This is a genomic window from Nonomuraea sp. NPDC054003, from assembly GCF_055585125.1.
On record NZ_JBVJKR010000008.1, the window covers coordinates 334934 to 391253 of the forward strand.

At 69.5% G+C, this 56320-nt stretch carries 56 protein-coding genes and 2 pseudogenes (1 of these 58 only partly in view); 43 read left to right on the top strand and 15 right to left on the bottom strand.

The window, feature by feature from the left end; all coding sequences use genetic code 11:
• Positions 1-311: the beginning of a hypothetical protein gene (locus ACZ6YG_RS23085; RefSeq protein ID WP_466019155.1), read on the bottom strand. Its footprint begins 721 nt before the window's first position; 311 of the gene's 1032 nt are visible here — the first part of the coding sequence; its start codon is at positions 309-311; the stop codon falls past the left edge of the window.
• A 227-nt stretch (positions 312-538) separates the two neighbouring features.
• Here ACZ6YG_RS23085 and ACZ6YG_RS23090 point away from each other — a divergent pair, with 227 nt between their 5' ends.
• From ACZ6YG_RS23090 to ACZ6YG_RS23105, 4 genes are read left to right on the top strand one after another with little or no spacing between them, the layout of a single operon-like run.
• Positions 539-1657: a polyamine ABC transporter substrate-binding protein gene (locus ACZ6YG_RS23090; protein ID WP_148033804.1), complete on the top strand. Its 1119-nt coding sequence runs from the start codon at positions 539-541 to the stop codon at positions 1655-1657.
• Positions 1658-1686: 29 nt separating this feature from the next.
• Positions 1687-2526 carry an ABC transporter permease gene (locus tag ACZ6YG_RS23095; RefSeq protein WP_308249040.1) on the top strand — a complete coding sequence of 280 codons (840 nt, stop codon included), beginning with the start codon at positions 1687-1689 and terminating at the stop codon, positions 2524-2526.
• The gene (locus tag ACZ6YG_RS23100; protein WP_148033802.1) at positions 2519-3304 is read left to right on the top strand and encodes an ABC transporter permease; all 786 of its coding nucleotides are present in this window, start codon (positions 2519-2521) and stop codon (positions 3302-3304) included. The genes ACZ6YG_RS23095 and ACZ6YG_RS23100 overlap by 8 nt, the downstream gene beginning before the upstream one ends.
• On the top strand, positions 3291-4340 hold the full coding sequence (locus ACZ6YG_RS23105; protein ID WP_148033801.1) for an ABC transporter ATP-binding protein: 1050 nt from the start codon (positions 3291-3293) through the stop codon (positions 4338-4340). Before ACZ6YG_RS23100 ends, ACZ6YG_RS23105 begins: the two co-directional genes overlap by 14 nt.
• On the opposite strand, the gene ACZ6YG_RS23110 is transcribed toward ACZ6YG_RS23105, so the two are convergent.
• Positions 4334-4939 carry a TetR/AcrR family transcriptional regulator gene (locus ACZ6YG_RS23110; protein WP_148033800.1) on the bottom strand — a complete coding sequence of 202 codons (606 nt, stop codon included), beginning with the start codon at positions 4937-4939 and terminating at the stop codon, positions 4334-4336. The genes ACZ6YG_RS23105 and ACZ6YG_RS23110 overlap by 7 nt on opposite strands.
• A gap of 130 nt (positions 4940-5069) precedes the next feature.
• On the opposite strand from ACZ6YG_RS23110, the gene ACZ6YG_RS23115 reads away from it, so the two are divergent.
• The 6 genes from ACZ6YG_RS23115 (at position 5070) to ACZ6YG_RS23140 (ending at position 12554) form a co-directional block, all read left to right on the top strand.
• Positions 5070-6341, top strand: coding sequence for a glycosyltransferase (locus tag ACZ6YG_RS23115; RefSeq protein WP_148033799.1), 1272 nt, complete (start codon positions 5070-5072; stop codon positions 6339-6341).
• Between the two features lie 30 nt (positions 6342-6371).
• Entirely contained in the window at positions 6372-7769 is a 1398-nt protein-coding gene (locus ACZ6YG_RS23120) for an aminobutyraldehyde dehydrogenase (RefSeq protein ID WP_466019156.1), read from the top strand.
• 292 nt (positions 7770-8061) lie between these two features.
• A complete protein-coding gene (locus ACZ6YG_RS23125; protein ID WP_466019157.1) occupies positions 8062-11148 on the top strand; it encodes a sensor histidine kinase in 3087 nt (1028 codons plus the stop codon).
• Positions 11145-11567, top strand: coding sequence for a roadblock/LC7 domain-containing protein (locus ACZ6YG_RS23130; RefSeq protein WP_148033796.1), 423 nt, complete (start codon positions 11145-11147; stop codon positions 11565-11567). The genes ACZ6YG_RS23125 and ACZ6YG_RS23130 overlap by 4 nt, the downstream gene beginning before the upstream one ends.
• A 20-nt stretch (positions 11568-11587) precedes the next feature.
• Entirely contained in the window at positions 11588-11995 is a 408-nt protein-coding gene (locus ACZ6YG_RS23135) for a DUF742 domain-containing protein (RefSeq protein WP_246640375.1), read from the top strand.
• Entirely contained in the window at positions 11976-12554 is a 579-nt protein-coding gene (locus tag ACZ6YG_RS23140; RefSeq protein ID WP_148033795.1) for a GTP-binding protein, read from the top strand. The genes ACZ6YG_RS23135 and ACZ6YG_RS23140 overlap by 20 nt, the downstream gene beginning before the upstream one ends.
• Positions 12555-12626: 72 nt before the next feature.
• On the opposite strand, the gene ACZ6YG_RS23145 is transcribed toward ACZ6YG_RS23140, so the two are convergent.
• The 4 genes from ACZ6YG_RS23145 to ACZ6YG_RS23160 all read right to left on the bottom strand — a co-directional run bounded on the left by ACZ6YG_RS23145 (position 12627) and on the right by ACZ6YG_RS23160 (position 16104).
• On the bottom strand, positions 12627-13400 hold the full coding sequence (locus ACZ6YG_RS23145) for an ABC transporter ATP-binding protein (RefSeq protein ID WP_187281345.1): 774 nt from the start codon (positions 13398-13400) through the stop codon (positions 12627-12629).
• A gap of 99 nt (positions 13401-13499) precedes the next feature.
• Positions 13500-14297, bottom strand: coding sequence for an ABC transporter permease (locus ACZ6YG_RS23150; RefSeq protein ID WP_364226558.1), 798 nt, complete (start codon positions 14295-14297; stop codon positions 13500-13502).
• On the bottom strand, positions 14294-15040 hold the full coding sequence (locus ACZ6YG_RS23155) for an ABC transporter permease (RefSeq protein ID WP_466019158.1): 747 nt from the start codon (positions 15038-15040) through the stop codon (positions 14294-14296). The genes ACZ6YG_RS23150 and ACZ6YG_RS23155 overlap by 4 nt, the downstream gene beginning before the upstream one ends.
• A gap of 62 nt (positions 15041-15102) precedes the next feature.
• Positions 15103-16104 (bottom strand): ABC transporter substrate-binding protein, encoded by a 1002-nt coding sequence (locus tag ACZ6YG_RS23160; protein WP_187281344.1) that lies wholly within the window; start codon positions 16102-16104, stop codon positions 15103-15105.
• A gap of 595 nt (positions 16105-16699) precedes the next feature.
• On the opposite strand from ACZ6YG_RS23160, the gene ACZ6YG_RS23165 reads away from it, so the two are divergent.
• From ACZ6YG_RS23165 to ACZ6YG_RS23180, 4 genes are all read left to right on the top strand, one after another.
• Positions 16700-19432 (top strand): sensor histidine kinase, encoded by a 2733-nt coding sequence (locus ACZ6YG_RS23165; protein ID WP_187281343.1) that lies wholly within the window; start codon positions 16700-16702, stop codon positions 19430-19432.
• Positions 19429-19851 (top strand): roadblock/LC7 domain-containing protein, encoded by a 423-nt coding sequence (locus tag ACZ6YG_RS23170; protein ID WP_148033790.1) that lies wholly within the window; start codon positions 19429-19431, stop codon positions 19849-19851. Before ACZ6YG_RS23165 ends, ACZ6YG_RS23170 begins: the two co-directional genes overlap by 4 nt.
• 83 nt (positions 19852-19934) lie before the next feature.
• Positions 19935-20258 carry a DUF742 domain-containing protein gene (locus ACZ6YG_RS23175; RefSeq protein WP_148034881.1) on the top strand — a complete coding sequence of 108 codons (324 nt, stop codon included), beginning with the start codon at positions 19935-19937 and terminating at the stop codon, positions 20256-20258.
• 7 nt (positions 20259-20265) lie between these two features.
• Positions 20266-20826, top strand: a complete 561-nt coding sequence (locus tag ACZ6YG_RS23180) for a GTP-binding protein (RefSeq protein ID WP_148033789.1) — start codon at positions 20266-20268, stop codon at positions 20824-20826.
• Here the strand turns inward: ACZ6YG_RS23180 and ACZ6YG_RS23185 are convergent.
• The 4 genes from ACZ6YG_RS23185 to ACZ6YG_RS23200 are packed head-to-tail and all read right to left on the bottom strand — an operon-like array spanning position 20823 to position 24394.
• Entirely contained in the window at positions 20823-21827 is a 1005-nt protein-coding gene (locus tag ACZ6YG_RS23185; protein ID WP_148033788.1) for a methyltransferase, read from the bottom strand. The two genes, ACZ6YG_RS23180 and ACZ6YG_RS23185, sit on opposite strands and share 4 nt — an antisense overlap.
• Before the next feature lie 25 nt (positions 21828-21852).
• A complete protein-coding gene (locus ACZ6YG_RS23190; protein ID WP_219546583.1) occupies positions 21853-22635 on the bottom strand; it encodes an ABC transporter permease in 783 nt (260 codons plus the stop codon).
• Positions 22632-23408 carry an ABC transporter permease gene (locus tag ACZ6YG_RS23195; protein ID WP_148033786.1) on the bottom strand — a complete coding sequence of 259 codons (777 nt, stop codon included), beginning with the start codon at positions 23406-23408 and terminating at the stop codon, positions 22632-22634. The genes ACZ6YG_RS23190 and ACZ6YG_RS23195 overlap by 4 nt, the downstream gene beginning before the upstream one ends.
• The gene (locus ACZ6YG_RS23200; protein ID WP_261808793.1) at positions 23405-24394 is read right to left on the bottom strand and encodes an ABC transporter substrate-binding protein; all 990 of its coding nucleotides are present in this window, start codon (positions 24392-24394) and stop codon (positions 23405-23407) included. Before ACZ6YG_RS23200 ends, ACZ6YG_RS23195 begins: the two co-directional genes overlap by 4 nt.
• Positions 24395-24786: 392 nt before the next feature.
• Here ACZ6YG_RS23200 and ACZ6YG_RS23205 point away from each other — a divergent pair, with 392 nt between their 5' ends.
• The 20 genes and pseudogenes from ACZ6YG_RS23205 to ACZ6YG_RS23300 all read left to right on the top strand — a co-directional run bounded on the left by ACZ6YG_RS23205 (position 24787) and on the right by ACZ6YG_RS23300 (position 42835).
• Complete coding sequence (locus tag ACZ6YG_RS23205; RefSeq protein WP_219546584.1) at positions 24787-27633, top strand: sensor histidine kinase; 2847 nt, start codon at positions 24787-24789, stop codon at positions 27631-27633.
• Positions 27630-28052 (top strand): roadblock/LC7 domain-containing protein, encoded by a 423-nt coding sequence (locus ACZ6YG_RS23210; protein WP_148033784.1) that lies wholly within the window; start codon positions 27630-27632, stop codon positions 28050-28052. The genes ACZ6YG_RS23205 and ACZ6YG_RS23210 overlap by 4 nt, the downstream gene beginning before the upstream one ends.
• Positions 28053-28057: 5 nt before the next feature.
• Complete coding sequence (locus ACZ6YG_RS23215) at positions 28058-28459, top strand: DUF742 domain-containing protein (protein ID WP_148033783.1); 402 nt, start codon at positions 28058-28060, stop codon at positions 28457-28459.
• On the top strand, positions 28413-29027 hold the full coding sequence (locus tag ACZ6YG_RS23220; protein WP_148033782.1) for a GTP-binding protein: 615 nt from the start codon (positions 28413-28415) through the stop codon (positions 29025-29027). The genes ACZ6YG_RS23215 and ACZ6YG_RS23220 overlap by 47 nt, the downstream gene beginning before the upstream one ends.
• 55 nt (positions 29028-29082) lie before the next feature.
• Positions 29083-30633: a signal recognition particle protein gene (ffh, locus tag ACZ6YG_RS23225; protein ID WP_148033781.1), complete on the top strand. Its 1551-nt coding sequence runs from the start codon at positions 29083-29085 to the stop codon at positions 30631-30633.
• A gap of 194 nt (positions 30634-30827) precedes the next feature.
• Positions 30828-31268: a 30S ribosomal protein S16 gene (rpsP, locus tag ACZ6YG_RS23230; protein WP_148033780.1), complete on the top strand. Its 441-nt coding sequence runs from the start codon at positions 30828-30830 to the stop codon at positions 31266-31268.
• A gap of 1 nt (position 31269) precedes the next feature.
• Positions 31270-31515 (top strand): RNA-binding protein, encoded by a 246-nt coding sequence (locus ACZ6YG_RS23235; RefSeq protein WP_148033779.1) that lies wholly within the window; start codon positions 31270-31272, stop codon positions 31513-31515.
• 71 nt (positions 31516-31586) lie between these two features.
• Positions 31587-32090: a ribosome maturation factor RimM gene (gene rimM, locus ACZ6YG_RS23240; RefSeq protein ID WP_148033778.1), complete on the top strand. Its 504-nt coding sequence runs from the start codon at positions 31587-31589 to the stop codon at positions 32088-32090.
• The gene (gene trmD / locus ACZ6YG_RS23245) at positions 32087-32866 is read left to right on the top strand and encodes a tRNA (guanosine(37)-N1)-methyltransferase TrmD (protein WP_466019159.1); all 780 of its coding nucleotides are present in this window, start codon (positions 32087-32089) and stop codon (positions 32864-32866) included. The genes rimM and trmD overlap by 4 nt, the downstream gene beginning before the upstream one ends.
• Positions 32867-33002: 136 nt before the next feature.
• Entirely contained in the window at positions 33003-33362 is a 360-nt protein-coding gene (gene rplS, locus ACZ6YG_RS23250) for a 50S ribosomal protein L19 (RefSeq protein ID WP_148033776.1), read from the top strand.
• A 140-nt stretch (positions 33363-33502) separates the two neighbouring features.
• Complete coding sequence (lepB, locus tag ACZ6YG_RS23255) at positions 33503-34381, top strand: signal peptidase I (protein ID WP_219546585.1); 879 nt, start codon at positions 33503-33505, stop codon at positions 34379-34381.
• The gene (gene lepB / locus ACZ6YG_RS23260; RefSeq protein ID WP_148033774.1) at positions 34381-34971 is read left to right on the top strand and encodes a signal peptidase I; all 591 of its coding nucleotides are present in this window, start codon (positions 34381-34383) and stop codon (positions 34969-34971) included. Before lepB (ACZ6YG_RS23255) ends, lepB (ACZ6YG_RS23260) begins: the two co-directional genes overlap by 1 nt.
• A 39-nt stretch (positions 34972-35010) precedes the next feature.
• Entirely contained in the window at positions 35011-35679 is a 669-nt protein-coding gene (locus ACZ6YG_RS23265) for a ribonuclease HII (RefSeq protein ID WP_148033773.1), read from the top strand.
• A gap of 39 nt (positions 35680-35718) precedes the next feature.
• Positions 35719-36042 carry a DUF2469 domain-containing protein gene (locus tag ACZ6YG_RS23270; RefSeq protein WP_026215037.1) on the top strand — a complete coding sequence of 108 codons (324 nt, stop codon included), beginning with the start codon at positions 35719-35721 and terminating at the stop codon, positions 36040-36042.
• Positions 36043-36216: 174 nt separating this feature from the next.
• Entirely contained in the window at positions 36217-36570 is a 354-nt protein-coding gene (locus ACZ6YG_RS23275; RefSeq protein ID WP_148033772.1) for a YraN family protein, read from the top strand.
• Positions 36571-38250: a YifB family Mg chelatase-like AAA ATPase gene (locus tag ACZ6YG_RS23280; protein ID WP_466019160.1), complete on the top strand. Its 1680-nt coding sequence runs from the start codon at positions 36571-36573 to the stop codon at positions 38248-38250.
• A gap of 26 nt (positions 38251-38276) precedes the next feature.
• A complete protein-coding gene (gene dprA / locus ACZ6YG_RS23285) occupies positions 38277-40412 on the top strand; it encodes a DNA-processing protein DprA (protein ID WP_466019161.1) in 2136 nt (711 codons plus the stop codon).
• 36 nt (positions 40413-40448) lie between these two features.
• Positions 40449-40667 (top strand): hypothetical protein, encoded by a 219-nt coding sequence (locus ACZ6YG_RS23290; RefSeq protein WP_466019162.1) that lies wholly within the window; start codon positions 40449-40451, stop codon positions 40665-40667.
• A gap of 154 nt (positions 40668-40821) precedes the next feature.
• Entirely contained in the window at positions 40822-41703 is an 882-nt protein-coding gene (locus ACZ6YG_RS23295; RefSeq protein ID WP_261808791.1) for a tyrosine recombinase XerC, read from the top strand.
• Between the two features lie 314 nt (positions 41704-42017).
• Positions 42018-42835: pseudogene (locus ACZ6YG_RS23300) on the top strand (IS5 family transposase).
• Between the two features lie 7 nt (positions 42836-42842).
• Here ACZ6YG_RS23300 and ACZ6YG_RS23305 read toward each other — a convergent pair.
• Positions 42843-43331, bottom strand: coding sequence for a hypothetical protein (locus ACZ6YG_RS23305; protein WP_466019163.1), 489 nt, complete (start codon positions 43329-43331; stop codon positions 42843-42845).
• 266 nt (positions 43332-43597) lie between these two features.
• Between ACZ6YG_RS23305 and ACZ6YG_RS23310 the strand changes: the two are divergent.
• Positions 43598-43784: pseudogene (locus ACZ6YG_RS23310) on the top strand (IS630 family transposase); the annotation flags it as partial.
• A gap of 51 nt (positions 43785-43835) precedes the next feature.
• On the top strand, positions 43836-44696 hold the full coding sequence (gene vph, locus ACZ6YG_RS23315) for a viomycin phosphotransferase (protein WP_466019164.1): 861 nt from the start codon (positions 43836-43838) through the stop codon (positions 44694-44696).
• Positions 44697-45092: 396 nt separating this feature from the next.
• Here the strand turns inward: vph and ACZ6YG_RS23320 are convergent, their stop codons facing one another.
• Positions 45093-46448 (bottom strand): carotenoid oxygenase family protein, encoded by a 1356-nt coding sequence (locus ACZ6YG_RS23320; protein ID WP_466019165.1) that lies wholly within the window; start codon positions 46446-46448, stop codon positions 45093-45095.
• Between the two features lie 93 nt (positions 46449-46541).
• Here ACZ6YG_RS23320 and ACZ6YG_RS23325 point away from each other — a divergent pair, with 93 nt between their 5' ends.
• Positions 46542-47093, top strand: a complete 552-nt coding sequence (locus ACZ6YG_RS23325) for a PadR family transcriptional regulator (RefSeq protein ID WP_466019166.1) — start codon at positions 46542-46544, stop codon at positions 47091-47093.
• Positions 47094-47236: 143 nt separating this feature from the next.
• Here the strand turns inward: ACZ6YG_RS23325 and ACZ6YG_RS23330 are convergent, their stop codons facing one another.
• A complete protein-coding gene (locus ACZ6YG_RS23330; RefSeq protein ID WP_466019167.1) occupies positions 47237-48283 on the bottom strand; it encodes a peptidoglycan DD-metalloendopeptidase family protein in 1047 nt (348 codons plus the stop codon).
• A gap of 343 nt (positions 48284-48626) precedes the next feature.
• Positions 48627-49943 carry an MFS transporter gene (locus tag ACZ6YG_RS23335; protein ID WP_466019168.1) on the bottom strand — a complete coding sequence of 439 codons (1317 nt, stop codon included), beginning with the start codon at positions 49941-49943 and terminating at the stop codon, positions 48627-48629.
• 103 nt (positions 49944-50046) lie between these two features.
• Here ACZ6YG_RS23335 and ACZ6YG_RS23340 point away from each other — a divergent pair, with 103 nt between their 5' ends.
• The 6 genes from ACZ6YG_RS23340 to ACZ6YG_RS23365 all read left to right on the top strand — a co-directional run bounded on the left by ACZ6YG_RS23340 (position 50047) and on the right by ACZ6YG_RS23365 (position 55295).
• A complete protein-coding gene (locus tag ACZ6YG_RS23340) occupies positions 50047-50679 on the top strand; it encodes an ArsR/SmtB family transcription factor (RefSeq protein WP_271275852.1) in 633 nt (210 codons plus the stop codon).
• A gap of 214 nt (positions 50680-50893) precedes the next feature.
• Positions 50894-51814 (top strand): 30S ribosomal protein S2, encoded by a 921-nt coding sequence (gene rpsB, locus ACZ6YG_RS23345; RefSeq protein WP_466019202.1) that lies wholly within the window; start codon positions 50894-50896, stop codon positions 51812-51814.
• Between the two features lie 287 nt (positions 51815-52101).
• Positions 52102-52935, top strand: a complete 834-nt coding sequence (gene tsf / locus ACZ6YG_RS23350) for a translation elongation factor Ts (RefSeq protein ID WP_148033763.1) — start codon at positions 52102-52104, stop codon at positions 52933-52935.
• Positions 52936-53060: 125 nt separating this feature from the next.
• On the top strand, positions 53061-53759 hold the full coding sequence (gene pyrH / locus ACZ6YG_RS23355) for a UMP kinase (RefSeq protein ID WP_246640903.1): 699 nt from the start codon (positions 53061-53063) through the stop codon (positions 53757-53759).
• A gap of 41 nt (positions 53760-53800) precedes the next feature.
• Positions 53801-54358 carry a ribosome recycling factor gene (frr, locus tag ACZ6YG_RS23360; protein WP_219549335.1) on the top strand — a complete coding sequence of 186 codons (558 nt, stop codon included), beginning with the start codon at positions 53801-53803 and terminating at the stop codon, positions 54356-54358.
• A gap of 97 nt (positions 54359-54455) precedes the next feature.
• Positions 54456-55295 carry a phosphatidate cytidylyltransferase gene (locus tag ACZ6YG_RS23365; protein WP_397198302.1) on the top strand — a complete coding sequence of 280 codons (840 nt, stop codon included), beginning with the start codon at positions 54456-54458 and terminating at the stop codon, positions 55293-55295.
• On the opposite strand, the gene ACZ6YG_RS23370 is transcribed toward ACZ6YG_RS23365, so the two are convergent.
• Entirely contained in the window at positions 55292-56305 is a 1014-nt protein-coding gene (locus ACZ6YG_RS23370; RefSeq protein WP_364226612.1) for a suppressor of fused domain protein, read from the bottom strand. The genes ACZ6YG_RS23365 and ACZ6YG_RS23370 overlap by 4 nt on opposite strands.
• Between the last annotated feature and the right edge of the window lie 15 nt (positions 56306-56320).

Here is a 56320-nt window from a genome sequence, read left to right on the forward strand (position 1 = left end):
AGTGCCAGGAGACGGGAGCCGGCGAGCAGCGCGGCGTAGGGCGGCGCGGTGTGCGGGAAGCCGGTGCGTGCCAGATGGGGGAGTACGTCGAGCGCCGGATGGGGAAGCGGGACCGGCGGTGTGAGCCATTTCACGACGACGCGCTCGTCCACCACTACCGAGTAGTTCGTCTGATCGACATGGGCGCCGAAGTCCCGCTCGGCGGGCACCCCGATGTGACATCCGGGCGTGTCGTACGAGAGGCTTGGCAACGGCAGGAAGCGCCGGACCTCGAAGGGCGGCGGCACCTCGCCGTCCAACAGCCGCAGCACCGCGGCTGTGAGACCGCGCTCTCGGTCGGTGAGCGGCTTCTCACCCAGAGACAGCAGCCGTTCCCAAATTGAATCCGAATTCAACACTTAGATCAAACTTCCAGGTAGCAATGTCTACCAAAGTCTTGCTCATGTTGATTTCTGCTGCAACACTCCTGGTCTGGTCTGCCGTGCCCGGTTGGTCGCGCGACCCCCCGTACATGCACATCTCATAAGGAGTAGCGGCCGTGTTCCGAACCCGGTTCACCCGTCGTCTTCCGGCTGCCGCCGTGGCCGCCGGCCTCGCGCTCGCCGTCGCGGCGTGCGGCGGTGGATCGACTGACAGCGCAGAGACGGCGACGCAGACGGCAGCCGCCCTGAACCCCAACGCGGACCTGACCAAGCAGTCGCTCGCGGTGACCGTGTGGGACGGTTACACCCCCAAAGAGCTGCAGGACATGGTCAAGCGGGATCTGAAGATCTCCGAGCTCAACGTCACCCTCCACGACACCAACGAAGTCGCGATGACGAAGCTGACCGCCGGGGGCGACAGCGGCATCGACGTGGCCTTCGTCTCGGGACAGTACGCCCAGGCGCTCAACGAGCAGGGCCTGCTGGAGCCGATCCACGCCGAGCTCATCCCCAACCTGGCCAACCTCTACCCCGAGGCCACCCAGCTCTCCTACGACAAGGGCAACAAGTTCTCGGTCCCCTACACCTGGGGCACGACCGGCATCTGCTACCGCAGCGACCTGGTGAAGCAGGAGCCGACGAGCTGGAACGACATCCTCAAGCCCCCGGCCTGGGCCGAGAAGAAGGTCACCATGATGACCACCGAGCGCTGGCTGGCCCTGCCCGCGATCAAGGCCCTCGGCTACTCGGTCAACACCGACAAGGACGACGAGATCGCCAAGGTCAAGGAGCTGCTCCTGGAGGCCAAGCCGCACCTGCTGGCCTACGACGACCTCACCTTCGGCGACCGGCTGATCAAGGGCGAGGCCGTCATGGCCGAGGCGTGGGACGGCTGGTGCCCGACCACGGACGAGAAGCAGAACATCAAGTTCGTGGTTCCGAAGGAGGGCAGCGACCTCTGGGTGGACACCATGGTGATCATGAAGACCTCCAAGAACAAGGAGGCCGCGCACGCCTTCATCAACTACATCCTCAGCCCCGACGTGCACCGCTGGGCGGCCGAGAACATCAACTACATGGTGCCGAACAAGGCCGCCATGGACAAGGTGAAGATCGTCCCCGGCTCGCTGCTCGGCACCAAGCCGGCCGAGCTGCTCAACGGTGAGTCGATCATCGACATCGGCCAGGCCAGCACCAAGTACACCCGCCTGGCGTCCGAGATCAAGGCCGAGTAGGTGTGAAGGACAAGCCAGAAGCCCGGCCGGTGTCCCTCTCCAGAGGGCGCCGGCTGGGCGCGTTCGTGTTCCTGGCGCCGGGGCTGGCCTACCTGGTCGTGCTGCTCCTGGTGCCGCTGGCGCTGGTGCTCAGCTACACGGTCTTCCAGCGCGGCCGCTTCGGCGGCGTCATCTACGAGTTCACCTGGGAGAACTTCGAGCGCCTGTTCGACTCGCTCTATCTGCGGGTGCTCGTCGACTCGCTGGAGATGGCCGGGCTGGCGACGCTGATCGCGCTGCTGCTCGGATACCCGACGGCCTACCTGATCGCGCGCCTGCCGCGTAAGTGGAAGACGATCGCGCTGGTCGCGATCGTGCTGCCGTTCTGGACGAACTTCATCATCCGGGTCTACGCCTGGATCATCCTGCTGAGCCCGGAAGGGCTGATCAACGGCTGGCTGCAGGCGTTCGGGCTGGGCCCGTACGAGCTGCTCTACAACCGGGGCGCGGTCGTGCTCGGCCTGCTCTACTCGTACCTGCCGCTGATGGTGCTGCCGCTCTACGCCTCCATCGAGAAGCTCGACCCGCAGCTGCGGGAGGCGTCGGCCAACCTGGGCGCCTCGGCGTTCACCACCTTCCGCAAGGTCACGCTGCCGCTGACGGTGCCGGGCGTGTTCACCGGCTGCCTGTTCGTGTTCGTGCCGAGCTTCGGCAACTTCGTCATCCCCGAGATGCTCGGCGGCGGCAAGTCGGCCATGGTGGGCAACCTGATCCGCACCGAGTTCCTGTCGGCGCGCGACTGGCCGTTCGGCTCCGCCCTGGCGCTGGCGCTCATCGCGGTGCTGCTCGTGCTCCTGGTCGTGCAGGCGTGGGTGACGCGCCGTGCGTAGATCAAGGTGGCTGCACGTCCCGTTCTGGGCGACGTACGTGTTCCTGTACGCGCCGATCCTGGTCCTGGTCGTCATGTCGTTCAACTCCGGCGACTCGGCGTACACCTACGAGGGTTTCAGCCTCGAGTGGTACGGCGAGCTGGCCGGCGACGAGCGGATCATGAGCGGCGTGGTCAACACGCTCATCGTGGCCACCGGCTCGACCGTGATCGCCACCGTGCTCGGCACGATGCTGGCCGTCGGCCTGGCCAGACACTCCAGATCCAAGACGCTGGACGCGCTGGCGCTGATGCCGGCCGTGCTGCCGGACCTGGTGCTCGCGATCGGGCTGCTGCTCTTCTACGGCCTGATCCAGCTCACGCTCGGGCTCTACTCGGCGGTGCTGGCGCACGCGCTGTTCTCGATGGCGTTCGTGGCGGCGGTGGTGCGCACCCGGCTCACCGGCGCGGACACCTCCCTGGAGGAGGCCTCGCGCGACCTCGGCGCCGGCCCGTTCACCACGTTCATGAAGATCACGCTGCCGCAGCTGGCCCCCGGCATCGTCGCGGGCGCGCTGCTCGCGTTCACGCTGTCGCTGGACGAGTTCGTGATCGCCTACTTCACGATCGGCAACCACGAGCAGACGCTGCCGATCGTCATCTACTCGATGATCCGTTTCGGGGTCACCCCGAAGATCAACGCGCTGGCCGCGATCCTGCTCCTGGTGAGCTTCACGGCGGTGATCGCCGGACAGCGCATGACCAAGATCGGGGAAAGGATGCCGCGTGCTCAAGATTGACGGGATCACCCGCAGGTTCGGCGACGTCACCGCGCTCGACGGCGTCTCGCTGGAGATCGGCCAGGGCGAGTTCTTCGCCCTGCTCGGCCCGTCGGGCTGCGGCAAGACGACGCTGCTGCGCATCATCGCCGGGTTCGAGACGCCCGACGCCGGCACGGTCACGCTCGACGGCGAGGACCTGCTGGACAAGCAGCCGAACCGGCGCCCCATCAGCCTGATGTTCCAGTCGTACGCGCTGTTCCCGCACATGACCGTGCGGAAGAACGTCGCGTACGGGCTTGAGCGCGAGAAGCTGCCGCGCGCCGAGATCAAGAAGCGCGTCGGCGAGGTGCTGGAGACGGTGGGCCTGTCGGAGCTGGCCGGCCGCAAGCCGAGCCAGCTCTCCGGCGGCCAGCGGCAGCGCGTCGCGCTGGCACGATCCATCGTCAAGCGCCCGCGCCTGCTCCTGCTGGACGAGCCGCTGTCGGCGCTCGACAAGAAGGTCCGCGCCGACATGCAGTTGGAGCTCAAGCGGCTGCAGAACGAGGTCGGCATCACGTTCGTGGTCGTCACCCACGACCAGGAGGAGGCCATGTCGCTCGCCGACCGCATCGCGGTCTTCGACAGCGGCGCGGTGCGCCAGGTGGACGAGCCGGTCGCGCTCTACGAGCGGCCCCGCACCCCCTTCGTCGCCGACTTCGTCGGCGCCAACAACCTCTTCGAGGGTACGGCCGGCGCCAAGGACGAGCTGGAGACCGAGGACTTCGGGGTGCTGCCCGGCTCCCCGGCGGAGGGCCTGGAGCAGGGCGCCAAGGCGCTGCTGGCCGTCCGGCCGGAGCGGGTGAGGCTGATCGGGGCCACCGAGTCACGCGGCCTGAAGGGCACCGTGGTGGACGTAAGCTTCTACGGAGGCGTCTCCCACGTCTCGGTCGGGGTTCCCGGCCGGGGCAAGCCCGTGCTGGCGGCCGTCCAGGGCGCGAGCGACGTGCGGCCGGGCGCCGAGGTCCGGCTCGACTGGCAGGCCGATGAGGCGGTCATCATCCCGGTGGATCAATGAAGCAGATCGTTGCCCGTGACCGTGCGGGCGTACGAGAGGATCAGCTCCGCGGCCTCGTCGGGGCCGATGAGCGGGTGACGAGCGGTGATGCGGTAGCCGTACGCGTCCTCCAGCGCGACCAGGTTGCGCGAGATCGTCAGCGTGTCGGTGGTGAGCCTGAAGACGCCCAGCGCCGCCCCGGTGTCCAGGATCGACTGGTACATCGACACCTGCCGGTCGTAGAGCGAGGTGAGCAGCACCCCGTAGACGCGGTTGCGGCCGGCCGCGCCGCCCATCTCGTTGAGCAGCCGCACGTCCGGGTCGAGCGATCCGGTGGGCAGCCCCGACCGGATCGTCAGCACCAGCTTGGCGACCGGGTCGGTGTGCGCGGCGAGCTGCCGCAGCCGCTGCTCGTAGAAGCGCTCCATGCCCGCGTGCTGCGCCTCGACCAGCAGCTCGCTCAGGTCGGGGTAGTGGTAGAGCACCGCGCCGGAGGTCAGCCCGGCCTCCTCGGCCACGTGCGAGAGCTGCACCCGGTCGATGCCATGCCGGATGATGGCCCGCCGCGCCGCCTCGATCAGGTCGATGCGCCGGTCACTGCGGCTCTTGCGCTGGGCCATCTTCGCCTTCGCTTCCCAGAGTTCGCTTTACATTCAGGAATCCGTTGACCATAGTGCCCTGAAGTTGACCTTCGCGCCAGATGCGTAATTGAATTCCCCTTCAAAAGGCTAGATCTCCCCCGGAGCGCACATGTCTCTCACCATCCTGTTCATGCCGGAAAGCGCCTACGGCCCGACCAACAACAGCGCCGGCATCGGCGACATCCTCCGCCGCCGCGGCCACCGCGTCGTCTTCGCCGCCGAGGCGTCGTGGAAGGGCAAGCTCGAGGCGCTCGGGTTCGAGGAGGACCTGGTCGACCTCGCGCCTCCGGCCGAGGAGGAGCAGGACGCGGGCCAGTTCTGGAAGGACTTCATCCGCGACACCGCGCCCGAATACCGCAAGAGCACCCGCGAGCAGCTGGAGACCGTCACCGCTCCGATCTGGAAGGAGCTGATCGACGGCGCCAAGTACTGCGAGCCGCAGCTGAAGGAGATCATCGAGCGGGTCCAGCCGGACGTCATCGTCGAGGACAACGTGCTCACCTTCCCGGCGCTGCTGACCGCCGGCAAGAAGTTCGTCCGCATCGTCTCCTGCAACCCGCTGGAGGTCCGCGGCGAGGGCATCCCGCCGGTCTTCTCCGGCCTGCCCGCCGCCGACCGCGCCGAGTGGGACGCCTTCCGTGCCGAGTACGACCGCACCCACCGCGAGATGTGGACCGCATGGAACGAGTGGTGCGTCGAGCAGGGCACCGAGCCGCTGCCCGAGCTCGACTTCATCCACGAGGGCGACCTGAACCTCTACGTGTACCCGGAGCTGCTCGACTACGTCGACGCCCGCCCGCTGGGCGCCAACTGGCACCGGCTCGACTCCTCGGTGCGCGAGACCGACGAGGACTTCGAGCTGCCCTTCGAGCGCAACGAGGGCGCCTCGCTGGTCTACTTCTCGCTCGGCTCGCTCGGCTCGGCCGACGTGGGGCTCATGCAGCGGGTGATCGACGTGCTGGGGACCACGCCGCACCAGTACGTCGTCTCCATGGGCCCGCTGCACGAGGAGATCAAGCTCGCCGGAAACATGTGGGGCGCCGAGTTCCTGCCCCAGACGAAGATCATCCCGCAGTGTGACCTGGTCATCACGCACGGCGGCAACAACACCACCACCGAGGCGCTCCACTTCGGCAAGCCGATGATCCTGCTGCCGCTCTTCTGGGACCAGTACGACAACGCCCAGCGGGTGCACGAACTCGGCTATGGTGTCAGGCTTTCCACCTACACCTTCACCGACGAGGAGCTGACGGGGGCGCTCGACCGCCTCCTCGGCGACGAAGAGATGCGCGCCAAGCTGGCCGCCGCCGGCGAGGAGATCCGCCGCCGCGACGGCCTGCGCAAGGCCGCCGACCTGATCGAGGAGCTCGGCCGCAGCTAGGCGGCCGGGGCCAGCGAGGAAAGTAAGTTCATGCGTACGTTGATCAACCCAGCCACCGGCACCGCCTGCGCCGAGGTGCCCGACACTCCCGTGGAGGCCGTCGAGGCCGCCGTGCGGCGGGCCCGCACGGCCTCCGCGGAGTGGGGCGAGGCCACGCCGGCCGAGCGGGCCAAGCTGCTGCTCCGGGTGGCGGACCTGGTGGAGGCCGAGGCCGAGGAGCTGACCAGGCTGGAGGTCGAGGAGACCGGCAAGCCCGCGGCCGTCTTCAGGGACGGCGAGCTGCCCTTCCTCGCCGACAACCTGCGGTTCTTCGCCGGGGCCGCCCGCTCGCTCGACGGCACCGGCGCCGGGGTCTTCAGCTCCGGCTACACCTCGGTGCTGCTGCGCCGCCCCGTCGGGGTGGTCGGGTCGATCGCGCCGTGGAACTTCCCGCTGGTCATGGCCGTCTGGAAGGTCGGCCCGGCGGTCGCCGCCGGCAACGCCGTGGTGATCAAGCCGGCTCCCCAGACGCCGCGCACGACGCTGCGGCTGGCCGAGCTGTTCGCCAAGGCGGGCGCGCCCGCCGGGCTCGTGCAGGCGGTCACCGGCGGCGCCGAGGTCGGCCAGGCCCTGGTCACCGACCCGGGGGTCGACATGGTGAGCGTGACCGGCTCCACCGAGACCGGCCGGGCCGTCATGACCGGCGCCGCAGCCACGCTCAAGCGGGTCCACCTGGAGCTCGGCGGCAAGGCTCCGGCGCTGGTCTTCGAGGACGCCAACCTGGCCGAGATGGCCCGAGGCGTGGCCATGGGCGCCACGTACAACACCGGCCAGGACTGCACCGCCGCCACCCGCGTGTACGTGGCCCGGCAGGTCTACGACGAGGTCGTGGAGGCGCTGCGGGCAACTCTTGCCGAAATCCGGGCCGGCGACCCCTGGGACCCGGAGACCGACATCGGCCCGCTGATCTCCGAGACGCACCGGGAGCGCGTGCACGGCTTCGTGGCACGTTCCGGCGGCCGGATCGCGCACGGCGGCGCGCCGGTCGCCGGGCCGGGCTTCTACTACCCGCCCACGCTTGTGACGGATGTCGCACAGGACAGCGAGATCGTCCAGGGCGAGCTTTTCGGGCCGGTGCTCGTGGTCCTGCCCTTCGACGGCGAGGACGAGGCGGTGCGGCTGGCCAACGACACCCGTTACGGTCTGGCCTCGTCGATCTGGTCGCGTGACGTGGCCCGCGCCATGCGCGTCTCACACCGGCTGGACGTGGGTGTGACCTGGGTCAACGACCATCTCCCGATCGCCAGCGAGGCTCCGCACGGCGGGGTCAAGGGCAGCGGGTCCGGCAAGGACATGAGCCAGGAGGCGGTCCTGGAGTACGCGGTGACGCGGCATCTCATGATCAAACACGCGGCGCCCGCTGAGCGGGACTCCTTCAGGCCAGCCTGAAAGCGTGTGCGGCGGAATGTCGCCCAAAATGCCTACTTGGGCGCATTTGATGGGATATGTTCGGTTGGCCGATCTGGTACGGAGTGTGTTCCAATTACCCAGCCCGGCAGATTCCCATGCGCCACACGCGTGTCTGATTTCTTCGAGCACGTAAGGCGAGAGGTAGCGAGAGTCAGTGAGGACGGAAAACCCCAAGCACACGAGGCCGGGGGACAACACAGGCGGACGTTTCCGGCTGGCGAACTGGCGCGTGCGCTCGAGGCTGGTAGCACTGATCCTCATCCCCACGGTCGTGGGTGTGCTGCTCGCCGGTTTGCAGCTCGCGAGCGCGATCAACACGAGCACCGAGTACCGGCGCCTCACCGAGGTGGCCGAGCTGGCGCAGCGCGTCGGAGCGCTCGCCCACGAGCTGGGCAAGGAGCGCACGCTCACCGCCTGGTACATCGCCGACCGCCGTCGTGCGGGGCGTCTCGCCCAGTTGCGTACCCAGCGTGGAACGGTCGATAACGCCAAAAAGCGGGTAATCGAGGCGGCAGGTGCGATCGACGACAGCCACGCCGCCCGCGTGCGCGCCGACGTCGACGGCATCCTGCGCTGGCTGAACGGCCTCGACGGCCTGCGTGACTCGATGACCGCCCAGAACGTCCCGCCCCGCGCGTCCATCAGCACCTTCACCGACATGATCGGGGTGCTCGCCAACCTGCAGAACGACCTCGGTGAGGGCATCGCCGACGACGGGCTCCAGGGTGACGCGGCCGCGCTGACGGCGCTGCAGCGGGCCAAGGAAGAGGTCTCCCGCCAGCAGGGCATCCTGGTCGTCGCCCTGGTCGAGCGGAAGCTGGACTACGACGACCTGTCCGACTTCCTGGGCTCATGGAACCGGCAGCAGTCGGAGCTCGACAGCTTCACGCAGGAGGCGCGCACCGCCGACCAGGCCGCCTACCGGCAGGCCATGCGCGGCCCGGAGATCGACCGCGCCGACGCGATGCGCCAGCGGGCGCTGGCCCAGCTGCGCGAGTACTCCACCATCAGGGACCTCGACGTCACCACCCGGCGTGACCTCAGCCTCTGGTACGAGAGCACGACGCTGGCGGGCAACGCCATGCGCAAGGTCGAGGACAGCCTGGCCACCAGGGTCGTGACCCAGACCAGGGAGCTGAGCGACGCCGAGCAGCGCAACGCGATCATCTCCGGCGCGACCATCCTGATCCTGCTGCTCCTCGTCCTGGTGATCACCAGCCGGGTGGCCGGTTCGCTGGTCCGCCCGCTGCGCCGGCTGCGCGCCGAGGCGCTCCAGGTGGCCACCACCCGGCTGCCGGAGACGGTCCGCATCCTCCGCGAGGGCGGCGAGGGCGCCCAGATCCCCGAGGTCCCGTCGATCGGCGTCAACACCCGCGACGAGATCGGGGAAGTGGCCCGGGCCTTCGACGAGGTCCACCGCGAGGCGATCCGGCTGGCCGGCGACGAGGCCAAGCTGCGCGCCAACGTCAACGCGATGTTCGTCAACCTCTCCCGCCGCAGCCAGACTCTGGTCGAACGGCAGCTGCAGCTCATCGAGGGCCTGGAGCAGGGCGAGGAGGACGAGCAGCGGCTCGCCAACCTGTTCCGCCTGGACCACCTCGCCACCCGCATGCGCCGCAACAGCGAGAACCTCCTGGTCCTCGCCGGCCAGGAGGCCGCGCGCAAGTGGAGCGAGCCGGTGCCGCTGGTCGACGTGGCCCGCGCCTCGCTGTCCGAGGTCGAGAACTACGAGCGCGTCCAGATCCAGATCCCGTCCGGCATCCAGGTCGCCGGCCCGGCGGTCACCGACACCGTCCACCTGCTGGCCGAGCTGATCGAGAACGCCATCTCGTTCTCCCCGCGCGAGAGCAAGGTGCAGGTCAGCAGCCAGACCGCCGAGGGCGGCGTGCTGGTGACCATCAACGACCAGGGCATCGGCATGAGCCCCGAGGAGCTGGGCGAGGCCAACTGGCGGCTGGCCAACCCGCCGGTCGTGGACGTCGCCGTCTCGCGGCGCATGGGCCTGTTCGTGGTCGGCCGCCTGGCCCTGCGCCACGGCGTCCGCGTCCAGCTCAAGCAGCGCGAGCGCGGCGGCCTGAGCGCGATGGTGCTGCTGCCCGCGACGCTGCTCATCGGCGGGCAGGGCTCGGTGCCGCACCAGCGCTCCCAGTACGACGCGTTCACCAGCTTCGACCCGTCCCAGTTCGACTCCGCCGCCGCGGCGGCCAACGGCTCGGTCTTCCCCGCCCCGTCGTCCCTGTCCATGGAGACGAAGGACGTCCGGGGAAGCGACAGCGCGCCGCTCGACACCCAGTGGCCGGGCACGATCCCGGCGCCCGGTGGAGAGGGCTGGCCGTCGTACCCCGAGCCCGGCAAGCAGGACTGGCCGCCGTTCACCGAGCAGCCCGCCGCTGGCCAGCAGGGCGAGCCCCGCTGGCCGTCCTTCGCCGAGCAGCCGCCGGTCAACCCCGACGACTCCCGCTGGCCGTCGTTCGCCGACCAGCCGCCGCCGGCCAAGGCCGAGGAGCCGCGCTGGCCGTCCTTCGCCGACGAGCCGTCCGCGCAGCAGGACCAGCCGCGCTGGCCCTCGTTCGCCGAGGACCCCGCGGCGCGGCGCGACGAGGCCCAGTGGCCGTCCTTCGCCACCGAGCCGCCGCCGCAGCGGGAGGAGCCGCGCTGGGGATCCTTCGGCGACCCGGCCCCGCAGGCGCCCTTCGGGGCGGAGCCGAGCCAGCCCTTCGGCGCGGAACCGAGCTCGTTCGGCGACCAGCGCTGGCCCTCCTTCGCGGAGACGGTCAAGGCCGCCCAGTCCTACCCGTCGAACGGCAGCGCCGACCCGTTCGGGCCCGGCGAGTACTCCTCTCAGGACCTGACCGGCCCGCTTCCCGCGGTGCGCAACTCGCCGATGGAGGAGCAGGGCGAGGAGTTCCTGCCGATCTTCTCCTCCGTCGGCTCCGACTGGTTCCGCCGGCCCGAGTCCGAGCAGAGCGCGGAGCCTGAGCTCCGGGCCGCCGCTCCGGTGGAGGAGGCGGAGACCGCCCAGCACGCGGCGGTGACCGACCGTCCGGTGCTGCCGCAGCGCACTCCGGGCCAGTCGGGCGCGGGCGCGTCGTGGTCCTCTCCCGCCGACAGCGGCTGGCAGGCCGCGCAGGCCGCCGCCCAGCCCGCGCAGGGCGGCACCACGTCGTCCGGTCTGCCGCGCCGCGTGCCCAAGGCCAACCTGGTCCCCGGTACGGCGAGCCTCGCCGAACCTGCGGTCACCTCGCCCGCTCCGCAGATCTCGCCCGAGCGGCTGCGGAGCCGGCTGTCGAGTTTCCAGCAAGGTGTACGGCAAGGCCGCGCGTTCACCCGCGGAGATGTGAATGAGGAGGAGCAATGAGAGAGTTGAGCCAGGGAGCGCGTGGCATCAACTGGCTGATCACTGATTTCGTCAACAACGTGCCCGGCGTCGCGCACACCGTCGTGGTGTCGGCCGACGGCCTGCCGTTGGCCTACTCCGAGGGCTTTCCCAAGGACCGGGCCGACCAGCTCGCCGCGGTGGCCTCGGGCGTGATCAGCCTGACCCAGGGCGCCGCCCGGGTTTTCGAGGGCGGGATGGTGACCCAGACCGTCATCGAGATGCAACGCGGACTGTTGATGATCATGTCGATCAGCGACGGCTCCTGTTTGGCGGTTCTGGCCGCACCCGACTGTGACATGGGCCTGGTGGCCTATCAGATGACGCTGTTGGTCGAGCGTGCGGGGCAGGTGCTGACGCCTGCCGTACGCGCTGAACTGCAGGCGGCCCGCCCCCGCTAGCCGGGCGGTGACAGGAGATCATGGTGTCAGGTCAGGGTTGGGCTGGTGATAGCAATACTCCGCCGCATCCGTCGGCTCCCCGTCCGCCGAAGTCCAGCTCCCTGGTCCGGCCGTACGCCGTGACCGGGGGGCGAACCGCCCCGCGGATGAAGTTCGCCATGGAGGCGCTGGTGTCCTCCGTGACGTCCGAATACCAAGACATTTCAATGCTGAGTCCGGAATATCAGGCGATCATTCAGCTGACTCGGAACGTCCGGTCAGTTGCCGAGATCTCCGCCCTCTTAAAGCAACCTCTGGGGGTGGTCCGGGTGCTGATCGCCGACATGGCGTCAGAAGGCCTGATCCGCGTGCACCAGCCTGCCCTGGACGCGGGCAAGCCGGACCTCAACCTGCTGGAAAGGGTGCTCAGTGGACTTCGCAGGCTCTAGCGCCGGGCTCACCTCGACGAAGATCGTCGTGGCGGGCGGGTTCGGCGTGGGCAAGACGACGTTCGTGAAAGCGGTGTCCGAAATCCTGCCGCTCACCACGGAGGCGGTGATGACGGACGCGTCGGCCGGTGTGGACGACGTCTCGCTCACCCCCAACAAGACGACCACCACGGTGGCCATGGACTTCGGCCGCGTGTCGCTGGACCGGGAGCTGATCCTCTACCTGTTCGGCACGCCCGGTCAGCACCGGTTCTGGTTCATGTGGGACGACCTCGTACGCGGCGCCATCGGCGCGGTCGTGCTGCTCGACACCCGCCGGCTGGCGGACAGCTTCCCCGCGATCGACTACTTCGAAGAGGCCAAGCTGCCGTTCGTCATCGGCATCAACGGCTGGGACGGGCAGTTCGCCCACTCGGAGGACGAGGTGCGCGAGGCGCTGTCGATCGGCCCGCAGACCCCGATCGTGCGGCTGGACGCCCGCGTCAGGGACTCGGTCAAGGCCACCCTGATCGCGCTGGTCGAGCACGCGCTGTCCCGCCACATGCACGCGCCCGCCTGATCCGGACGGGAGAACGGCCGCCGCCGCGTTCCGGCGGCGGCCGCCGTGTGTCTCCTGCGCGCCCCCGGGAGGTCAGTGGGCCACCGGCTGGCCGCGGACCAGGCGGCCCACCTCGGCGCGCAGGTGGACGAAGTCGGGGTGCTCGCGGGTGTTGATCTGGTCGCGCGGCGACGGCAGGTCCACCTGGAGGTCGGCGACGACGTGCGCGGGCGCCTTGGACAGCACCACCACGCGGTCGCCCACGTACACGCTCTCGTCGATGTCGTGGGTGATCAGCACGATCGTCATCTTGTGATGCCCGCGCACCTTGAGCACGAGGTCCTCCAGGTCCTCGCGGGTCTGCGCGTCGACCGAGCCGAACGGCTCGTCCATGAGCATCAGCGTGGGCCGGTAAGCCAGCGCGCGGGCGATCGCCACCCGCTGCTGCATGCCACCGGAGAGCTGGAACGGGTACTTGCGGCCCGCGCCGGAGAGTCCCACCGACTCCAGCGCCTCGGCCGCGGCCTCGCGGCGGCGCTTCTTGTCCATGTTCTTGCGGCGCAGCGGCAGCGCCACGTTGTCGGCCACCGACATCCAGGGGAACAGGGACCGGCTGTAGTCCTGGAACACCACGGCGAGGTTGTCGGGGGTCTGCCTGACCAGCTCTCCGTCGACCTTGATGCGGCCGCCGGTCGGGGTGATCAAGCCGGCGATGGACCGCAGGAGGGTGGACTTGCCGCAGCCGGAGGGGCCCACGATGCACAGTAACTCGCCTTCGGCCACGCTCAGGTTGAGCTGGTCGATGGCGTGGTGCGCGCTGGGCCCGCCGCCGCCGTAGATGTGGGTGAGGTTCTCTATCTCAAGCAAGGCGATTGTCCTAAAAGGGGGCGAATCCAGAGATAACACGGCGACTCTACCGAAGGCCACATTGGTTGCACATGGTTACGCCGTACCGGCCGGTTCATGTCAAGCGCCCGCCGTCTCGCGGGCGTGATGCCAGCCGAGCACGCGGCGCTCGACGACCAGGAACACCTCGTTCAGCAGATAGCCCAGGATGCCCAGGAGCACGATCCCGGCCCACATCGCCGGCAGGTTGAACATCGAGTACGCGACCGTCAGCTGGAAGCCGATGCCGTTCGTGGTGCCGGGCAGCAGCTCGGCGAAGACGGTGACGATCAGTGACAGCGACAGGGCCAGCCGCAGCCCGGCGAACACCTTCGGCAACGCGGCGGGCAGCACGATCCGCAGCACCCGTTCCCGGCGCGACAGCCGGAAGGCCCGCCCGGTCTCCAGGTAGAGCGGCTCCACCGCGCGGGCGCCGTCGGCGGTGTTGAGCAGCACCGGCCAGATGATGCTGAACATGATGAAGGCGAGCTGCATCCGCATCCCGAAGCCGAACACCACGAGGAACACCGTCACCAGCGCCGGCGGCGGGATCGCCCGCAGGAACTGCAGCACGCCGTCGAGGTAGTCGTAGGCCCTGGAGGACAGCCCGAGCGCCAGCCCGAGCAGGATCCCGGCGGTGGCGCCGCCGGCCAGCCCGCCCGCCATCCTGCCCAGGCTCGGCAGGATGTCGGCCACGGCCTGGTCGGTCAGGAACAGCCTGCCGGGCGGCCCGGAGAACCACATGGCGTGCATCCGGGTCACGATCGTGGACGGCGGCGGGAAGAACGCGCTGCCCGCGGCCCTGGTCGCGACCTCCCAGAGGATCACGAGCACGATCAGCAGCGGCCACCGGAGCAGCGCCCCGCCCAGCCTGGTCATGAGCCGCCTCCCACGCGCGTGTGATGCCACCGGAACAGCCGCCGCTCGGCCGCCACCAGCAGGGCGTTGACCACCACGCCGAACAGCCCCACCCAGACGACCCCGGCGAGGATGTCGTCCATCCGGGCCGGCACCGCGATGCCGGCGAAGTAGATGAACACGCCGATGCCCTCGCCCCGCCCGGCCACGATCTCGGTGCTGACGGTCAGGATGAGCGCCACCCCGGTGGCCAGCCGGAAGCCGGTCATGATGAACGGCGCCGCCGAGGGCAGCGACACCCACCACAGCACCGAGAGACGGCCGAAGCCATAGGAGCGCAGCGACTCCCTGGCCACCGGGTCCACGCCGCGCAGCCCGTACATCGTGTTGTAGAGGATGGGCCAGACGGCGGCGTAGATCACCAGCGTGACGCGCAGCTGCAGGCCGGTCCCGATGAGCAGCGCCACCAGCGGGATGAGCGCCACGGACGGGATGGGCCGCAGGAACTCCACGATCGCCCGCGTCGCCGCGTCGATCATCGGGACGCTGCCGAACAGCACGCCGAGCGGCACCGCGACCAGCGCCGCCACGGCCAGCCCGATCGCCCACGCGAGCACGCTCGTGCCCGCGTGCGCGCGGAAGCCCTCGTCGAACAGCAGGGCTCCGGCGCGCTGGAGGATCTCCGAGGCGGGCGGCAGGAACTCGGCCAGGCCGGCCCGCCCCGCGATCTCCACCAGCGCGGCGAACGCGAGCGCTCCCGTCACGCGGCGCGCCCACCGGGAGGACCGGGGACGCGCCAGAGGCGAGCGGGTGAGTACGGGGGCGTTCACCCCGAGGTGGTGGGCGACATCAGCGACGCGACGTCGATGTCCTTGCCGAGCCATCCGGCCTCGACCATCCAGTCGGCCACCCGCTGCAGCCGCACCGGGTTGTCGGAGCTGGAGAAGTACGGGAACGTGACGGTGGCGGCGGTCGCCTTCTCGATCTGGGTGAAGTTGGGCAGCACGTCGACGACGAGCTCGCGGTTGGACTCCATCATCTTGGCCGCGGCGTGCAGCGCGCGCTGGAAGGCGGCGGCCGTGTTCGGGTTCTTCTCGTACCATTCCTGGGTGCTGACGTAGCCCGAGATGGGGAACTCGGCGGCCGGGCCGGACGCCGGGTCGAGAATCTTGCGGGCGCCCATCTGGGAGGTCGCCGCGGTCACCATGGGCTCACCCAGGTAAGCCGCGTCGATCTGGCCCTTCTGCCAGGCCGGCATGATGTTCTGGAACGTCACCTGGACGTATTTGATCTTTTTCGGATCGACATTATTTGCTTTTAGGACCTGGGTCAGCGCGAGCTCCTGGAAATTGTGCAGGACGTTCACGTTGATCGTCTTGCCTTCGAGGTCCTTGGCCGACCTGATCGGCGAATCAGGCAAAGCCATCACACTCAGGGAATCCGGGGCCGCGCGAGAGCCCTCGGCCAGGATCCGCAGCTTCAGCGCGCCCTGGTCGTGGGCCTGGAACATGGACACGTAATTGCCGAACATGGCGTCGATCTCGCCATTCAGGAGCATGGGAATGGCCTCGGGGGACGACTGCACGATCTGCGGCGTGACCTTGAGCCCCTCCTTCTCGAACAGTTTCTGGTCGATGGCCACGTACAGGGCGGCCGTGTCGATGGCCGGCAGGCCGACGACCTTGATCTCGGTCTTCTCCAGGCCGCCGTTGGCGGCAGCGGTTGAGGTCGGCGCGCTGGTCGTGGTGCTGTCACCGCTGCACGCGGTGATTCCCAGCGCCAGGACCAGCCCGATGACGGCGGCCCTGCTAGGACGGCCAAGCCTCATGTCTGGGACTCCCTTCGCACGGTTAGACGGAGCCTGAAGGTAGGGGGGTGGTCTGTTTCTCGCGGGAGGTGCGCCTGGACACGCAACAAGCACTGACGGTAGCACCAGATGGCGCTCCATCATCGCGAAAATAACACTTATGGTTGCATTGCCGGTTTGACGTTCTATCGTGGTGATTGGCTTGAACAATTAACAATCTTCGTGCTTTCGCCTGCCTTGACTGGGGTTGAGGGGCTCGGGTCGGGCGGTGAAGGAGGTGATGGGTGGGTTCCCGATACTGGTGATGCGTTCGATGATCGGCCAATACGAGCTGTGAGTCGGCTGCCCTCATTTCTCATGACGTGATGGGCGGTCTGGTGACCGTGTCGCGATATCGGGGACGATTAGGCGCCCCGTGCTCGAAATGGCCCTCATCTCGATAGTCAATGAGCCCCCACCCGCAATGGTCATCGAGATTCCCCGTCCGGGGCGAGAGGTTGCGAAGGCAGTGAGTAAGCAGGGTGCTGTAGCTTCCGTTGACCGCGAACCGCACGGCCACCAGGACCGACACCGGACCAGACCTTTCCCGAGCAGATTCCGTCTGGGCAACTGGCACGTGCGATCACGCCTGGTCGCGCTCATCGCGGTGCCCACGGCCGTGGGCGTCGCCCTGGGCGGCCTGAACGTGATCACCTCGCTCCAGGACGCGAACACGTACCAGACCCTGCGCGAGGTCGCCGAGCTGAGCGAGTCGCTCGGCGCGGTCTCCCACGCGCTCGCCGCCGAGCGGGACGAGACCGCTCTCTACATCGCCCAGGGCAGGCCCGACGTGCGCGAGCCGCAGCTGCGCGGCATCCACAACGAGGTCGACGACCTCATCGCGGACGTCAGGCAGCGCGCCACCGCCGTGAACGACACCCACGGCGACGCCGTCCGCCCGGTGCTGCGCAGGCTGGAGGAGATCCGGGCGCTGCGCGACACCGCCGTCGAGGGCAAGATCCAGCCGTTGCCGACGATCGTCAAGTACTCCCAGATCAACGCGGGCATCCTGCAGTTCCACGACCAGCTCGGCCAGGTCGCCGTCGACGACGTGGTCGCGCACACCGCGGGCGCCATGGCGGCGATCGCGCGGGCCAAGGAGCAGGCGTCCAGACAGCGCGGCATCCTCGCCAGCGCGCTGGACAAGAAGAGCTTCGACGCCGGCGAGCTGGACTCCCTCACCACGTCCAAGGCGCGGGAGGAGAGCGAGGAGACGCTCTTCGCCACGCTGGCGACGCAGGACCAGCTCGAACTCTTCCGCAACGTGGTCGTGGGCCAGGACATCGACCAGACCGACCTGTTCCGGCTCCGGGCCATCGCGCAGTCGGCGCAGAACCGGCCGCTGAGCATCGGCACCGACCCGGCCAAGGACGTCGCCACCTGGTTCGACGTGAGCTCCGGCAAGATCGAGGCGATGCGGAAGGTGGAGACCTCGCTGTCCTCCTCCCTCATCCTGCGCGCCCGCGCGCTGGAGGACGGCGCCAACAGGGCGGCGCTGATCTCGGCCGGGCTCATCATGATCCTGCTGCTCGTGGTGCTCGCCGTCATCACGCTCATCGCCCGCTCCCTGATCAGGCCGCTGCGGAGGCTGCGCCGCGAGGCGCTGGACGTGGCCAACCACCGCCTGCCGGAGACCGTGCGCACGCTGCGCGACAGCGGTGACGCGACGCCCGCCCCCGTCGCGCCGATCGGGGTCAAGACCGAGGACGAGATCGGCGAGGTGGCGCGGGCGTTCGACGAGGTGCACCGGGAAGCGGTGCGGCTGGCGGGGGAGGAGGCGCGGCTGCGCGCCAACGTCAACGCGATGTTCGTGAACCTGTCGCGGCGCAGTCAGACGCTGGTCGAGCGGCAGATCACCCTGATCGACGGCCTGGAGCAGGGCGAGCAGGACGAGCAGCGGCTGGCCAACCTGTTCAAGCTGGATCATCTGGCCACCCGCATGCGCCGCAACTCCGAGAACCTGCTGGTCCTCGCCGGCCAGGACCCGCCACGCCGGTGGAGCCAGCCGGTCAAGATGGTCGACGTGGCCCGCGCCTCGCTGTCGGAGGTGGAGGGATACGAGCGGGTGGTGCTCCAGGTCCCCGACGGAGTGTCGATCGCCGGGCAGGCCGTCAACGACGTCATCCACCTGCTGGCCGAGCTGGTGGAGAACGCGCTGTCGTTCTCCCCGCGCGAGACCCGCGTGACGCTCTCGGGCAGCCGGATCGACGGCGGCGGCGTGATGCTGTCGATCACCGACTCGGGCATCGGCATGACCCAGGAAGAGCTCGCCCAGGCCAACGAACGGCTGACGGACACGCCCGGCATGGACGTCGCGGTCTCGCGCCGCATGGGCCTGTACGTGGTGGCCAGGCTGGCGCACCGGCACGGCGTCCGGGTGCAGTTGCGCCCGCACGCCTCGGGCGGGCTGACCGCGATGGTGCTCATCCCCGAGTCGCTGCTCGCCCAGTCGGCCGCCCTCGCGGGCGCGTCCGGCGGCCAGGGCGACGCGTACACCGGGCCCCAGCCAGCGCCGATGCCGCTCAACGTCTTCCCGATGGGCCCCGGACACCCCTCCTTCCCAGGCCCCGACGTCGGAGCGGACGGCGCCGGCTCCGTCTGGCCGGCCCCGCCGTGGCCGCCGGACGGAAGCTGGCCGGAGCCCAGCCGGGGCGGCGGCGGGTCGTACGAGACCAACGACTGGGTGCCCCCGCGCACCCCCGGATGGAACGGCGGCAACCCGCCGATGCCCCGCCGTGGCATGCCCGACCAGCGGCAGCCCATGGGCTACGCGTACGGCGAGCGCATCGACCCGCCGGAGCGGCCGAAGTACGAGTTCCCCGGCAGCGAGCCGTCCACCGGCCCGCTCCCGGCCGTCGGCCCCGGCTCCTCCGGCAGCGGGGACGACTACCTGCCGATCTACGCCGCGGTGGAGTCGGCCTGGTTCGAGCGCGGCGGTTCGAGCTGGAGCTCGTCGAAGGCGGACGAGGGCTGGTCGGCGGCGCAGGCGGCCGTGGAGCCGGTACGCGACGGCTCGACCGCGGCCGGGCTGCCCAAGCGGGTGCCCAGGGCGAACCTGGTGCCCGGCTCGGCCGAGACCGCGTCGGCGCCCAAGGGCGTCATGCCGGTGCCCGCCGTCTCGCCGGATCGGACCCGCTCCCGGCTGTCGAGCTTCCAGCAGGGCTTCCGCGCGGCGCGCGACGACATCAACGGCGGCCGGACACCGGCGAACACGCCCCCGCCCGGCCCGGCCTTCGGCGGGAACGCGTCCGGAGGGAACACCTTCGGCGGCATCAACGGCAGGAACGACGACACAGGCGAGGACCTATGAACGAGCTGAGCCATGCCGCACGTGGCGTGGACTGGTTGATCACCGATTTCGTCAGCACGGTGCCGGGCGTGGCGCACGCCGTGGTGGTCTCCTCCGACGGGCTGCCGCTGGCGGCCTCGTCGGGGTTCCCCGCGGACAGGGCTGATCAGCTCGCGGCCATCGCGTCCGGCCTGGTGTCGCTGACCGCGGGAGCGGCCCGGGTGTTCGAAGGCGGCGGGGTGGCGCAGACCATCGTCGAGATGCAGCGGGGGCTGATGCTCATCATGTCGGTCTCGGACGGCTCCTGCCTGGCGGTGCTGGCCGCCCCCGACTGCGACATGGGCCTGGTGGCGTACCAGATGACCTTGATGGTGGACCGGGCGGGGCAAGTGCTCACGCCCGCGGTGCGTGCGGAACTGCGCGCGGCCCAGACCAGGTGATGCGGGTGACGGATTCGCGGTGGAACAGCGGCGGCTGGGAGCAGGGCCTCCCGCCCCGATCGCAGGCCGACCCGGCGTCGCCGGTGCGGCCTTACGCGGTGACCGGCGGGCGGACGGCGCCGCGGGTCAAGCTGGCGATGGAGGCGCTGGTGTCGTCGGCCACCGCCGAACACCGGGAGTTCTCCCATATAACCCCTGAATATCAAGCGATTTCCCGATTGTGTCGTCAGGTGCGGTCGGTCGCCGAGGTGTCGGCTCTGCTGCACATCCCCCTGGGGGTGGCGCGGGTGCTGATCGCCGACATGGCGGCTGAAGGGCTCGTACGCGTGCACCAGCCGCAGCTGGATGCCGGCCGTCCGGACGTCAACTTGCTGGAAAGGGTGCTCAGTGGACTTCGCAGGCTCTAGCGGGGAATTGACCTCGACCAAAATAGTGGTGGCCGGCGGCTTCGGGGTGGGCAAGACGACGTTCGTCGGCGCCGTGTCGGAGATCATGCCGTTGACGACCGAGGCCGTGATGACCGACGCGTCGGCGGGGATCGACGACCTCGGCATGACGCCGCTGAAGTCGACCACGACCGTGGCCATGGACTTCGGGCGGGTCTCCCTGGACCGTGACCTGATCCTCTATCTGTTCGGCACGCCGGGTCAGCACCGGTTCTGGTTCATGTGGGACGACCTGGTGCGCGGCGCGATCGGGGCCGTGGTGCTGGTCGACACGCGGCGGCTGGCCGACAGCTTCCCGGCGATCGACTACTTCGAGGAGGCCCAGCTGCCCTTCATCGTGGGCGTCAACGGCTGGGACGGGCAGTATCCGCACCCCGACAGCGAGGTGCGCGACGCGCTCTCGCTGGTCCCGCACATCCCGCTCATCCGCCTGGACGCGCGCTCCAAGGAATCGGTGAAGGGCGCGCTCATCCACCTGGTCGAGCACGCCCTGACCGTGCGCACCGCCGTCCCCGGCTGGAACGGCTAGGCGGGAACCGCCTCGATCACGCTGGCGGCGGCCTCCAGGCCGACGACCCTGGTCAGGGTGAGGTCCGCGCGGGCGAGCAGCGCACCGTACTCCGCCCTGCTGCGCTCGGCGCCGCCGTCGAAGACGGCGAGCATCCGCATGTCGAGGTCCTTGCCCAGGTGGGGAGCGTCGTCGTCGGGCAGCACGATCTCCAGGATCAGCACCCGGCCGGTCGGGCTCATCGCCTGACGCACCGTGCGCAGGATCGCCACCGCGTCCTCGTCGTCCCAGTTGTGCAGCACGCTGCCGAGCAGGTAGGCGTCCCGGCCCTCCGGGACCGACCGGAAGAAGTCGCCCGGCACCAGCTCGCAGCGGCCGGCCAGACCGTCGTCCGCGAGCGCCTGCCTGGCCTGCTCGACGACGTGCTCCCGGTCGAGCAGCACTCCGCGCATCTCGGGGTTGGCCCGCAGGATCGCCGACAGGATGTGTCCACGCCCGCCGCCCACGTCCACCAGGCTGTGCACGCCGGTGAAGTCGTAGCCTTTCACCAGGCCCTCGATGAACGGGATCGCCCTGGTCGACATGTATTCGCCGAAGATCCTGCTCGCCTCGGGGTCGGTGGCCAGGCTCTCGTAGAGAGGGCCGTAGCGGGCCGTGAGCGCCGACGATCCCGAGCGGACGGTGGCGGGCAGGTTGCCCATCGCATACCAGAGCCTCTCGTCGCCCAGCATCCGGATCGACGAGCGCAGCGAGCCGGGGACGTCCGAGCGCAGCGCGGTGCCCCGTTCGGAGAGGTCGTAACGGTCGTCTCCGGCACGCCGCACCAGGCCCATGGCCGCCAGCTCGCGCAGCACCCTGCGGAGCGCGCGCGGATCCGCCTCGCACCGCCTGGCCAGCTCGGCCGGCTCGAGCGGGCCGTGGGCCAGCTCGTCGGCCACGCCCAGCTCGGCCATGGTCAGCAGGGCCGCGAAGCGGGAAAGATCCGCCATCGCGTCCCAGATGAGGTCGTCGGAGTGACGCATGGATTCCTTTCTCGATCTCGTATCGTCATGGTCTGCGGGTGGCCTGGCGGTGCCAGACCAGGACCCGCCGTTCGGCCAGCACGAACAGCGCGTTCACCAGATAGCCGAGCACGCCGAGCAGCGCGATCGCCGACCAGACGCCGGCCGCGTCGAAGCTCCGCTGCGCCTGCAGCATCTGGTAGCCGATGCCGTCGGTGCCGCCGAAGATCTCCGAGAGCACCATGAGGATCAGCGCCAGCGACAGGCTCAGCCGCAGCCCGGCGAAGATCTTCGGTGACGCCGCGGGGATGACGACCACCCGCAGATGCTGGGCCTTCGACAGCCCGAACACGGTGGCGGTCTCGGTGTAGGTGCGGTCCACCGACCGGGCGCCGTCGATGCTGTTGAGCAGCACCGGCCAGATGACGCCGAACACGATCGTGGCCAGCTGCGTCGCCAGGCCCGACTGGAACAGCACGAGGAACAGCGGCAGCAGCATCGGCGGCGGCACCGCCCGGCCGAACTCGATCAGCCCGTCCACGTACCCGGAGATGGTGCGCGAGCGCCCCAGGACCACCCCCACCACCACGCCGATCAGCGAGGCGAGGACCCAGCCGCCGAACATGCGGCCGAGGCTGGGCATGATGTTGGCGAACGCGTCATCGGTGAGGAACAGCCGGGAGGCCGGTCCCGAGAACCACAGCTCGTACATCCGCACGACGATCTCGCTGGGAGGCGGGAAGTCGTCGTCCACGTAGACGAAGCGGGTGACCAGCTCCCAGGCGACTATCACCAGGGGTACGAACCAGAGCCGGTTGAGCACTTTCACGTCCGCGCCCCTCCCGTCCGCAGCCAGTGCCAGCGGAACAGGCGCCGCTCGGCCGTCTGCAACGCCAGGTTCGCCACCACGCCGAAGATCCCGGCCCACAGCGTGGCCGCCATGATCAGGTCCATCCGGTTGCCCGAGCCGGCCGCGACCGCGAACACGCCGATGCCGTTGACGCCGCCGGCCAGCAGCTCCGCGCTCACGGCCAGCACCAGCGCGATCCCGGCGGCGATCCGCACGCCGGTCGCCATGAAGGGCGCGGCGCTGGGCAGGCTGACCCGGGCCAGTACCGCCAGCGGGCCGAACCCGAAGGTCCGCATCGACTCCTTGGCCAGCGGGTCGACGTCGTGCATGCCGTACAGGGTGTTGATGAGGATCGGCCACAGCGACGCGTAGACGATGACCGAGACCTTCATCAGCGAGTCTTCGGGGATGAGCAGGATCGCCAGCGGGATGATCGCCACCGACGGGATCGGCCGCATGAACTCCAGCAGCGGCCGGACCGCCTGCTCCGCCCGGGGCAGCGCGCCGAGCAGCACGCCCAGCGGCACCCCGACGCCGATCGCGACCAGCAGGCCGAGTGCCCAGTTTCCGATCGTGACCAGCATTCCTTCGAGGAACTCGGGGTCCGCCAGGAGGAGGGCGGCTTCGTACAGGATCACCGACGGAGCCGGGAAGTCGAACGTCCGGGACACCCAGAGTCTGACGACCAGCTCGCCGAGAATGAGGAAGCCCGCGACGCCGATGGCGCCGCGGGTCAGTTGGGCACTTCTCATCCTGCTGCTGGGGGAGCCACGATGATCGACTTCACGTCGATCGGCTTCTCGAGGTACTTGTACTCGAGCATCAGGTCGGCGACCTTCTGCAGCCGGTCGGCGTTCAGCTCGCTCGGGTAGGTGCCGAGCGTGATCACCGACGCGACCTCCGGCGTGATCTTCGTGTACGTCGGGATCATCGCCTCGATCTCCTTGCGGTCGCTGGAGGCGAGGGTCTGGGCCTTGGAGATCGCGCGCTGGAAGGCGGCCAGCGTCTTCGGGTGCTTCTGCGCCCACTCCTCGGTGGCCATCCAGCCGGCGATGGGCAGGTTCTCGGTCTCACCGGTCATCGTGTCGGCGAGCTTGCGGAAGCCGAGCTGGCTCTGCGTCGCGGTGATGAACGGCTCGGTGATCCAGCCGGCGTCGGCCTGGCCGCTCGCGATGGCGTTGCCCATCTCGGGGAACGGCTTCTCCGCGAATTTGACGTCGTTTTCAGTAAGACCGGCGACCTTCAGCTGCGTCGTCACGGCAAGCGTGGCGACGTTGCGCAGGTTGTTGACCAGGATGGTCTTGCCCTTGAGGTCCGCCACCGCGTTAATCGGCGAGTCCTTCGGGACCATGATGTTGAAGTTGTTTTCAGCGGCCTGGTACATGTCCGCGACGAGCTTGAGCTTCTTGCCGGCCTCGACCGCGGAGAAGGTCGAGACGTAGTTCGTCATGGAGATGTCGAGTGAGCCGTTCTCCACTTGCGGGATCGCGGCCGCGCCACCGGTAATGATGACCGGCTCGACCGTGAGGCCCTCCTCCTTGAAGTAGCCCTTGGCGTTCGCGATATAGAGCGACACGGGGTCGGGAATGGGGAGGGCCCCCACCTTGATGGTGGTCTTTTCCAGACCGTCGGCGTTGGCCGTCGTGTCGGGGGACTCGCCGCCGCTGCCACAGGCGGTAAGGGCGAGTGCGACTGCGGCGCCGACGGCAATGGCGCGACAGCGCAGGTTGCGTGTCATGGGGAAGGTCTCCTACCAGGGGGGAAGCTATTGGAGCGCGGCATTCGATCGCCGGGCGTGAAGCGTACCGGAGGGGAGATCAGAGCTGAAGCCGATCCGTCTCGAATCCCCTACTTTTCTGCTTAACACGACTTCTCGCTTTATAGTCGCATATATTACTTTCTGTCATCTAAAGGGTCATATGTCCGAATCGGAAGATCGTAGCTCTCCGTAAACGGAAGCTAGCGGCTCGAACAAAGCGGCCCTCTGGACGATGGAAAACTCGTGAGGCGTTGGCTCAACTATGAGGTTTGTGCTCAAATTGGGCACCGAACTTGCCTGCGATCACGCGTCGGCGTGCCAAATGCGCGTGATCCCCACTAAGCAGCAGGCTATGGCGAGAGGTTGCCACAGTGAGGACACCAGCGACCGATTCCGGTCGTAGCAGGGCGCAAGACCTGCCGGGACCGCCCGTTTCCACGCTGGCGCCGGCGGACCGGCCGCTGCCCAAGCCGGGCAGCTCGTTCGCTCTGCGTAACTGGCGAGTACGGACCCGCCTCATCGCCCTCATCGCCATCCCGACGATCGTCGGCGTCCTCCTCGGCGCGCTGCGCGTCGGCACCTCCATCGGCAGCGCCCAGCAGTACGCGCAGGTCGGTGAGGTCAACACGCTGATGAGCAGTGTCGGGGAGCTCGCGCACAACCTGGCGGTCGAGCGCGACCGGGCCGCCCGCTACGTCGCCTCCAACCGCAGACAGGGCGAACTGCAGCCGCTGACCACGCAGCAGGACATCGTCGACGCCAGCGCCAAGCGCTTACTCGGGATTTCGGGCTCCGCCCAGGGCCTGCTGTCGGATCTGGGCCAGAGGCGTCTGGAACTCACCCGCTTCCGGCTCGGGCAGCTGCCCACGATGCGCAAGACGATCCAGGGAAGCCAGCTCCCGCCGCTGCCGACCATCGAGAAGTACAGCGAGGTCATCAGCGATCTGCTGCAGCTCTTCGACGAGGTCGGCCAGGGGGCGGCCGACGAGCAGATCACCTCGACCAGCACGGCCATGCGCGCCGTGGCCCGGGCCGAGGAGGAGACCTCCAAGCAGCGCGCGCTGCTGTCCGCCGCGCTGCTGAAGAACGAGTTCACCGGACCCGAGTTCAACGCCTTCGTCGACGCCCGCGCCCGCCGCGAGAGCGAGCGGGCGACCTTCCGCAGCGCCGCCACGCCGGCCCAGCGCCAGCACTTCGACAACACGGTCACCAGCGTCGAGGTCGGCCGGGCCGAGTTCTACGCCAACCGCGCGATCTTCCTGCACAACGCGGGGACGGCGCTGCAGCGCCTGGACACCACGACCACCAAGGACGTCGACAAGTGGTACGACTCCATCACACGGACGGTCGACAAGCAGAACGAGGTGCAGAAGGCCCTCTCGCAGCAGATCGCCACCCGCAGCGCCGACCTGCAGGGCGCCGACCGGCAGGCGGCCGCCTTCAGCATCGGCCTGGTCATCCTGCTGCTGGCGCTGGTCCTCGTGGTCACCGCCGTCATGGCGCGCTCGCTCGTACGGCCGCTGAGGCGACTGCGCGGGGACGCGCTCAAGGTCGCCGGCAAGACGCTGCCCGGCCTGGTGCGTCAGCTGCGCGAGGGCGAGGCGGATCCGGAGTCGCTGCACGTGCCGCCCATCCAGATCTCCTCCAAGGACGAGATCGGTGAAGTCGCGCGGGCGTTCGACGAGGTGCACCGGGAAGCGGTGCGGCTGGCGGGCGAGGAGTCCCGCCTGCGCGCCAACGTCAACGCGATGTTCGTGAACCTGTCGCGGCGCAGCCAGACGCTGGTCGAGCGGCAGATCACCCTGATCGACGGCCTGGAGCAGGGCGAGCAGGACGAGCAGCGGCTGGCCAACCTGTTCAAGCTGGACCACCTGGCCACCCGCATGCGCCGCAACTCCGAGAACCTGCTGGTCCTCGCCGGCCAGGAGCCGCCCCGCCGCTGGAGCCAGCCCGTCAAGATGGTCGACGTGGCCCGCGCCTCGCTCTCCGAGGTCGAGAACTACGAGCGGGTCGTGCTCCAGGTCCCCGACGGCGTCTCCGTCGCCGGCCAGGCCGTCAACGACGTCATCCACCTGATCGCCGAGCTGGTGGAGAACGCGCTGTCGTTCTCCCCGCGCGAGACCCGGGTGACGGTGTCCGGCAGCCGGATCGACGGCGGCGGCGTGATGCTGTCCATCAGCGACTCCGGCATCGGCATGACCCAGGAAGAACTCGTCCAGGCCAACGAGCGGCTCGCCCAGACCGTGGCCGTGGACGTCTCGGTCTCGCGCCGCATGGGCCTGTTCGTGGTCTCCCGGCTGGCACAGCGGCACGGCATCCGCGTACAGCTCAGGACGCAGAGCGGCGGCGGGCTCACCGCGATGGTGCTGGTGCCCGAGAGCCTGCTGGGCGCGCAGACGCAGGGCTTCGACGGCGCGGCCGGCGCCGCCGGGGCGCTGGCCGGCATGCAGCGCGCCAGGGCCGAGGCCTTCACCTCGCCGCCGCCCGTGCCCCAGTGGGGCGACAACGGCTTCCAGATGAGCCCGGCGCACCCCTCGTACCCGGGGAGCGCGGAACCCAGCGGCTCCTGGCCCGCCACCAACGTGCAGTGGCCGTCCAACGGCGGCGGCTCGGGCGCGTGGCCGTCCGATCCGCGCGGCGGCGGCGGGTTCGACACCGACGACGTGTGGATCCCCTCGCGCGTCCCCGGCAGCTGGACGAACGAGCAGGCGCCGCCGATCGAGCGGCCCGCCGACCCGCTGCCGACCAGGAACCCGGCCAACCGCGGCAAGCAGGCGTACGACTTCCCGGAGACGGCCGAGTCGGGGGCCACCGGCCCCATGCCCGCGGTCAACGCCTCCTCGGGAGGGGACGACTACCTGCCGATCTTCGCCTCGGTGGAGTCGGCCTGGTTCGAGCGCGGTGGCAGCAGCGGCGCGTGGGGGTCGGCCAAGGCGGACGCGGGATGGACCGCGGCGCAGGCGGCGGCCGAACCCGTACGGGACGGCGCGACGGCCTCAGGGTTGCCCAAGCGGGTGCCGAAGGCGAACCTGGTGCCGGGCTCGGCCGACACGGCCGCGGCGCCCAAGGGGGTCGCCCCGATGCCCGCGATCTCACCGGACCGGGTGCGCAGCCGGCTGGCGAGCTTCCAGAAGGGCTTCCGTGCGGCACGCGACGACATCAGCGAGGGCAGGGCGAACGTCTCTGACCCGAGGGAGAACAGGGAGGAGGGCGCGTGAACGACCTGAGCCAGGCGGCGCGGGGAGTGGACTGGTTGGTCACGGACTTCGTCAACAGTGTTCCCGGTGTCGCGCATGCGGTGGTGGTGTCGTCCGACGGACTGCCCCTGGCCACGTCGGCCGGGTTTCCGGTGGACCGGGCCGACCAGCTGGCGGCGATCGCCTCCGGGCTGGTGAGCCTGACCCAGGGCGCGGCCCGGGTGTTCGAGGGCGGCGCCGTGAACCAGACGATCGTGGAGATGCAACGGGGGCTCATGCTGATCATGTCCATTAGCGACGGTTCCTGTCTGGGAGTGCTCGCCGCTCCGGACTGCGACATGGGACTGGTCGCGTACCAGATGACGTTGATGGTGGATCGCGCCGGCAAGGTGCTGACCCCGGCGGTGCGTGCCGAGCTGCGCGCCAGCCAGACCAGGTGATGTAGGTGACGGACCCCAGATGGAACAGCGGCGGCTGGACTCCCCAGCCGCCTCCGCCGTCGAGCAACGACCCGGCCTCGCCGGTCCGTCCCTACGCGGTGACCGGCGGGCGGACCGCGCCCAGGGTCAAGCTCGCGATGGAGGCCCTGGTGTCGTCGGCGACGGCCGAGCACCGGGAGTTCTCCCACATCACTCCCGAATACCAGGCGATCAGCCATCTCTGCCGTCAGGTGCGGTCGGTCGCGGAGGTGTCGGCGCTGTTACGGATGCCCTTGGGCGTGGCGCGGGTGCTGATCGCCGACATGGCCGCTGAGGGCCTGGTCCGGGTGCACCAGCCGCAGCTGGACGAGGGCAGGCCGGATGTCAACCTGCTGGAAAGGGTGCTCAGTGGACTTCGCAGGCTCTAGCCCCGGGCTCACCTCGGCGAAGATCGTGGTGGCCGGCGGCTTCGGGGTGGGCAAGACGACGTTCGTCGGCGCCGTGTCCGAGATCATGCCGCTGACGACCGAGGCCGTGATGACCGACGCGTCGGCGGGGATCGACGACCTCGGCATGACCCCGCTCAAGACGACCACCACGGTGGCGATGGACTTCGGCCGCGTGTCCCTGGACCGCGACCTGATCCTCTACCTGTTCGGCACGCCCGGGCAGCACCGGTTCTGGTTCATGTGGGACGACCTGGTGAAGGGGGCGATCGGCGCGGTCGTCCTGGTCGACACGCGCCGGCTGGCCGACAGCTTCCCGGCCATCGACTACTTCGAAGAGGCCAAGCTGCCCTTCATCGTGGGCATCAACGGCTGGGACGGACGGTACCCGCACGGCGACAACGAGGTCCGTGAGGCGCTCACGCTCGCGCCGCACATCCCGCTCCTCCGTCTCGACGCGCGTACGAAGGACTCGGTCAAGGGCGCTCTGATCAACCTCGTGGAGCACGCGTTGTCGGTCCGGATGGCCGTGCCAGGCTGGAACGGCTAGCGAAGCGGATAGGCTGAGAGCAGACCCACATTCGCTTCGAGGACTGGCCAACCACGTGTTCGAGACGCTTTCCGACCGGCTGACATCGGTCTTCTCCTCCCTCCGATCCAAGGGTCGGCTGTCCGACGCCGACATCGACGCGACCACCCGCGAGATCCGCATCGCGCTGCTCGAGGCCGATGTCGCGCTCCCGGTGGTCAAGGCGTTCGTCGCCCGGGTCAAGGAGCGCGCCCGCGGTGCGGAGGTCTCGCAGGCGCTCAACCCGGCGCAGCAGGTCGTCAAGATCGTCAACGACGAGCTGATCGAGATCCTGGGCGGCGAGACGCGCAGGCTGCGTTACGCCAAGACGCCGCCGACCGTGATCATGCTCGCCGGTCTCCAGGGCTCCGGCAAGACCACGCTGGCGGGCAAGCTCGCCAAGTGGCTGCGCGAGCAGGGCCACGTGCCGCTGATGGTCGCCGCCGACCTCCAGCGCCCCAACGCGGTGCAGCAGCTCCAGGTGATGGGCGAGCGCGCGCAGGTCGCGGTCTACGCTCCGGAGCCCGGCAACGGGGTCGGCGACCCGGTCGACGTCGCCCGCCGCTCGATCGACGAGGCCAGGCGCCAGCAGCACGACATCGTCATCATCGACACCGCCGGCCGCCTCGGCATCGACCAGGAGCTCATGCGGCAGGCCGCCGACATCCGCGACGCGGTCCAGCCCGACGAGATCATGTTCGTGGTCGACGCCATGATCGGCCAGGACGCCGTCACCACGGCCCAGGCGTTCATGGACGGCGTCGGCTTCGACGGCGTGGTGCTCACCAAGCTCGACGGCGACGCCCGCGGCGGCGCGGCCCTGTCGGTGCGCCACATCACCGGCCGCCCGATCATGTTCGCCTCCACCGGCGAGAAGCTGGAAGACTTCGACGCCTTCCACCCCGACCGGATGGCCTCCAGGATCCTCGACATGGGTGACATCCTCACCCTGATCGAGCAGGCCCAGAAGACGTTCGACGAGGAGCAGGCCGCCAAGATGGCGGGCAAGCTCACCTCGGGCGAGAACTTCACGCTGGAGGACTTCCTCGAGCAGATGATGATGGTCCAGAAGATGGGCCCCATCAAGAACCTGCTCGGCATGATGCCCGGCATGGGGCAGATGCGCGACCAGATCAACTCGATCGACGACCGCGACCTCGACCGCATCGCCGCCATCATCCGTTCGATGACCCCGGCCGAGCGGCAGGACCCGAAGATCATCAACGGCTCCCGGCGGGCCCGCATCGCGAACGGCTCCGGCACCACGGTCAGCGCCGTCAACAACCTGGTCACCCGCTTCTTCGAGGCCCAGAAGATGATGAAGCGGATGGCCGGCGGCATGGGCATCCCCGGCATGCCGGGCGGCAAGGGCAAGGCGGCCAAGTCCTCCAAGAAGGCCAAGAAGGGGCGGCGCGTGAGCGGCGACCCGCGCAAGGCCGCGCTCGGCAAGGCGGCCGCGGCCGACGAGGCCCCCGCCGCGCCCAAGAAGGGCGGCGCGCTGGGCAACCTCGGCGGCAAGCTGCCTCCGGGCGTCGAGCTGCCCCCCGGCTTCGACCCGTCGAAGCTGCGGCTGCCCGGCCAGAAGTAATCTTCGTGGCGGCGGGCGTGTGGGTCCCGGGCAGTGTCCGGCGTCTGGCACAATGACATGTTGGAACACCGTGACCAGGCGGGTGCCCTCTCACCTCCCGCAGGTCACGTTTGTCCCTTGAGCGGGCTCGCATCGTGCCCCACTCGATGAGAAGCCGCTCACTCGTGTCTGTGAACGCAGGAGAGACCACACCCGTGGCAGTCAAGATCAAGCTCAAGCGGCTCGGCATGATCCGCAACGCTCAGTACCGCATCATCGTCGCCGACAGCCGCACCAAGCGTGACGGCCGTGCGATCGAGGAGATCGGTCTGTACCACCCGAAGGAACACCCTTCGCGCATCGAGATCAATGGTGAGCGTGCCGCTTACTGGCTGGGTGTCGGCGCGCAGCCGACCGAGCCGGTGCTCAAGCTGCTCAAGCTCACCGGCGACTGGCAGAAGTTCAAGGGCGAGCCCGCCCCGGCGCCTCTCAAGGTGGCCGAGCCGGCGCCCGACAGGCACGCCGTCTACGAGGCCGCCGCCAAGGAGGCCCTGGCCGGTGGCGAGACCGCCACCACCGCCACGACGCCGAAGAGGTCCAAGAAGAAGGACGAGGCCGAGGCCCCCGCCGAGACCCCGTCCGAGGGCGAGGGCTGACGTGCTCGAGGAGGCACTCGAGCACCTCGTGAAGGGCATCGTCGAACATCCCGACGATGTCCGGGTCCGCGCACGCCGCATCCGCAGCGGGCGCGTCCTGGAGGTCCGAGTGCACCCTGACGACCTGGGCAAGGTCATCGGCCGCGGCGGGCGCACCGCCAAGGCTCTGCGCACGGTCGTGAACGCCCTGGCCGACGGTAAGTACGTCCGGGTCGACCTGCTCGACCTGCACGAAGCGGTCCGTTGACGTCAGGTTTCGCGCGCCCTCATCGGTAAGCCCGGTGGGGGCGCTCGTGGTTGTGGAGAGGGAAGGTTCACGTGCAGCTGGTCGTCGGCCGGATAAGCCGTGCCCATGGAGTGCGCGGTGACGTCACCGTGGAGGTGCGCACCGACGATCCCGGGCTGCGTTTCGCCGTCGGCAACGCGCTCACGACCGACCCGCCCGAGCGCGGGCCGCTGGTGATCGAGAGCAGCCGCTGGCACAAGGGCGCGCTGCTGCTGTCCCTCGCCGGCGTCACCGACCGCGACAGCGCCGAGGAGCTCCGCGGCACCCTGCTCGTCATCGACTCCTCGGACGTCGAGCCGTCCGACGACCCCGACGAGTTCCACGACCACCAGCTCATCGGGCTCACGGTCGAGACCACCGGCGGCGAGACCGTCGGCGAGGTGGCCGACGTCCTCCACCACGGCCAGGACCTGCTCGTGGTGCGGCGCGGCGGCGGCCGCGAGGAGGCGCTCGTCCCGTTCGTGAAGGCGCTGGTCCCCGTCGTGGATCTGGAGGGCGGCAAGCTCGTCGTCGATCCGCCGGAAGGCCTGCTGTGAGGCTCGACATCATCTCGATCTTCCCTGAATACTTCGCGCCGCTCGGCGTCTCGCTGATCGGCAAGGCCCGCGAGCGCGGCACCCTCGACGTCCGCGTCCACCAGCTCCGCGACTGGGCGCACGACGTCCACAAGACCGTCGACGACACCCCTTACGGCGGCGGCCCCGGCATGGTGATGAAGCCGGAGGTGTGGGGCGAGGCCATCGACGACGTCATCGGCGACGGCGGGCCCCGGATGATCGTGCCGACGCCGAGCGGGCGGCCGTTCACCCAGGAGCTGGCCCAGGAGCTGGCGGGGGAGGAGTGGCTGCTGTTCGCGTGCGGCCGCTACGAGGGCATCGACTCCCGGGTGATGGCCGAGTACGGCTCGCGGCTGCGCGTCGACGAGGTGAGCATCGGCGACTACGTGCTGGCGGGCGGCGAGGTGGCGGTGCTGGTGATGGTGGAGGCCATCGGCCGGCTGATGCCCGGCGTGCTCGGCAACGTCCGCTCCGCCGTCGACGACTCCTTCGCGCCCGGGGCCATGCGCAACCTGCTCGAAGGCCCGGTCTACACCAAGCCGCCCGTCTGGCGGGGTCACGAGGTGCCGGAGGTGCTGCTGTCCGGGCATCACGGCAAGGTCGCCAGATGGCGCCGTGACCAGGCGCTCCGCCGTACGGTCGAGACCCGGCCCGAGCTGCTGGCGGAGATCGACGCCGAGACGCTCGACAAGCACGACCGGCGGCTCCTCGACGAGCTGGCGTTTCGCGTCCCTCCGGAAGATGTGGCAAACTGAAGCGTCGCCAACTGCCATGTGGTTGGTCAGCATGCCCGGGAAGCTTCCCGGGTTCACCGAATCAGCAGGCGCGTCCGCCATGAGCCCAGGCCGGGTGGACCTCCGCGTGCTCGCGAGACTTGAGGAAGCATCTCTCATGCACACGAAGATCCAGGAGCTTGAGAAGGCCAACCTGCGCAGCGACGTCCCGGACTTCCGTCCCGGTGACACGCTCGAGGTCCACGTACGCGTCGTCGAGGGCAACCGCTCCCGCGTCCAGGTCTTCAAGGGGTTCGTGCTCCGCCGTCAGGGCGGCGGCGCCCGCGAGACCTTCACCGTCCGCAAGGTCAGCTACGGCGTCGGCGTCGAGCGCACCTTCCCGGTGCACAGCCCGGTGATCGAGAAGATCGTCGTGGCCAGCCGGGGCGACGTGCGCCGCGCCAAGCTCTACTACATGCGCGACCTGCGCGGCAAGGCGGCCCGCATCCGCGAGAAGCGTGAGACGCCCGTCAAGTGAGCCCGGCGTCCGAACGGCCCGCCCCGTGGGGCGGGCCGTTCCGCCTTTGCGGGGGCCTTCCCTTTATGTGGAGCGACTCGTGCCCGGTGTAACGTCGGTCGAGGCTTGTCGAGCCGACACATCATCTAGGCTCATCACCGATGACTAGCGAGAGCCAGGAGTACGGCGCGTCGCGCCGCCCTGTCGAGGACGAGGTGGACGTGGTCGCCGAAGAGACTCACCAACCGGCAAAAGGCGGGAAGCCCGACGAAGACCAGAAGAAGGAAAAGAAGGGCTCCTTCTGGAAGGAGCTCCCCGTCCTGGTCGTCGTGGCACTGGCCCTCGCGCTGATCATCAAGACCTTCGTGATCCAGGCGTTCTACATCCCGTCCGAGTCGATGGAGAACACCCTCCTCACCAACGACCGGGTCCTCGTCAACAAGCTCGTCTACCACACCCGCGACATCGAGCGCGGCGACGTCGTGGTCTTCTCCGGCGTCAACTCCTGGGACGGCGAGTTCCAGATGGAGGAGCCGAGCAACCCGGTCGAGGGCTTCTTCCGGTGGGTCGGCACCGCGTTCGGCATCGTGCCCGGTGAGAAGGACTACATCAAGCGGGTCATCGGCGTCGGCGGCGACCACGTCGAGTGCTGCGACAAGCAGCAGCGCATCACCGTCAACGGCGTGCCGCTCGACGAGAGCTCATACCTCTACCCGGGCAACCTGCCCTCGCGCGAGGAGTTCGAGACCGACGTGCCGCCCGGCCACCTGTGGGTGATGGGCGACCACCGGCAGGTCTCCATGGACTCGCGCTCCCACACCGGCGATCCCGGCGGCGGATCCATCCCCGAGAGCCAGGTCATCGGGCGGGCCTTCGTCATCGTCTGGCCGTTCTCCCGGGCCACCACGATCCCCATCCCCGAAACGTTCGCACAGCCCGCGCTCCAGGCGCTCAGCGGCGCGACACCGCTGGTCGCCGGGTTCGCGCTGGCCGTCCCCCTGGTTCTGGTCCGTAGGCGCTGGCTGCGGAGTAAGCGCTGATGGCCGCCACCGAGAAGGCGGAGTCCTTGGAGAAGAAGAAAAAGGGCGGCTTCCGGGAGACCGTCCTCCTGCTGATCACGGGGATCGGCATCGCCCTGTTGCTGCAGGCCTTCGTGGTCGGATCGTTCTACATCCCCTCGGAGTCGATGGAGAACACCCTCAAGATCAACGACCGGGTGTTCGTCAACAAGCTCGCCGGGCCGCCCGGGCGCGGCGACATCGTGGTGTTCAAGGGCTGGAACGGCGAAGACACCATCAAGCGGGTGATCGGCGTCGGCGGCGACCAGGTCAAGTGCTGCGACTCCAAGCGGCGCATCACCATCAACGGCAAGCCGCTCGACGAGTCGTCCTACCTCTACCCCGACGACTACCCCTCGGGCGACGAGTTCGACGTCAAGGTGCCCGAGGGCAAGCTCTGGCTGATGGGCGACCACCGCAGCGCCTCCGCCGACGCGCGCAGCCACATGGAGGAGCCCGGGGGCGGCTTCATCTCGGTCGACGACGTCATCGGCACGGCGGTCGTCCGCTACTGGCCGCTCGGCCGCGGCACGATCTTCACGAAGCCTGACAGCTTCGCACGGGTCGAGTAGTCGCGGTTTGCGCCGGATGGGGCGTACGCTTCCAGTGTCATGACAGTAGCGTTCCGCCCTCGACCGAGCGTGGTCCGGCGTGATTCCGGGCTCTACGCCTACGAGCGGGCGCTGGCCCGCCGCGGCCTCACTCCCATCGCCGGAGTCGATGAGGCCGGACGTGGCGCTTGCGCCGGCCCGCTGGTCGTCGCCGCCGTCATCCTGCGCAAGCCGATCGAGGGGCTGGGCGACTCCAAGCTGCTCACACCCGCCGTGCGGGAGCGGCTGCACGACCTCATCCTCGCCACCGCGCACGTCGGCGTCGTCGTCATCCCTCCGGAGGTCATCGACGCCAGGGGGCTCCACAAGTGCAACGTGGCGGGAATGCGGCGGGCGGTCGCGCGGTTGACCTGCGATCCGGGATACATCCTCACCGATGGCTTCCCGGTTCCGGGTCTGCCGGCGCCTTCGCTGGCGGTCTGGAAGGGGGACCAGGTGGCCGCCTGCGTGGCGGCCGCGTCGATAGTGGCGAAGGTGACGAGGGACCGGCTGATGGCCGCGCTCGACGAGGAGTTCCCGCTTTACGGCTTCGCCGAGCACAAGGGGTACGTCACGCCACAGCATCGCCTCGCACTCGAAACGCACGGCCCGTGCCCGCACCACCGTTACTCCTTCGTCACGGTGGCTAGGGGGATGGGCGAGAATGAAATGGGGGCCGGGGTTGCCTGATCAGGCACGCCGGGGGACCGGTACGACAGGAGGACCGCGATGAGCGCAGAGGATCTCGAAAAGTACGAGACCGAGATGGAGCTGCAGCTTTACCGCGAATACCGCGATGTCGTCGGATTGTTTACCTACGTGGTGGAAACGGAGCGGCGGTTCTACCTGACGAACTCGGTCGATCTGGACGTACGCACGGCGGAGAACGGTGATGTGTTCTTCGACGTGAAGATGCAGGACGCGTGGGTGTGGGACATGTACCGGCCCGCGCGGTTCGTGAAGAACGTCCGTGTGGTCACGTTCAAGGATGTCAACGTCGAAGAGCTGGCCAAGGCCGACCTGGAGATGCCCAAGGAGGGCTTCTCCGGTTAGCGGCGTGACAGGTTGACGAAGGGGCGCGAGCTGTTCGCGCCCCTTCGTCGTATGTGCGGGTCTTCTGGGTTGTCCACAGGGTGCCCGCGCTCGCCCTCGCTGTCCCCAGAGCCACGTTCGGGGCCGGACGCGGCGGCCCCCGTGCGCGAAGGTCAGTGCCCGGAGGTGGCACACATGGCCGCGAAGAACGAACTCGGCAGGCACGGCGAGCAACTCGCCGCCGACTACCTGCGTGCCGAGGGCATGACCATCATCGAGCGCAACTGGCGCTGCCGCCACGGCGAGATCGACATCATCGCCGAGGACGGCCCCACCCTCGTGGTGGTCGAGGTCAAGACCCGATCGAGCATGTCGCACGGCACGGCGCTGGAGTCCGTGCGCCCCGCCAAGCTGGCCCGCCTGCGCGCACTCGCCGCCAAGTGGCTGGCCGCGGAGTCGCGCACGTACGCCACGGTCAGGATCGACGTGATCGCCCTGGACCGCTTCGCGGGCGACTACTCCCTGCGCCACGTGCGGGGGGCGTCGTAGATGGCGGTCGCACGCACCCGCAGCGTCGCCCTGGTCGGCGTCACGGGCAGCTCGGTGGAGGTGGAGGCCGACGTCGGCAACGGCCTGGCGGGCATCCACCTCATCGGGCTGCCCGACGCGGCGCTGAGCGAGGCCAGAGAGCGGGTCCGCTCGGCCATGGTCAACAGTCATTTCCCGTGGCCCGACGCCCGCATCACGGTCAGCCTGTTCCCCGCCAGCGTCCCCAAGCGCGGCAGCCAGTTCGACCTGTCCATAGCGGTGGCCATCCTCGGCGCCGCCGGGGTGGTCCCGGCGAGCCGCATCGCGGGCCCGTTCTTCCTCGGCGAGCTCGGCCTCGACGGACGCCTCCGCCCGGTGCGCGGCGTGCTCCCGTCCGTGCTGAGCGCGGCCAAGGAGGGCGACGACATCACCGTCGTGGTCCCGGCGGCCAACGCCGCGGAGGCCGCCCTGGTCCCGGGCGTGCGGGTGATCCCGGTGCCCGACCTGCGCCGCCTTGTGGAGTGGCTCCGCGCGGACGACTTCCCGTCGTCGATCGAGACGCCCGCCCACCCTCCGACGCCGGGCGGGACGCCCGATCGCTTCGGGCCGCCCGCCCGCCCTCTGACGCCGGGCGGGACGCCCGACCGCTTCGGGGCGCACGGCCACCCCCTGACGTCGGCCGGGACGCCCGACCGCTTCGGGGCGTCCGGGCACTCGCGGCCGTCCCCGCCCGTCCAGCCGCACGTCGACCTGTCCGACGTGGTCGGCCAGCCCATGGCCAGGCGCGCCCTGGAGGTCTGCGCCGCGGGCAACCACAACCTGTGGATGCTCGGCCCGCCCGGCACCGGCAAGACCCTCCTGGCCGAGCGCCTGCCCACGCTGCTCCCCGACCTGGAGCTCGATCACGCCCTGGAGGTCACGGCCATCCACTCCGTCGCCGGCGCGCTCCCGCCCAACAGCCCCATGGTCTTCCGTCCGCCGTACATCAGCCCGCACCACACCGCCACGGCGGCGGCGATCGTCGGCGGCGGCAGCTCGGTCGTCCGTCCCGGCGCGGTCTCCCTGGCACACCGGGGCATCCTGTTCATGGACGAAGCGCCCGAGTTTCCCTCCCACGTGCTCGACTCGTTGCGGCAGCCGCTGGAGTCCGGGCAGGTGACCGTGTCCAGGTCGATCGGCTCCGTCACCTTTCCCGCGCGTTTCATCCTCGTGCTGGCGGCCAACCCTTGCCCGTGCGCCCAACCGCAGGACAAGGGCGGAGAGTGCCAGTGCTCGCCCACCACCCGGCGCCGCTACCTGAGCAGGCTCTCCGGCCCGCTCCTCGACCGCGTCGACATGAAGGTCACCGTGGCGCGCTCGTCCAGACGCGAGCTGATGGCCGACCGGCAGTTCGTCGAGACCAGCGAGACCGTGGCAGGGCGCGTTCTCGCGGCCCGCGCCCGCGCCGCCGAACGCCTCACCGGCACGCCATGGCGGACCAACGCCGAAGTCCCCTCCGCGGCCCTGCACTCCCGGTTCCGGCCGTCAGACGCCGCCATGAAGCCCATGACGAGCTGCCTCGACTCCGGCTCCCTGAGCGCCCGCGGCCTCGACCGTGTCGTCCGCGTCGCCTGGACGCTCGCTGACCTGGCGGGCAAGCCCCGCCCCGACGAGGACGAGACCTCGGCCGCGCTGGCCCTCTGGCTCGGCCTCAATCCATGACAGCCATCCGCCACCGGAGGATCACCATGAGCACCCCCGATCACGAGGCGAGAGCCGCCCTCATGCGCGCCGCCGACGCCGGCGACACCGTCATGGGCGCCCTCGTGTCCCACCTGGGCGCCGTCCAAGCGCTTCAAGCCGTACGGGAGAGGGCCGCGCCACCCGGGTTCGCCCTCGCCGAAGAGCTGGCCGGCCGCTTCCAGAGCTGGCACGCCCGCCTGGCGGCCTGCGACCCCGCGGCCGACCTGGAGGCGGGCGAGCGGGCAGGCGCCAGGCTCGTCATCCCCGGCGACGCCGAATGGCCCACCCAGCTGGACGCGCTCGGCTCCGGCCGCCCGCTCGGCCTCTGGCTCCATGGCACGGCCGACCTGCGCTTCTCCTGCCTGCGTTCGGTCGCGGTGGTCGGCGCGCGAGCCGCCACCTCCTACGGCGTCCACGTCGCCGCCCAGTTCGGCATCGGGCTGAGCGAGGCCGGATGGACTGTGGTGTCCGGCGGCGCCTTCGGCGTCGACGGCGCCGCCCACAGGGGAGCGCTGGCCGCCGGAGGCCCCACGGTGGTGGTCCTGGCCTGCGGCGTCGACTACTGCTACCCGGCGGAGCACCGCTCCCTGTTCGCCGGAGCCCGCGACCGGGGCGTGCTGGTCAGCGAATGCCCGCCGGGCGTCCGGCCGACCCGGTCCCGCTTCCTGATCAGAAACCGCGTGATCGCCGCCCTGTCCAGGGGCACCCTGGTCGTGGAGGCAGCCCTGCGCAGCGGCGCGCTCAACACGGCCGGCCACGCCCTCACGCTCGACCGGCATCTCGGCGCCGTCCCCGGCCCCATCACCTCCGCCCTGTCCGACGGCTGCCACCGTCTCCTGCGCGAACGCAAGGCCGTCTGCGTCACGACCCCGGAAGAGATGATCGAACTTGTCGGCGTCATGGGCGACGACCTCGCCCCCGCGTTGCGGGCCCCCGCCCTTCCCCGGGACTCTCTGCCGGAGCAGACCAAGCGCGTCCTGGACGCCGTCCCGGCCAGGATCAGCGCGGGCCCCGCCACCATCGCCGTGACCGCCGGCGTGGACCTCAACACGGCCCTCAGCGCTCTGGGCTCCCTGGCGGCCACCGGCTACATCGAACGCACCGCCGGCGGCTGGCGCGCCCGCCGCCCGGTCTCACCGATCTACCCGAAGGCCGAGCCTGCCCTTCCGCGGTCCACCCCGGCGCCCGCCGCCGACGACCTCGGCGTCGTACCGAATCCGCCCAGGGAAGCGTCCTCGGCGAGCAACTCCGGCGTACCCGAAGAGCTCCCGGAGGTGGTGCCGTCCATGCCTGATCCCTGCGGCGTGCCGACGGAACCGGCGGGATCGGAGCCGTCGTCCCGCTCGGCCGCGGCAGGCGCTCCGGCTCCATCGGCTCCCACGGAGGGACCTTCCTTTCACGGTCCGGGATCACCCGTCAGTACGGGGAAATCCGCGGCTGGGACATCGGTTCACGCGAAGGAGTCTCTTGTGCAGGGTTCCGCGACGCCGGTCAGTTCGGCGGAGCCTGGGACTGGGGCGTCTGCCCGTGCGGGGGAGTGCGCTGTGCGGGCTTCGGCTTCGCCGGTCAGTTCGGCGGAGCCTGGGACTGGGGCGTCTGCCCGTGCGGGGGAGTGTCCTGTGCGGGCTTCGGCTTCGCCGGTCAGCTCGGCGGAGCCTGGGACTGGGGCGTCTGCCCGTGCGGAGGAGTGTCTTGTGCATGCCTCCGCGACGCCGGTCAGCTCGGGGGCGTTTCCGGCTGGGGCCTCGTCGTCAGCGCATATGGGTAGGGCTCCCTCCCGTGTTTCGGCATTGCCGGTCGGTTCGGCGGAGTTTGGGGCTGGGGCGTCGGTCCGTGTGGGGGAGTGTCCTGTGCAGGCTCCGGCGTCGCCGGACTGGGCGGGACAGCCCTCGGCCGGGGGGTGCGCGTCCTCGGTTGGTCTGGGGGCGGCTGTGGGCGGGGCGTCGGAATCCTCCGATTGGGTGGGTGGGCTTCTGGATCGGGGTTCGCGGTCGGAGTCCTCGGTATGCCCGGAAGAGATCGCAGGCGCTGTTCCGGAGACGCTGGCCTGTCCGAGTGCGTTGGCCGGACCTTCCGCTTCGTCGGAGGAGTGCGCTGATCCCGGAGGCCTGATCCCGCGACCACGACCGGCTCGCGAATGAGCGCACGCGGTCACGCGGGGATCAGGATCGCTGCTCATGTTCGCCTTCGGTGTCGCCTCCTGCGACGGCCACAGCATCGACTCCTGCGACGGCCGGCACCGCCTGAGGCGACTCGATGACTACTGCGCCGCCGAGCAGGCGGTCGCTGGGGTTTTCCCTATCGACGAAGGACTGGGAGATCGCTGGAATGCGGGAGCCGGCGGCGTGCCGACGATGCGTGGGATCGAACTGTCGTTGAACGGCGCAGGGCGGTGAGCCCGGCTGGGCCAGTCGGCCAGGGGTCAACACCAGGTCTCAGGGTTTGCGTTCGCGACATCACGGGAGCGATCGAGCGAGAAGCGCTCTCTTCGGAAGGAGGGGAGTAATCGCCATGGGGAAAGATTGAGGGGTGGCTGACGGTGGAGGCGCTGTGGACGTCAACGACGTGATCGGTGAGTTCGAGTCGTACCTGCGGTTCGAGCGGGACCTCTCGCCGCATACGGTCCGGGCCTATGCCGGTGACGTGACCTCGCTGCTCGAACACCTCGGCGGCACGATCGACGGCCTGGACGTGAGCGCGCTGCGGGGATGGCTGGCGACGCAACATGACGAGGGCAAGGCCCGCGCCACGCTCGCCCGGCGGACGGCGTGCCTGCGGACGTTCACCGCCTTCTGCCATCGGCGCGGGTGGCTCCCCGACGATCCCGGACTGCTACTGGGCACGGCCAAGGCTCCACGCGCGCTGCCCGCCGTACTCGATCAGGAACAGGCGCGCCAGGCGCTCGACACGTCACCCACCGGGGAGCCGAAGGATCTGCGCGATCAGGCCATGCTGGAGTTGCTGTACGCGACGGGGATCCGGGTGAGTGAGCTGTGCGGGCTGGACGTCGACGACGTGGACCGGGATCGGCGGGTCGTGCGGGTGCTGGGCAAGGGGCGCAAGGAGCGGGCGGTGCCGTTCGGCGCTCCGGCGCTGCAGGCGCTGGACAGGTGGTGCGTGCACGGCAGGCCCTTGCTGATGCGTGAGGGGAGCGGTCCGGCGCTCTTCCTGGGGGTGCGCGGCGGGCGCATCGACGCGGGCACGGTCAGACGGGTGGTCCACGCCCGGGTGCGGCAGGTGGAAGGCGCTCCTGACATGGGGCCGCACGGGCTGCGGCACAGCGCCGCGACCCACCTGCTCGAAGGCGGGGCCGACCTGCGCAGCGTCCAGGAACTCCTCGGTCACGCCTCGCTCAGCAGCACCCAGGTCTACACGCACGTCTCGATCGACCGCCTCCGCCGCGCCTACAACCAGGCCCACCCCCGAGCCTGACCACCCGGGCACCGCACCGCCACGCGGTCTCCGCTCTGGTTCCTGCCCCCGAGCGTTCGGGTCGCCGCTCGTGTCACGGGTGCCGGCTCTGGTTTTGAGTACTGGTGTTTGCCGATGGGAGGTCCTCGGCAGGTGGTTCGTCTTGACCGACCGCCTACCGGAGATCTTCATCAGTTCTCTTTGAAAACGCCGTCTTCATGTGGGGGAGGAAGCGGACCTCTGCGCGGCAGGGCAGGGGCAGACGATTCGCCGCTAAGAAGTCCTAACAAAATGATCTAGGAATACTGGTGATCGCTCTCAGGTTGATCACCGGTATGAGGAAGGGCGAGCAGCCACCGTGGATCATCTCGGATGAGCTGTGGGCTCGAATCGAACCGTTGCTGCCGGTCGTGCCGCGCCGTACTGATCATCCGGGCCGCAAGCGCCTGGATGACCGGAGGGTCCTGTCGGGCATCTTGTTCGTGCTCTACACCGGTATCGCCTAGGAGTTCCTGCCTCAAGAGCTGGGCTTCGGTTCGGAGATGACCTGCTGGCGGAGACCGCGGGACTGGCATCAGGCCGGGGTGTGGCAGAAGCTGCACGAACTCCTGCTGGCTGAACTGCATACCGTGGGCAAGCTGGACTGGTCCAAGGCGGTGATCGACAGCTCCCACATCCGGGCGCTGAAGGGTGGCCCGAAACGGGTCCGAGCCCGGTCGACCGTGCCAAGCCGGGCTCCAAGCACCACGTCATCGCCGACGGCAACGGCATCCCGCTCGCCCTCAGCCTGACCGGCGGCAACCGCAACGACGTCACCCAGGTCATGCCGCTGCTCCGGTCGATCCAGCCGGTACGTGGCCGGCGCGGCCGGTCACGTCAACGCCCGAAGGCGTTGTACGCCGACCGGGGCTACGACCATGACAAGTACCGCCGGATGTGGTGGGCCACAGGCGTCAAGCCGGTCATCGCCCGCCGGGGTACCGGGCACGGCTCCGGCCTGGGTGCACATCGTTGGGTAATCGAGCAGACGATCGCCCTGCTGCACTGGTTCCGCCGCCTGCGCATCCGCTGGGCGATCCGCGACGACATCCACGAAGCCTTCATGACCCTCGCCGCTGCGATCATCTGCTGGCGACGGCTCACGAGCAGTTGATAACAAGTCAGCGATCGGATCCAACCGCCGATAGGTCCCCCACGGCGTCGGCGTAGTACGCCGAGCCTGCCAGGTGGAACGCTATCTGTCGGAATGTCCAGCCCGCGCCGGGCGATCGGTCGAGCTGGTCTAGGGTGAGCGCGGTCAATCGGTTGGTCCAGATCTGGCTGAGCCGGGTGAGCCGGCTCTTGGCCTCGTCCAGGTCCTGGTCAGTGAAGGGCGCCAGATCGCCAGGAGTTGTGCTCACTGACGCATGCCAGCGATCAGGAATCGTGGGGTTGCCAGCCAGCCGTGCGTCCACCTCGGCGAGATGATCGATGAGGTGATCGGCGACTCGGCGGATGGCCTTGTGCGGGGTGTAGATCCGATCACCGGCGCGCACCGGGTGACCGTCCCACGTTGTCCACGTCGCTGCCAGGTCGAGTACGTGGTCGATCATCAACGACACGACCAGCACCGGTTCACGATCATCAGTGGTCGGAATCTCATCGGACATCTACGGCCTCCAGCTCAACGCGTCTCACGGCCGGACGGGACACACTCACTGACCCCGACCCGGCGCAAACCGACAACGGCTTAGGACCGGAACCTAGGCTCCAGACATCTCGATCGGCATCGAAGTATGGATGTACAGCCGGTCAAGACTCATTCCGTTAGGACCTCTAAGCGGGCCGCCGTTGAAACGCGGCACGACAACGCACGGTTCGGTGGTGTGCTGGTTCGGTGGCGACAACCAAGACACTGAACCAGCGATCAGAACCAACCCTGGCCAACTGCGACCATCCCAACCACACCGTGCAGACCCGCGCACGGCACGCCTACCTGCGCTGGCGTAACGCTCACGCTCGTCATCCCGACGTGCTGGCCGCGCAACGACGCGAACGCGCCCTTATCCGCGGCGAGAAAGGCAATCCGCGGGGGTGGCCGAACGCTGGCATCCGCCGCATGACCATCCGCTCGGTACTCTCGCCACGCTGAAGGAAAGGACCGTTCGCACCCCATGCAGATCCTGCAGACGAATCACGCGCTGCTGAGCCGACTACTGCCGGCGGTGAAACCGGAGGATCTCACCGTCCGCCAAGGACAATTCCACCAGGTAGTGATCGGCGCGGACCGTGTCGTGTGCCTGCCTCGCACCGAGGCTGCGGCCACCCGGCTGCCGCGCAGGGCCGCTGTCTTGCGCCTGCTAGCCGGATTCGATCTCGGCTTCCGCACGCCTCGGCCACTGCCGGAGAGCAACACTCAGGGCACAGACCAGCCGCAGTTCCTGGTCCTCAGCCGCGTTCCCGGAGCCCCGCTGGGGGTCGAAGCACTCAAAGACCCCCCGGTGGCCGAGGCCGCGGCGGCGCAGTACGTCACGCTGCTTACCGAGTTGGCCAGGATCGGCACTGAGGAGAACGTGCGAGCGGCCCTGCCGGCACCACAAGATCGATGGCGGCGGTTCGCAGCCGACGTCCGCGCCGAACTGTTCGGGCTCATGTCCGATGGCGGGCGTCGACGAGCCGAGCGAGAGCTCGCGGCGCTCGACGGCCTTCCCCACATCACCGATGCGGTGGTCCACGGTGATCTCGGTGCCGAGAACGTCCTATGGGAGTGCCATGACGGATTGCCCGTGCTCAGCGGGGTGATCGATTGGGATGAGGTCACGATCGGTGATCCCGCGGAGGACCTTGCGGCCGTTGAGGCCGGCTACGGCACGCATTTCTTGAATCGGGTACTGACACTGGGCGGCTGGACGGACAGCACGATGGCCACCCGCATCGCCATCATCCGCACAACCTTCGCCCTGCAGCAGGCTCTATCCGCGCACCGGGACGGCGACGAAGAACAACTAGCGGACGGCCTGATCGGCTACCGCTGAATCCGTCCCCCGGCGCCACCGTGATCGTCGTCTACTCCCCTCACTGGTGTTGACGGACAGCACCCGATCCCCGAAGACGCGGACGAGCCTCTGCAAAGGAGCTCATGCCTGCAATAACCCGGTGATCGTTTCCGGTCACAGCACTAGCTGTGAAGGAGGAATCTTCACGGGCGACCGGTTGTGAAGGGGGAGCCTTCACGGGCGACCGGTTGTGAAGGGGGAGCCTTCACGGGCGACCGGTTGTGAAGGGGGAGCCTTCACGGGCGACCGGTTGTGAAAGGGGAACCCTCGCGGGCGTCCGTGGGATCCCGGTCCTTCAGGGACGGGAGGATGCCTGCGATCGGCCCGGAGCCTCGGGCCGATCGCACACCTCGTGGCGGGCTTGGACGTGGGGTCCTAGGACGGCTCGTCCGGGAACCAGGTGCCGTGGAAGCCTGTCGGCACGCCGCGTGGCAGGCGGACGGTCGCCACCGGTCCTGCGGCGACGTCGGAGGCGTCGAGCACGAGGAGTCGGGACGCGCTCCCGTCGAGGGTGGTGGTGATGGTGATCAGCCAGCCGTCGTCCTCACGGCGGGGCCCGGAGGTCGCGGGCACGAAGACCGCCTCGCCGGTGCTCGTCCACTCGGGCAGGGCGTGGGCGGTGACCTCGCCGCCCGACAGGTCGTACTTGACGATCTCGGGGCCGGCGACGGCGTAGAGATAGCGCGCGCCCCGGCCGACCCGTTCGTCGTCGAGTGTCGGGAACTCCACCGAGCGGTCGTCGAGCGTCTCCTCCTTGGCCACGCCGGTCACCGGGTCGAGCGTCCAGCGGTGCAGCAGGGCCGAGGCGGAGGAGGCGGCGGCAGCGGCGGCGGGCCCCGCCGGGTCGTCCGTGATGTCGGGGGTGCTCCAAAGGGCGGTGAAGTCGGCGCGGGCGTAGCGGACGGCGTTGAGGACGATACGGCCCGACGCGTCCTCGTGAGCGTCGCCGACGTGGAAGACGTAGCAGGGATCGACGTCGAACCAGCGCACCGGGGCGTCGGGCCGGTCGTGGCGCATGACGCCGAGGCGGGCGCCGTATCCGTCGTCCCACTGGTAGGGCATGGTCTTGCCGACCAGTTCCGGCCGGAAGGTGAGCGGAAGGTCGAGCCAGACCACATGGTGCTCGGTGATGGCGAAGTCGTGCATCATCGTGCCCCCGGGGACGGTGATCTCACGACTGTGCACGAGCTCGCCTGACGCGTCGAGCCGGTGGTAGGTCAGGTAGGGCGGGACCATGCCGTACCCGAAGAAGTGCAGTTCGCCCGTCGCGGGGTCCTGCTTCGGGTGCGCGGTCATGGCGGTGGTGAGCCGCCCGCCGAAGTCGTGCGCGCCGACCGTGTCGAGCTCCGGCGTGACCTCGTACGGCAGGCCGCCCTCCTCCAGCGCGAGTATGCGGCCCGCGTGGCCGATGACGTGCGTGTTCGCGGCCGAGATGGACAGGTCGGGGGTGCCGTCCGGCCTGAGCTCCGGTCGGCCGGCGAGATACGCCGTGCGGACCCACCGGTTGCGGTACCACTCGGCGCGGCCGTCGCGCAGCCGTACGCCGTGCAGCATGCCGTGTCCGAGGAACCAGTGGTCGGACGGCTCTCCCGGCAGCGGGTTGGGGCCGTTGCGGATGTAGCGGCCGTTGAGCTCGGGCGGCAGCGTGCCGGTCACGGGCAGGTCCGCGGCGTCGATCTCATCCGGGACCGGGGCCAGGTGGCCGGTCATGTGGGCGGGTGTCTGTGGCATGTGGGTTCCTCTCGATGCTGCTCACCAGTCTTCACGTATCCAATTGGACATGTCAATATTGACATGTCCAATTGGAGTGATAAGGTCGGCGGCATGGCGCTGCGATACGCACTGCTCGGCCTGCTGGCGGAGCAGCCGGCGAGCGGGTACGAACTGGCGAAGGCGTTCGAGGGCGACCTCGGCCGGTACGCCTGGCAGGCCGGTCACAACCGGATCTATCCAGAGCTGGCCCGTCTCGTCGACGAAGGCCTGGTCGAGCGTGCCGAGGAAGGCGCGCGGGGCCGCCGCGTCCACACCCTCACCGCCGCTGGACTCGAGGAGCTGCGTGCGTGGCTGCGCCAACCGTGGGAGGGCAGCACGGTGCGCAACGAGGGGGTGCTCAGGCTCTTCCTGCTGTCCGCGCTCGATCCCGGCGACGCCCGGAAGATCCTTCATGAGGTGGCCGCGCGGTGTGAGGAGGAGCTCGCCCCGCTCAGGGACATCGTGTCCGGCGAGACGCCGATCTCCCCGGAGGGCCGTCTGGAGCTCGGCTGGCTTGCCGCCGGCTATGGCCTGCGCCAGTACGAGGCCTCCCGGGACTGGGCCGTCTGGGCTCTCGGCGAGCTCGACAAGGTTGACCGCGGGGGCATGAAAGCCTCGGGGTGACTCTCGCCGGCGATCATTTGGTCGGTGATGAAGATGGCCAGGGCCTGTTGGTGGCCTGCGGGGTCTGTCTGTCTGCGATCACGTGTGGGTCCCGGGTGATGGTGGCTGTTGGGTGAGGGCTGCCATGGTCATCGCCTGTTCGCTCAGCTGTCGCCCTTCGCTGCCGGGGCTGGGCGATCCGGCTCTTTTCTGTGCTGGCCTCTGGTGGCCGGAGAGCGGACTGCGTGCTTCCCCCGTGATCGGCGCCTGCGGGCTCTTGTACGGAGCAGGCGGAGGACGAGGCCGAGCAGGAGGAGGGCGGCGAGGGCCGTCAGGGCGAGGGGGCCTGGTGGCGGGGTGGCGGCGGATCGGGGGAGGAAGGCCGGGAGCCGGTTCGGGGACCCGGTGGGCAGAGCTGACGAGGTGGCGGCCGGTGTCGGCACCTGGGCTGAGATCGCGGTGGCGGGTGGTGGGATTTGGGCCGGGATCGCGGTGGCGGGCTCGGACTCCCAATAGGGCAGGAGGCGGATGCGGGTACCGGTCAGCAGGAGGAGGGGATCGAGGTACGTCAGGCCGTCGCGGAGCCCCCAGTGGAGGCAGGACTCCGGGCAGTGCGGCGGGGCCGGGGCGAGGGTGCCCAGGAGATCGCCTGCTGACACCGGGTCGCCCGGGCGGACTGCCGGGGTCACAGGGAGGTACGTAGTGCGCAAGCCGCCCTCGTGGTTGACGGTGACGACGCCTCGGCCTGCTACTGAGCCCGCGAAGCCGACCGAGCCTGCACCCGCGGCGAGGACCGGGGCGGCAGGTGGTGCAGCGAGGTCGACGCCTCTGTGACCGGCCAGCCAACGGGCCGGCGGCGGGGAGAAACGGCGCAGGATCTCGGGAGTGCCGTCCAGGGGCCATCGCCAGGCGTTGCCAGCAGGTGCGGCGAACAGCGACCCGGTGCCACGGGCCACGGATGGTGTGCGGAAAGGGATCCCGGTGCGGTGGGTTGCGGATGGTTCGGTGAGGGGAAGCGCGGTACGGGTCGCCGCGGGCGGTGGTGCGAGGAGGGTCCCGGCGCGGATGGGTGCGGGGAGGGGAGGGCGGGCGCCGCGGGGCATGGACGCTGCGGCGGGTACGTGTGGGTCGGCGTTCGCCGAGACAAGGGGTGCGGCGGCGGAAAGGGCGACAACCAGGAGGGGGATGGCCATGGCGATGCGGGGAGGCATGCACGTGAGTGTGCGGCTCAGCGGGGCGGCGGTCCTGGGGCGAACGCGGTTCTGTGGATAAGGGCGGGCGGACGGTGGCAGGGCTGTGGACGAGGAGGGGCGCCGTACGTGGAAGGGAGTTCTGTCTTGCCTCAGAACGGTCCGTCCTTGATGAACCTCCTGTCTTGCCTAAGACGGTCCTTCCTTGACCTCCTGTCTCGCCTAGGACGGTCGTCTTTGACCTCCTGTCTCGCCTAGGACGGTCGTCCTTGACCCCCTCTCTCGCCCATGACGGTCCGTCCTCGATATGTCTCGCCCGGAACAGACCGTCCTCTGACGAACCTCATGGACGGGCGGCAGGCCTCTAGACCAAGGGCTGGCGCTTGGTGACCTGGCGTTCCTGGTGCGTTGAGGAGTTCAACGGCACGGAGTCGGGCTGCCGGTCGGACGGGGGGCGCGAGGACGGGGAGCGGAGGGGAGAGGCCCAGATCCAGAGGATGGCGGTCGCGATCCCGACCGCGCACACCAGGATCACCGGACGCAGGCCGAGCACCTCGGCCAGGGCCCCGCCCGCGAGCCCGCCCAGCGCCATCACGCCCTGGACGGCGAAGGTCATGGTCGCGTTGACCCGGCCGCGCAGTTCCTCGGCCGTGTCGCGCAGGATGATCCCGCTCATGCACGAGGCGAACGCCACCACGATGCCGCCCGTCGCCGTCCCGGTCAGGGCGAGCACGGTGACCTTCCACCACAGCGGCCCGTCCAGCAGGCCGACGGCCAGGATCTCCAGGGGGAAGAACAGCACCGAACCCAGCAGTACCTTGTTCTCGCCGTACCGTTCGGCCAGGCGGGTGACCGCCCAGGCGCCCAGGAGACCTCCGGCGCCGCCGAGCGCGGTGAGCAGGCCGATCAGGCCCTTCGGGATTCCGAGGGTGTGCAGCATGTACAGCATCGACACGGCCACGTACGCCATCGCGAAGAAGTTGATCGTCACCCCGGCCCCCAGCAGGGCGCGGAGCACAGGCTGGGTCACGCTCACCCGCAGGCCCGCGACCACGTCACGCCACAGGCCGCGCGAGGGGGCGGGCTGCCGGTTCTCGGGCGTCCTGATCGTCCGCAGGAGCAGCGCCGACACCAGGAAGGAGATGCCTTCGACCAGCACGGCCAGTGGCGCGGTCAGCACCTGCACCAGCACGCCCGCCAGCCCGGGCCCGGCCACGGACGCCACCGAGTAGGAGGCGTTGAACCCGGCCATCGCGGCGGTCCTCTGGTCAGGAGGGACGAGCGCGGCCACGTACGGGAAGTTGGCGGACCTGAAGAGCACCGCCGCCGTGCCGATCACGAGGGCGACGGCGATCAGCCACGGGATCGTGAGCACCCCGAGGAACCACGCCAGCGGCACGGTGAGGGCGGCGGCGCAGGACACCAGCTCGCAACCGATCATGAGCGGCCGGTGGCGGCGCAGGCGGTCGGCGATCGCGCCCGAGTGCAGGCCGAACAGCAGGGCGGGCACCGAGGCGGCGGCCGTCAGCACGCCCATGTGGAAGGGCGAGGCGGCCAGCAGGGTGATCGCGGTCAGCGGCACGGCGAGCTTGGAGACCTCCGAGCCGGTGATCGAGATGGTGCGCGCCGACCAGAGCAGCCGGTAGTCGCGCTGCCGGCGCAGCGGTACGGACGGGTTCATGCGTCGAACTCCAAGATGTGAAAGAAACCCTTCAGGACTATGAAAGTAATCCTTCAGAGTTCTGAAGGCAATCCTTCAGACCTGATCGCGGTACCTTGGGCGCATGGACACGGAAGGGCTCAGCGACCCGAAGGCGATGCGGGCCCTGGCTCATCCGGCCAGGCTGGCGATCCTGAGCCGGCTCCGCATCGAGGGCAGCGCCACCGCGACCGAGGTGGCCGAGAGCGCCGGCATCACGCCCAGCGCCGCCAGCTACCACCTGCGGATGCTGGCCAAGTACGGCTTCGTCGAGGACGCGCCGCCGCGCGGCGACGGCCGGGAGCGCCTGTGGCGGTCGATCGGCACGGCCCTGCAGGTCGGCGTAGTGCCCGAAGACCGGCCGGACGTCCGCGAGGCCAAGAACGTCCTGATCCGCGCGCTCCGCCGCGACGCCCACGACGAGGTGGAGCGGGCGCTGAGCGCCGTCGAGCAGGAGCCCGAGGAGTGGCGCGACGCCACCCTCTTCTCCCGGACGACGCTCAGGCTCGACGCCTCGGAGATGGCGCGCCTCGCCGGGGAGATCGGCAAACTGCTGGAGCCGTACGTGGCGAGCAGCCGGAGCCAGGAGGACGCGCCGGAAGGCGCGCGGATCGCCGAGGCCCAGATCAACCTGTTCGTACGCTCCAGCAGGCCGGTCCCTGGCCTGCCCACCGAAGACCACGACAGGGCGGCGCCGGGTCCGGACGGGCCGCGTTGACCTGATCGGTCAGGCGGGTGCGGCGCGGGAGGTAGACTTTTCGGTGGCCTGGGACCCAGGCCGACTTCGCATGCCTCGCCAAGGATCGCGCCATCGGTCCGGGTTCTGCCCGGCTGGAGCGGTTCGGGGCATCAGGGCGGTGCCGACCGGTCACCGCGACACAACCGAGAACGCGCCCGGCCCCGGCAGGGCGCCCAACCTGGAGGACCAGCTCATGGCCCCCGTCGTCACCATGCGACAGCTGCTTGAGAGCGGCGTTCACTTCGGACACCAGACCCGCCGCTGGAACCCGAAGATGAAGCGCTTCATCTTCACCGAGCGCAACGGCATCTACATCATCGACCTGCAGAAGTCGCTGTCCTACATCGACCGCGCCTTCGACTTCGTCAAGGAGACCGTCGCCCACGGCGGCACGATCCTGTTCATCGGCACGAAGAAGCAGGCCCAGGAGGCCATCGCCGAGCAGGCCGCCCGGGTCGGCATGCCGTATGTCAACCAGCGCTGGCTCGGTGGCATGCTCACCAACTTCTCCACCGTGCACAAGAGGCTTCAGCGCCTGAAGGAGCTCGAGGAGCTCGACTTCGACAACGTCGCCGCCTCGGGGCTCACCAAGAAGGAGCTCCTCATGCGCCGGCGTGAGAAGGACAAGCTGGAGCGCACGCTCGGCGGCATCCGCGACATGGGCCGCGTGCCCAGCGCGGTGTGGGTCGTCGACACCAAGAAGGAGCACATCGCGATCAGCGAGGCCAAGAAGCTCGGCATCCCCGTGGTCGCGATCCTCGACACCAACTGCGACCCCGACGAGGTCGACTACCCGATCCCGGGCAACGACGACGCCATCCGCGCCGTCGGCCTGCTGACCCGCGTGGTCGCCGACGGCGTGGCCGCCGGGCTCATGGCCCGCTCGGGCGCCTCCCGCGGCGACGAGAAGCCGGCCGCCGCCGAGCCGCTGGCCGAGTGGGAGCGCGAGCTCATCGAGCAGGGTGGTGGCGAGCAGGGCGAGGCCCAGCCGCAGGAGACCGCCGAGGCGGCCGCTCCGGCCGCTCCCGCTGAGGAGGCTCCCGCCCCCGAGGCCGAGGCCGAGGCGCCGGCCGTCGAGGCCGAGGCCAAGCCCGAGGGCGAGCAGCAGGCCTGACCTGCCCGCGCCGCACCCGGATCCACCCGCCGCCGGCCGTGCCCGTTTCCCGGGCACGGCCGGTGAGCGGCGGACGGTCCCTCTCGGGCTGATCGGCCCGGGGGGTTCGCGGACGGACCGGTGCCGGGGCTGGTCAGGGGGCAGGCGAGCAGGACGTTCCGGGTCCGAAATGACGGGCACGGGACGCGTACCGGCTTCTGCGCGGCACGCGGTGCCGTGACGACAGCCGAGCGGCGGCGCCCGCTCGACGCACGACGACATCCACCGACATCTCACAAGGAAAAGCAATGGCTTCCGTGAACATGGCCGACGTCAAGCGGCTTCGCGAGATCACCGCCGCCGGCATGATGGACTGCAAGAAGGCTCTGGAGGAGGCCGAGGGCGACTTCGACCGCGCCATCGAGCTGCTCCGCCTCAAGGGCGCCAAGGACGTCGGCAAGCGCGAGGCGCGCACCGCCTCCAACGGCCTGGTCGCGCTCAAGCAGGACGGCGACTCCGTCGCGGCGCTGCTGGAGCTCAACTGCGAGACCGACTTCGTGGCCAAGGGCGACCGCTTCCAGGAGCTCGCGGCCCAGGTGGTGGCGCACGTCCTGGCCACCCGGCCGGCCGACGTGGCGTCGCTGCTGGAGTCCTCCTTCGACGGCCAGACCGTCAAGGAGCACCTCGACGCCGCCAACGCCACGCTGGGCGAGAAGATCGAGGTCCGCCGCTTCGCCGTGATCGAGGGCGGCTACGTCGGCGCCTACATGCACAAGACCGACCCGGCGCTGCCGCCGGCCGTCGGCGTGCTCGTCCAGCTCGACAAGCCGAACGCCGAGGTGGCGAAGGACATCGCGCAGCACGCCGCCGCCATGGCCCCGCAGTACCTCAAGCCCGACTCCGTCCCCGCCGACGTCGTCGACAAGGAGCGCAAGCTCTTCGAGGAGATGACCCGCGAGGAGGGCAAGCCCGAGGCCGCCATCGGCAAGATCGTCGACGGTCGCGTCAAGGGCTGGTACAAGGACTTCACGCTGCTGGAGCAGGCCTTCGTCAAGGACAACAAGAAGTCCGTGGGCAAGTACGCCGAGGAGAACGGCGTTCAGGTCCAGGCCTTCGTCCGCTTCAAGGTCGGCCAGGCATAGGCTGGAGCGAGTCGTCCAGTCCGAAGAACCGCCGAGAGAGGGAGGCCGCCGCCGTGCAGGACAATCAGGAGCCAGCCACGACGGCGGCTGCTCCGCCCCGAAGCCAGCTCCGCTGGAAGCGGGTGATGCTGAAGCTGTCCGGTGAGGCGTTCGCCGGCGGCGAGCCCCTGGGGATCGACCCCGTGGTCGTCGACCACCTGGCCGACTCGATCACCGAGGCGGTGCGCGAGGGCGTCCAGGTGGCGATCGTGGTCGGCGGGGGCAACATGTTCCGCGGCGCCACCCTGTCCGAGGGCGGCATCGACCGCGCCAGGGCCGACTACATGGGCATGCTGGGCACCGTCATCAACTGCCTGGCCCTGCAGGACTTCCTGGAGAGGCGCGGCGTCGAGACGCGGGTGCAGACCGCGATCACCATGCAGCAGGTCGCCGAGCCGTTCCTGCCGCGCCGCGCCATCCGCCACCTGGAGAAGGGGCGTGTGGTCATCTTCGGCGCGGGGCTCGGCTCGCCCTACTTCTCCACCGACACCGCCGCCTCCCAGCGGGCTCTGGAGATCGGCGCGGAGGCGTTGCTCAAGGGCACCCAGGTCGACGGCATCTACGACTCCGATCCACGGAAGAATCCCGACGCGGTGCGGTTCGACCAACTGGACTACGGAGAGGTGCTTCTCCGTGACCTCGCGGTCATGGACGCCACCGCGATCAGCCTGTGCAAGGACAACGACCTGCCGATCGTGGTCTTCGACCTGATGGGCGAGGGCAACATCCTGCGAGCGGTCCGCGGTGAGAAGATCGGCACGCTGGTGAGTCCCGCAGGCAAATAGGTGTGAGCCCGACACCGCCAGCTAGAAGACAGGGAGCCGCTGTGATCGACGAAACCCTCCTCGAAGCCGAGGACAAGATGGACAAGGCCGTCTCGGTCGCGAAGGAGGACTTCGCGACCATCCGGACGGGCCGGATCACCCCCTCGATGTTCAACAAGATCACCGCCGAGTACTACGGCACGCCGACGCCGATCCAGCAGCTGGCGTCGTTCCATGTGCCCGAGGCTCGCATGGTGCTCATCCAGCCGTACGACAAGAGCTCGATGGCCGCGATCGAGAGGGCCATCCGCGACTCCGACCTCGGCGTCAACCCGACCGACGACGGCCAGGTGATCCGCGTGACCTTCCCCGAGCTGTCGGAGGAGCGTCGCAAGGAATACATCAAGGTCGCCAGGAACAAGGGCGAGCACGCCAAGGTGTCCATCCGCAACATCCGGCGCTCCGCCAAGGAGACGCTCGACAAGATGATCAAGGATGGCGACGCGGGCGAGGACGAGGTCAGGCGGGCCGAGAAGGAGCTCGACGACCTCACCCAGAAGCACGTCGCCAAGGTTGACGAGCTGCTGAAGCACAAGGAAGCCGAGCTGCTCGAAGTCTGAGTGGCCCGCTGCCGGCGGACCGCGGTCAGCGGACCGCCGCAGGTAGCGCATCTACGGCCCTCGCCTGACGGCGAGGGCCGTGGCCTATGGAGAAGTCTTGGAAGAACGCACGGCCGGCCCCAGCCCGAGCGGCGGCAGCCGCACCGGCCGCAATCTCCCCGCCGCGATCGGTGTCGGCCTCGGACTCGCCGCCCTGGTCCTGATCTCCCTCTACACCGTCAAAGAGCTCTTCCTGGTCGTGGTCACCGCGGCGGTCGGCGTCGGCGTGGTGGAGCTGGTGCGGGCGTTCGCCACCCGCGGCATCCGGGTGCCGGCCGCGCCGGTCCTGGCTGGGCTGGCCGCGATGCAGGCAGCCGCCTACTGGGGCGGCGGGGTGTGGCTGCTCGGCACGTTCGTAGTGTTCGCGCTGGCGCTGCTGGTGTGGCGGATGTTCGCCGACGGCACCGACGGCTACGTGCGCGACGCGACGGCGTCGGTGTTCATCCTGTTCTACCCGGCGTTGCTGGCGGGGTTCGTGGCGCTGCTCCTGGCGCCTGACGACGGCAGCCACCGGGTGGTGGTCTTCATCGCGGTCACGGTGGCCAGCGACACCGGCGGTTACGCCGCGGGGGTGCTGTTCGGCAGGCATCCGATGTCGGTGATCAGCCCGAAGAAGACCTGGGAGGGCTTCGCCGGTTCGGTCCTGGCCTGCACGGTCGTGGGCGCGTGGCTGGTGACGTGGTTGCTCGGCGGCGAGTGGTGGCAGGGCGCGCTGCTCGGCGCGCTGGCCGCGGCGCTGGCCACCATGGGCGACCTGATCGAGTCGATGATCAAGCGGGATCTCGGCATCAAGGACCTGGGCTCGATCCTGCCCGGCCACGGCGGGCTGATGGACCGGCTCGACTCGCTGGTGGCCACGCTGGTGCCGGTCTGGCTGCTGCTCTCGCTCTTCGTCTAGCCGGTCAGGGCCTCGGCGGTGATCGGGGTGAGCCAGAGCCACCGTACGGCCTCCCCGCCAAACGCAAACCCCGACATATCCGGCATGTCAGGGGGGTCGGCCTGCATGAGCACCCCGGAGTACTGCGGCCCCAGCGGGAACGTCTCCGGCTCGTGATACCACTTGGCGGTGTGGCCGTGGCCGAGCCAGGTCACCGAGTGCCACGGATACTGCGCCAGCCACACCAGCAGCAGCGCCGCGTCGCGCGGGTTCGCCCGGGTGGCCACCGCCAGCTCGATCCTGGCGTACGCGCCGGGCTGGTCGATCCACTGCTCCACCGTCGGCATCCGCTGGCAGCTCATCCCCACCGTCGACAGCACGCTGAACACCCGGTCGCCGTGAGCCGGGCGCTCGGTGATGCCGACGGTCGGCAACCGGTCACCGGCGGCGTCCCAGTAGCGGCCGGACGGGCCCAGCACCCGGTCCAGATGGCCCATCACGAACTGCTGGAACGACGGCCACGACCCCTCGGAGTAACGCCAGCGCCAGTAGGACCCGGCGTTGGCGATGCGCGGGCTCAGCCCTTCGAGCGCCTCCGACAGCGCCCACGCGAACGGCGACTCGCCCACCGCGTCCCGGGCGTAACCCGGCATGCCCCGATGCATGTCGGCCCAGCCCGGGATGACCGCCAGCAGATCGTCCTCCTCGTACAGGGCCACCCCGTCACCCTCCTCGAACCAGAGCGGGGTGAGCTGGCCCAGCGGCCGGCGCCCCCCGGGGTGGAGGGTGTTGGCCCGCGGCATCAGCGGAGGCAGGCCCGCGTTGATCCGCGCCAGGTCGACCACGTCGGGGGCGGCCCGGTGGTTGGCCAGCCAGCAGGCGCCGTGCACGGTGCCGTCAGGAGAGCACAGGTAGGCGACCGAGGCGTCCTCGTCGCGCTCGACCACGAGCGTCCGGCTCCCGTACGGGTTGCCGGCGGTGAGGACGACCTCGGTGTGCCCCTCGCCCGACGCAGACCGGAAAATCGCCATACGGGGAAACTGTAG

Coding starts and splice junctions, on each gene's coding strand:
- ACZ6YG_RS23185 (WP_148033788.1), bottom strand. CDS start 21,827: ATGCGTCACTCCGACGACCTCATCTGGGACGCGATGGCGGATCTTTCC.
- ACZ6YG_RS23115 (WP_148033799.1), top strand. CDS start 5,070: ATGTCTCTCACCATCCTGTTCATGCCGGAAAGCGCCTACGGCCCGACC.
- vph (WP_466019164.1), top strand. CDS start 43,836: ATGCAGATCCTGCAGACGAATCACGCGCTGCTGAGCCGACTACTGCCG.
- ACZ6YG_RS23270 (WP_026215037.1), top strand. CDS start 35,719: ATGAGCGCAGAGGATCTCGAAAAGTACGAGACCGAGATGGAGCTGCAG.
- pyrH (WP_246640903.1), top strand. CDS start 53,061: ATGCTGAAGCTGTCCGGTGAGGCGTTCGCCGGCGGCGAGCCCCTGGGG.
- ACZ6YG_RS23290 (WP_466019162.1), top strand. CDS start 40,449: ATGTTCGCCTTCGGTGTCGCCTCCTGCGACGGCCACAGCATCGACTCC.
- dprA (WP_466019161.1), top strand. CDS start 38,277: ATGAGCACCCCCGATCACGAGGCGAGAGCCGCCCTCATGCGCGCCGCC.
- ACZ6YG_RS23325 (WP_466019166.1), top strand. CDS start 46,542: ATGGCGCTGCGATACGCACTGCTCGGCCTGCTGGCGGAGCAGCCGGCG.
- ACZ6YG_RS23330 (WP_466019167.1), bottom strand. CDS start 48,283: ATGCCTCCCCGCATCGCCATGGCCATCCCCCTCCTGGTTGTCGCCCTT.
- ACZ6YG_RS23280 (WP_466019160.1), top strand. CDS start 36,571: ATGGCGGTCGCACGCACCCGCAGCGTCGCCCTGGTCGGCGTCACGGGC.
- tsf (WP_148033763.1), top strand. CDS start 52,102: ATGGCTTCCGTGAACATGGCCGACGTCAAGCGGCTTCGCGAGATCACC.
- lepB (WP_148033774.1), top strand. CDS start 34,381: ATGGCCGCCACCGAGAAGGCGGAGTCCTTGGAGAAGAAGAAAAAGGGC.
- ACZ6YG_RS23150 (WP_364226558.1), bottom strand. CDS start 14,297: ATGACCAGGCTGGGCGGGGCGCTGCTCCGGTGGCCGCTGCTGATCGTG.
- ACZ6YG_RS23130 (WP_148033796.1), top strand. CDS start 11,145: ATGAGAGAGTTGAGCCAGGGAGCGCGTGGCATCAACTGGCTGATCACT.
- rplS (WP_148033776.1), top strand. CDS start 33,003: ATGCACACGAAGATCCAGGAGCTTGAGAAGGCCAACCTGCGCAGCGAC.
- ACZ6YG_RS23275 (WP_148033772.1), top strand. CDS start 36,217: ATGGCCGCGAAGAACGAACTCGGCAGGCACGGCGAGCAACTCGCCGCC.
- ACZ6YG_RS23265 (WP_148033773.1), top strand. CDS start 35,011: ATGACAGTAGCGTTCCGCCCTCGACCGAGCGTGGTCCGGCGTGATTCC.
- ACZ6YG_RS23135 (WP_246640375.1), top strand. CDS start 11,588: ATGGTGTCAGGTCAGGGTTGGGCTGGTGATAGCAATACTCCGCCGCAT.
- ACZ6YG_RS23200 (WP_261808793.1), bottom strand. CDS start 24,394: ATGACACGCAACCTGCGCTGTCGCGCCATTGCCGTCGGCGCCGCAGTC.
- ACZ6YG_RS23370 (WP_364226612.1), bottom strand. CDS start 56,305: ATGGCGATTTTCCGGTCTGCGTCGGGCGAGGGGCACACCGAGGTCGTC.
- ACZ6YG_RS23335 (WP_466019168.1), bottom strand. CDS start 49,943: ATGAACCCGTCCGTACCGCTGCGCCGGCAGCGCGACTACCGGCTGCTC.
- ACZ6YG_RS23340 (WP_271275852.1), top strand. CDS start 50,047: ATGGACACGGAAGGGCTCAGCGACCCGAAGGCGATGCGGGCCCTGGCT.
- ACZ6YG_RS23170 (WP_148033790.1), top strand. CDS start 19,429: ATGAACGAGCTGAGCCATGCCGCACGTGGCGTGGACTGGTTGATCACC.
- ACZ6YG_RS23195 (WP_148033786.1), bottom strand. CDS start 23,408: ATGAGAAGTGCCCAACTGACCCGCGGCGCCATCGGCGTCGCGGGCTTC.
- lepB (WP_219546585.1), top strand. CDS start 33,503: ATGACTAGCGAGAGCCAGGAGTACGGCGCGTCGCGCCGCCCTGTCGAG.
- ACZ6YG_RS23320 (WP_466019165.1), bottom strand. CDS start 46,448: ATGCCACAGACACCCGCCCACATGACCGGCCACCTGGCCCCGGTCCCG.
- ACZ6YG_RS23220 (WP_148033782.1), top strand. CDS start 28,413: ATGTCAACCTGCTGGAAAGGGTGCTCAGTGGACTTCGCAGGCTCTAGC.
- ACZ6YG_RS23120 (WP_466019156.1), top strand. CDS start 6,372: ATGCGTACGTTGATCAACCCAGCCACCGGCACCGCCTGCGCCGAGGTG.
- rpsB (WP_466019202.1), top strand. CDS start 50,894: ATGGCCCCCGTCGTCACCATGCGACAGCTGCTTGAGAGCGGCGTTCAC.
- ACZ6YG_RS23305 (WP_466019163.1), bottom strand. CDS start 43,331: ATGTCCGATGAGATTCCGACCACTGATGATCGTGAACCGGTGCTGGTC.
- ACZ6YG_RS23110 (WP_148033800.1), bottom strand. CDS start 4,939: ATGGCCCAGCGCAAGAGCCGCAGTGACCGGCGCATCGACCTGATCGAG.
- ACZ6YG_RS23160 (WP_187281344.1), bottom strand. CDS start 16,104: ATGAGGCTTGGCCGTCCTAGCAGGGCCGCCGTCATCGGGCTGGTCCTG.